At 39.3% G+C, this 57,671-nt stretch carries 53 protein-coding genes (2 of these 53 cut by a window edge); 31 read left to right on the forward strand and 22 right to left on the reverse strand.

Annotated features, from left to right (window positions below; genetic code table 11):
- The 7 genes from ACXAG7_RS00245 to ACXAG7_RS00275 all read left to right on the forward strand — a co-directional run.
- A protein-coding gene (locus tag ACXAG7_RS00245) for a DUF4856 domain-containing protein (protein ID WP_408043507.1) crosses the window boundary here: on the forward strand, positions 1-703 show its 3' portion. Its footprint begins 491 nt before the window's first position; only the last 703 of its 1,194 coding nucleotides appear in the window; its start codon lies off the left edge, out of view; its stop codon occupies positions 701-703.
- A 102-nt stretch (positions 704-805) separates the two neighbouring features.
- The gene (locus tag ACXAG7_RS00250; RefSeq protein WP_408043508.1) at positions 806-1,912 is read left to right on the forward strand and encodes an imelysin family protein; all 1,107 of its coding nucleotides are present in this window, start codon (positions 806-808) and stop codon (positions 1,910-1,912) included.
- A gap of 189 nt (positions 1,913-2,101) precedes the next feature.
- On the forward strand, positions 2,102-4,531 hold the full coding sequence (locus ACXAG7_RS00255) for a TonB-dependent receptor family protein (protein WP_476665543.1): 2,430 nt from the start codon (positions 2,102-2,104) through the stop codon (positions 4,529-4,531).
- An 81-nt stretch (positions 4,532-4,612) separates the two neighbouring features.
- Positions 4,613-5,332 (forward strand): hypothetical protein, encoded by a 720-nt coding sequence (locus ACXAG7_RS00260; protein WP_476665544.1) that lies wholly within the window; start codon positions 4,613-4,615, stop codon positions 5,330-5,332.
- Between the two features lie 56 nt (positions 5,333-5,388).
- Positions 5,389-6,444 carry a Fe(3+) ABC transporter substrate-binding protein gene (locus ACXAG7_RS00265; protein ID WP_476665545.1) on the forward strand — a complete coding sequence of 352 codons (1,056 nt, stop codon included), beginning with the start codon at positions 5,389-5,391 and terminating at the stop codon, positions 6,442-6,444.
- A gap of 19 nt (positions 6,445-6,463) precedes the next feature.
- The gene (locus tag ACXAG7_RS00270; RefSeq protein WP_476665546.1) at positions 6,464-8,080 is read left to right on the forward strand and encodes an ABC transporter permease; all 1,617 of its coding nucleotides are present in this window, start codon (positions 6,464-6,466) and stop codon (positions 8,078-8,080) included.
- A gap of 5 nt (positions 8,081-8,085) precedes the next feature.
- Positions 8,086-8,817 (forward strand): ABC transporter ATP-binding protein, encoded by a 732-nt coding sequence (locus tag ACXAG7_RS00275; RefSeq protein ID WP_408043513.1) that lies wholly within the window; start codon positions 8,086-8,088, stop codon positions 8,815-8,817.
- 78 nt (positions 8,818-8,895) lie between these two features.
- Here ACXAG7_RS00275 and ACXAG7_RS00280 read toward each other — a convergent pair whose 3' ends face one another.
- From ACXAG7_RS00280 to ACXAG7_RS00290, 3 genes are all read right to left on the reverse strand, one after another.
- A complete protein-coding gene (locus ACXAG7_RS00280) occupies positions 8,896-9,972 on the reverse strand; it encodes an imelysin family protein (RefSeq protein ID WP_408043514.1) in 1,077 nt (358 codons plus the stop codon).
- Between the two features lie 12 nt (positions 9,973-9,984).
- Positions 9,985-11,376, reverse strand: a complete 1,392-nt coding sequence (locus ACXAG7_RS00285) for a di-heme oxidoreductase family protein (protein WP_476665547.1) — start codon at positions 11,374-11,376, stop codon at positions 9,985-9,987.
- Between the two features lie 153 nt (positions 11,377-11,529).
- Positions 11,530-12,753 (reverse strand): imelysin family protein, encoded by a 1,224-nt coding sequence (locus ACXAG7_RS00290; protein ID WP_476665548.1) that lies wholly within the window; start codon positions 12,751-12,753, stop codon positions 11,530-11,532.
- Between the two features lie 200 nt (positions 12,754-12,953).
- Here ACXAG7_RS00290 and guaB point away from each other — a divergent pair, with 200 nt between their 5' ends.
- Complete coding sequence (gene guaB, locus ACXAG7_RS00295; RefSeq protein WP_476665549.1) at positions 12,954-14,426, forward strand: IMP dehydrogenase; 1,473 nt, start codon at positions 12,954-12,956, stop codon at positions 14,424-14,426.
- A 116-nt stretch (positions 14,427-14,542) separates the two neighbouring features.
- A complete protein-coding gene (gene aroQ / locus ACXAG7_RS00300; RefSeq protein ID WP_408043519.1) occupies positions 14,543-14,962 on the forward strand; it encodes a type II 3-dehydroquinate dehydratase in 420 nt (139 codons plus the stop codon).
- Here aroQ and ACXAG7_RS00305 read toward each other — a convergent pair.
- The 3 genes from ACXAG7_RS00305 to ACXAG7_RS00315 form a co-directional block, all read right to left on the reverse strand.
- Complete coding sequence (locus tag ACXAG7_RS00305) at positions 14,943-16,130, reverse strand: Lnb N-terminal periplasmic domain-containing protein (RefSeq protein ID WP_476665550.1); 1,188 nt, start codon at positions 16,128-16,130, stop codon at positions 14,943-14,945. The two genes, aroQ and ACXAG7_RS00305, sit on opposite strands and share 20 nt — an antisense overlap.
- Positions 16,130-17,206, reverse strand: coding sequence for a putative type IX sorting system protein PorV2 (locus ACXAG7_RS00310; RefSeq protein WP_408043521.1), 1,077 nt, complete (start codon positions 17,204-17,206; stop codon positions 16,130-16,132). The genes ACXAG7_RS00305 and ACXAG7_RS00310 overlap by 1 nt, the downstream gene beginning before the upstream one ends.
- A 76-nt stretch (positions 17,207-17,282) precedes the next feature.
- Positions 17,283-18,254, reverse strand: coding sequence for a YheT family hydrolase (locus ACXAG7_RS00315; protein ID WP_476665551.1), 972 nt, complete (start codon positions 18,252-18,254; stop codon positions 17,283-17,285).
- 99 nt (positions 18,255-18,353) lie between these two features.
- Here ACXAG7_RS00315 and ACXAG7_RS00320 point away from each other — a divergent pair, with 99 nt between their 5' ends.
- Both ACXAG7_RS00320 and ACXAG7_RS00325 read left to right on the forward strand, forming a co-directional pair.
- Positions 18,354-19,100, forward strand: a complete 747-nt coding sequence (locus ACXAG7_RS00320) for a CDP-alcohol phosphatidyltransferase family protein (protein ID WP_476665552.1) — start codon at positions 18,354-18,356, stop codon at positions 19,098-19,100.
- Positions 19,097-19,519 carry a GNAT family N-acetyltransferase gene (locus tag ACXAG7_RS00325; protein WP_476665553.1) on the forward strand — a complete coding sequence of 141 codons (423 nt, stop codon included), beginning with the start codon at positions 19,097-19,099 and terminating at the stop codon, positions 19,517-19,519. Before ACXAG7_RS00320 ends, ACXAG7_RS00325 begins: the two co-directional genes overlap by 4 nt.
- Positions 19,520-19,548: 29 nt before the next feature.
- Here ACXAG7_RS00325 and ACXAG7_RS00330 read toward each other — a convergent pair whose 3' ends face one another.
- From ACXAG7_RS00330 to ACXAG7_RS00350, 5 genes are all read right to left on the reverse strand, one after another.
- Positions 19,549-20,031, reverse strand: coding sequence for a cbb3-type cytochrome c oxidase subunit I (locus ACXAG7_RS00330; protein ID WP_476665554.1), 483 nt, complete (start codon positions 20,029-20,031; stop codon positions 19,549-19,551).
- On the reverse strand, positions 20,031-20,765 hold the full coding sequence (lptB, locus tag ACXAG7_RS00335; protein WP_476665555.1) for an LPS export ABC transporter ATP-binding protein: 735 nt from the start codon (positions 20,763-20,765) through the stop codon (positions 20,031-20,033). Before lptB ends, ACXAG7_RS00330 begins: the two co-directional genes overlap by 1 nt.
- 81 nt (positions 20,766-20,846) lie before the next feature.
- On the reverse strand, positions 20,847-21,194 hold the full coding sequence (locus ACXAG7_RS00340) for a carboxymuconolactone decarboxylase family protein (protein WP_408043527.1): 348 nt from the start codon (positions 21,192-21,194) through the stop codon (positions 20,847-20,849).
- Positions 21,169-21,993, reverse strand: coding sequence for a twin-arginine translocase subunit TatC (gene tatC / locus ACXAG7_RS00345; protein WP_408043528.1), 825 nt, complete (start codon positions 21,991-21,993; stop codon positions 21,169-21,171). The genes ACXAG7_RS00340 and tatC overlap by 26 nt, the downstream gene beginning before the upstream one ends.
- A gap of 2 nt (positions 21,994-21,995) precedes the next feature.
- On the reverse strand, positions 21,996-22,967 hold the full coding sequence (locus tag ACXAG7_RS00350) for a KpsF/GutQ family sugar-phosphate isomerase (protein ID WP_476665556.1): 972 nt from the start codon (positions 22,965-22,967) through the stop codon (positions 21,996-21,998).
- Positions 22,968-23,105: 138 nt separating this feature from the next.
- Between ACXAG7_RS00350 and ACXAG7_RS00355 the strand changes: the two genes are divergently transcribed.
- From ACXAG7_RS00355 to ACXAG7_RS00365, 3 genes are all read left to right on the forward strand, one after another.
- On the forward strand, positions 23,106-25,304 hold the full coding sequence (locus tag ACXAG7_RS00355; protein WP_476665557.1) for a RecQ family ATP-dependent DNA helicase: 2,199 nt from the start codon (positions 23,106-23,108) through the stop codon (positions 25,302-25,304).
- The gene (locus tag ACXAG7_RS00360) at positions 25,304-25,894 is read left to right on the forward strand and encodes a YdeI/OmpD-associated family protein (protein WP_408043531.1); all 591 of its coding nucleotides are present in this window, start codon (positions 25,304-25,306) and stop codon (positions 25,892-25,894) included. Before ACXAG7_RS00355 ends, ACXAG7_RS00360 begins: the two co-directional genes overlap by 1 nt.
- An 89-nt stretch (positions 25,895-25,983) precedes the next feature.
- A complete protein-coding gene (locus ACXAG7_RS00365) occupies positions 25,984-27,156 on the forward strand; it encodes an aspartyl protease family protein (RefSeq protein WP_476665558.1) in 1,173 nt (390 codons plus the stop codon).
- Between the two features lie 37 nt (positions 27,157-27,193).
- Here ACXAG7_RS00365 and ACXAG7_RS00370 read toward each other — a convergent pair whose 3' ends face one another.
- The 5 genes from ACXAG7_RS00370 to ACXAG7_RS00390 form a co-directional block, all read right to left on the reverse strand.
- Positions 27,194-27,565: a DUF4258 domain-containing protein gene (locus ACXAG7_RS00370; RefSeq protein ID WP_408043533.1), complete on the reverse strand. Its 372-nt coding sequence runs from the start codon at positions 27,563-27,565 to the stop codon at positions 27,194-27,196.
- 91 nt (positions 27,566-27,656) lie between these two features.
- Positions 27,657-28,376, reverse strand: coding sequence for a DUF6733 family protein (locus tag ACXAG7_RS00375; RefSeq protein ID WP_476665559.1), 720 nt, complete (start codon positions 28,374-28,376; stop codon positions 27,657-27,659).
- Positions 28,377-28,386: 10 nt separating this feature from the next.
- Positions 28,387-29,160 (reverse strand): enoyl-CoA hydratase-related protein, encoded by a 774-nt coding sequence (locus ACXAG7_RS00380; protein ID WP_408043535.1) that lies wholly within the window; start codon positions 29,158-29,160, stop codon positions 28,387-28,389.
- Positions 29,161-29,183: 23 nt separating this feature from the next.
- A complete protein-coding gene (locus ACXAG7_RS00385) occupies positions 29,184-30,497 on the reverse strand; it encodes a ferredoxin reductase domain-containing protein (protein ID WP_476665560.1) in 1,314 nt (437 codons plus the stop codon).
- Entirely contained in the window at positions 30,487-32,121 is a 1,635-nt protein-coding gene (locus ACXAG7_RS00390) for an AMP-binding protein (protein ID WP_476665561.1), read from the reverse strand. The genes ACXAG7_RS00385 and ACXAG7_RS00390 overlap by 11 nt, the downstream gene beginning before the upstream one ends.
- 158 nt (positions 32,122-32,279) lie before the next feature.
- Between ACXAG7_RS00390 and ACXAG7_RS00395 the strand changes: the two genes are divergently transcribed.
- Both ACXAG7_RS00395 and ACXAG7_RS00400 read left to right on the forward strand, forming a co-directional pair.
- Positions 32,280-33,020 carry a winged helix-turn-helix domain-containing protein gene (locus ACXAG7_RS00395; RefSeq protein ID WP_408043538.1) on the forward strand — a complete coding sequence of 247 codons (741 nt, stop codon included), beginning with the start codon at positions 32,280-32,282 and terminating at the stop codon, positions 33,018-33,020.
- 46 nt (positions 33,021-33,066) lie between these two features.
- The gene (locus tag ACXAG7_RS00400; protein ID WP_476665562.1) at positions 33,067-34,488 is read left to right on the forward strand and encodes a sensor histidine kinase; all 1,422 of its coding nucleotides are present in this window, start codon (positions 33,067-33,069) and stop codon (positions 34,486-34,488) included.
- Positions 34,489-34,515: 27 nt separating this feature from the next.
- On the opposite strand, the gene ACXAG7_RS00405 is transcribed toward ACXAG7_RS00400, so the two are convergent.
- From ACXAG7_RS00405 to porX, 4 genes are read right to left on the reverse strand one after another with little or no spacing between them, the layout of a single operon-like run.
- The gene (locus ACXAG7_RS00405; RefSeq protein WP_408043540.1) at positions 34,516-35,715 is read right to left on the reverse strand and encodes an alanine dehydrogenase; all 1,200 of its coding nucleotides are present in this window, start codon (positions 35,713-35,715) and stop codon (positions 34,516-34,518) included.
- Positions 35,715-36,137 carry a tRNA (adenosine(37)-N6)-threonylcarbamoyltransferase complex ATPase subunit type 1 TsaE gene (gene tsaE, locus ACXAG7_RS00410; protein WP_408043541.1) on the reverse strand — a complete coding sequence of 141 codons (423 nt, stop codon included), beginning with the start codon at positions 36,135-36,137 and terminating at the stop codon, positions 35,715-35,717. Before tsaE ends, ACXAG7_RS00405 begins: the two co-directional genes overlap by 1 nt.
- A gap of 43 nt (positions 36,138-36,180) precedes the next feature.
- Entirely contained in the window at positions 36,181-36,762 is a 582-nt protein-coding gene (locus ACXAG7_RS00415) for a DUF1287 domain-containing protein (RefSeq protein ID WP_476665563.1), read from the reverse strand.
- Positions 36,763-38,310, reverse strand: a complete 1,548-nt coding sequence (porX, locus tag ACXAG7_RS00420) for a T9SS response regulator signal transducer PorX (protein WP_408043543.1) — start codon at positions 38,308-38,310, stop codon at positions 36,763-36,765. It lies immediately after the preceding gene.
- A 145-nt stretch (positions 38,311-38,455) separates the two neighbouring features.
- On the opposite strand from porX, the gene ACXAG7_RS00425 reads away from it, so the two are divergent.
- The 9 genes from ACXAG7_RS00425 (at position 38,456) to fabG (ending at position 49,427) form a co-directional block, all read left to right on the forward strand.
- Positions 38,456-39,688, forward strand: a complete 1,233-nt coding sequence (locus ACXAG7_RS00425; RefSeq protein WP_408043544.1) for an HD domain-containing protein — start codon at positions 38,456-38,458, stop codon at positions 39,686-39,688.
- A 62-nt stretch (positions 39,689-39,750) separates the two neighbouring features.
- The gene (lpxD, locus tag ACXAG7_RS00430; protein ID WP_476665564.1) at positions 39,751-40,791 is read left to right on the forward strand and encodes a UDP-3-O-(3-hydroxymyristoyl)glucosamine N-acyltransferase; all 1,041 of its coding nucleotides are present in this window, start codon (positions 39,751-39,753) and stop codon (positions 40,789-40,791) included.
- Positions 40,784-42,175: a bifunctional UDP-3-O-[3-hydroxymyristoyl] N-acetylglucosamine deacetylase/3-hydroxyacyl-ACP dehydratase gene (locus ACXAG7_RS00435; protein WP_408043546.1), complete on the forward strand. Its 1,392-nt coding sequence runs from the start codon at positions 40,784-40,786 to the stop codon at positions 42,173-42,175. Before lpxD ends, ACXAG7_RS00435 begins: the two co-directional genes overlap by 8 nt.
- 5 nt (positions 42,176-42,180) lie before the next feature.
- Positions 42,181-42,966 carry an acyl-ACP--UDP-N-acetylglucosamine O-acyltransferase gene (gene lpxA, locus ACXAG7_RS00440; RefSeq protein ID WP_408043547.1) on the forward strand — a complete coding sequence of 262 codons (786 nt, stop codon included), beginning with the start codon at positions 42,181-42,183 and terminating at the stop codon, positions 42,964-42,966.
- A gap of 22 nt (positions 42,967-42,988) precedes the next feature.
- Positions 42,989-43,555: an elongation factor P gene (efp, locus tag ACXAG7_RS00445; RefSeq protein WP_476665565.1), complete on the forward strand. Its 567-nt coding sequence runs from the start codon at positions 42,989-42,991 to the stop codon at positions 43,553-43,555.
- A 39-nt stretch (positions 43,556-43,594) separates the two neighbouring features.
- Positions 43,595-44,515 carry a UDP-3-O-(3-hydroxymyristoyl)glucosamine N-acyltransferase gene (locus ACXAG7_RS00450; RefSeq protein WP_408043549.1) on the forward strand — a complete coding sequence of 307 codons (921 nt, stop codon included), beginning with the start codon at positions 43,595-43,597 and terminating at the stop codon, positions 44,513-44,515.
- Between the two features lie 72 nt (positions 44,516-44,587).
- Complete coding sequence (sucD, locus tag ACXAG7_RS00455) at positions 44,588-45,463, forward strand: succinate--CoA ligase subunit alpha (RefSeq protein ID WP_408043550.1); 876 nt, start codon at positions 44,588-44,590, stop codon at positions 45,461-45,463.
- Between the two features lie 110 nt (positions 45,464-45,573).
- On the forward strand, positions 45,574-48,546 hold the full coding sequence (locus tag ACXAG7_RS00460; protein ID WP_476665566.1) for a M16 family metallopeptidase: 2,973 nt from the start codon (positions 45,574-45,576) through the stop codon (positions 48,544-48,546).
- 134 nt (positions 48,547-48,680) lie between these two features.
- A complete protein-coding gene (gene fabG, locus ACXAG7_RS00465) occupies positions 48,681-49,427 on the forward strand; it encodes a 3-oxoacyl-[acyl-carrier-protein] reductase (protein WP_408043552.1) in 747 nt (248 codons plus the stop codon).
- Positions 49,428-49,504: 77 nt separating this feature from the next.
- Here the strand turns inward: fabG and ACXAG7_RS00470 are convergent, their stop codons facing one another.
- Positions 49,505-50,152 (reverse strand): DUF937 domain-containing protein, encoded by a 648-nt coding sequence (locus ACXAG7_RS00470; protein WP_408043553.1) that lies wholly within the window; start codon positions 50,150-50,152, stop codon positions 49,505-49,507.
- A 129-nt stretch (positions 50,153-50,281) separates the two neighbouring features.
- Here ACXAG7_RS00470 and ACXAG7_RS00475 point away from each other — a divergent pair, with 129 nt between their 5' ends.
- The 6 genes from ACXAG7_RS00475 to ACXAG7_RS00500 all read left to right on the forward strand — a co-directional run bounded on the left by ACXAG7_RS00475 (position 50,282) and on the right by ACXAG7_RS00500 (position 55,876).
- Positions 50,282-51,607, forward strand: coding sequence for a dicarboxylate/amino acid:cation symporter (locus tag ACXAG7_RS00475; protein WP_408043554.1), 1,326 nt, complete (start codon positions 50,282-50,284; stop codon positions 51,605-51,607).
- A 69-nt stretch (positions 51,608-51,676) separates the two neighbouring features.
- Entirely contained in the window at positions 51,677-52,708 is a 1,032-nt protein-coding gene (gene gshB, locus ACXAG7_RS00480; protein WP_408043555.1) for a glutathione synthase, read from the forward strand.
- The gene (locus ACXAG7_RS00485; RefSeq protein ID WP_476665567.1) at positions 52,698-53,537 is read left to right on the forward strand and encodes a sulfurtransferase; all 840 of its coding nucleotides are present in this window, start codon (positions 52,698-52,700) and stop codon (positions 53,535-53,537) included. The genes gshB and ACXAG7_RS00485 overlap by 11 nt, the downstream gene beginning before the upstream one ends.
- 11 nt (positions 53,538-53,548) lie before the next feature.
- Positions 53,549-53,869: a hypothetical protein gene (locus ACXAG7_RS00490; RefSeq protein WP_476665568.1), complete on the forward strand. Its 321-nt coding sequence runs from the start codon at positions 53,549-53,551 to the stop codon at positions 53,867-53,869.
- Positions 53,869-54,699: an N-formylglutamate amidohydrolase gene (locus ACXAG7_RS00495; RefSeq protein WP_476665569.1), complete on the forward strand. Its 831-nt coding sequence runs from the start codon at positions 53,869-53,871 to the stop codon at positions 54,697-54,699. Before ACXAG7_RS00490 ends, ACXAG7_RS00495 begins: the two co-directional genes overlap by 1 nt.
- Positions 54,680-55,876, forward strand: coding sequence for a flavohemoglobin expression-modulating QEGLA motif protein (locus ACXAG7_RS00500; protein WP_476665570.1), 1,197 nt, complete (start codon positions 54,680-54,682; stop codon positions 55,874-55,876). The genes ACXAG7_RS00495 and ACXAG7_RS00500 overlap by 20 nt, the downstream gene beginning before the upstream one ends.
- Positions 55,877-55,912: 36 nt before the next feature.
- Here the strand turns inward: ACXAG7_RS00500 and ACXAG7_RS00505 are convergent, their stop codons facing one another.
- Positions 55,913-57,671, reverse strand: partial view of an alpha-amylase family glycosyl hydrolase gene (locus tag ACXAG7_RS00505; protein ID WP_476665571.1) — the 3' portion only. Its footprint extends 965 nt past the window's final position; 1,759 of the gene's 2,724 nt are visible here — the last part of the coding sequence; its start codon lies beyond the right edge, outside the window; it ends in the stop codon at positions 55,913-55,915.

Genomic DNA, 57,671 nt, shown 5'->3' on the forward strand with positions numbered 1-57,671 from the left:
TGCAAAAGGATTGGAGTACAACCAAGCATTCGCAAAGTCGTTAATCGGAGCTTTGATGGTAGATCAAATGTTAAACAACTATTTATCAAAAGCGGTATTAGATGCTGGAGGTAAAAATGTTACAGAAAACAATGCTGGAACTTTAGCTTCAGGGACTAACTACACGACTATGGAGCACAAGTTTGACGAAGCTTACGGATACTTGTACGGAAATGAGGCGGATCCTGCTTCTCCAAAATTAGGAGCGGATAGCTTTTTAAACAAGTACTTAAGCAGAGTAGAAGGTGATGCTGATTTTAAAGGAATCGCTGGAGAAATTTACGAAGCTTTTAAATTAGGTAGAGCAGCTATCGTTGCTAAAGATTACGCATTAAGAGACAAGCAAATCGCTATCATTAAAGCAGCGATCTCTAAGGTAATTGCTGTAAGAGCAGTATACTACTTACAAGCAGGAAAAGATAATTTACCAAAAGATAAGGCTGCAGCATTCCACGATTTATCAGAAGGATTCGGTTTCGTATATTCATTGCGCTTTACGCAAGGTACCAACGGAACTACGCAGTTACCAGTTGCTGAAATCAACGCTTTCGTAGCAGCATTGCAAAAAGATAATGGATTCTGGGATATCACGAATCAAACCTTAGACGATATGTCTACTAGAATTGCGGGTGCTTACGGATTTACAGTGGCACAAGCTAAATAATGAAAGTATCACCATAACATGGAAGATAAATAAAAGTAGCCGATGTATTTCGGCTACTTTTTTTATCTTTGCATAGTTTATTTAGAATAAATAGAGATAATTATGATGAAAAAAGGATTATTACTACTCGTAATTGCCGTGCTAGGAGTGGCATGTGGATCGTCAGGTTCAGATACACCAAGCACACCAGATGATACCTTTGACAGAGGGAAAATTCTTACCAATGTAGCGGATAACCTGGTGATTCCGGCATTTACAAACGTACAAACTAAACTCTCTACCTTAAAGTCAAAAGCCACGGCTTTTACAACGACGGCAACGAGCGCTTCACTTAATGAAGCGAGAACTGCTTGGTTAGATGCCTACAAGGCTTGGCAACATGTGGCAATGTTTAATATTGGAAAAGCAGAAGATTTGGAGTTCGTGAACTTCATGAATATTTTTCCAGTTACCAAGGCAGATATCGATGCCAACATTGCTAGTGGAACTTATGATTTCAACAGTTCAAACAATCACGATGCGCAAGGTTTTCCAGCATTAGATTATTTGTTTTACGGGGTAGGCGCAAACGATACGGAAATTTTAGCTAAGTATACTACAGATGCTAAGGCCGCCAATTACAAGAAATACGTGAACGATGTAATCAGTAAAATGATTGAAGTTAACGACGCTGTACTAAATAATTGGAAAGGATCTTACAGAGATACTTTTGTTAAGAGCACCGGAAATACAGCAACCAGCGCTTTTAATAAACTCGTAAACGACTATGTATTTTATTACGAAAAACGCTTGAGAGCGGTAAAAGTGGGGATTCCTGCTGGAAATTTTTCATCTACACCATTACCTGAAAAGGTAGAGGCGTTTTACAGAAAAGATGTTTCAAAGGCATTGGCATTAGAGGCCTTAAAAGCGGTGAAAAATCTTTTTAATGGGACGCACTTTTCAGGAAGTACTTCAGGGGATAGTTTTAAGTCGTACCTAGAAGCACTTGACAAAGGAAGTTTGGTAGGATTGATAAACGGTCAATTCGATATCGCTAAAACTCAATTAGAATCGTTAAATGATAACTTTTACTGGCAAGTAACGAATGACAATACAAAAATGACAAAGGCTTATGACGAATTGCAGAAAGCTGTGGTATTGTTAAAGGTTGATATGTTACAAGCATTCAAAGTAACCGTTGATTACGTAGATGCTGATGGCGACTAAACGAGCCGCGTATACAATTTAAGAACTGTCTAATTATTAGGCAGTTTTTTTTTGTTTTTATCCTTGCAATTGTCCAGCATGTAGTCGATATTCTGTACTTTTGCTCGAAATTAAAAAGTTGTGTAAACAACCTTGGAAGAGAAGGAAAAGAAGCAGATAAGTATTAAAAGAAAAGAATGGTTTTTCAATATGAAATTTAGTTTAAAAGCAAAGATAGTAATACTGGTTATCTTCGGTATTTGTCAAGGTGTGCAGGCGCAGTTCTCCCTGAAGGGAAAAGTCGTTTCTAACAGCGGTAAGGCATTGAATAAAGTGGAAATTTACAGTAGTAAAGGAACTTTATTGGCTTTGACTTCTGGAGATGGCTCGTACGAATTTTCAGTGGGGAGCGCTGAACAATTGTTGATGTTTTACGTAGAAAATTATCAGTTGATAGAAAAGAAAGTTCGACTGCAAAAAGGAGTAAATCGTTTGGATATTACTTTGGATGCCTTTACAGAAAATCTTTCAGAAGTTGTGATTAAGGCACAAAAGCGCCGCGTTTTTCAGGTTCGTAGATTAAAAGATGTGGAACAAACTGCTATTTATGCCGGAAAAAAGACAGAGGTTATTTTGCTCGATGAGTCAACGGTAAATTTAGCGACAAACAATGCAAGGCAAATATACAGTCAGGTAGCTGGATTGAATATCTACGAAAATGATGATGCAGGATTGCAATTAAACATCGGTGGTAGAGGTTTGGACCCCAATAGAACATCAAATTTTAATACCCGTCAAAACGGATATGATATCAGTGCTGATGTGTTGGGATACCCCGAAAGTTATTATTCTCCACCAGCCGAAGCAATTCAAGAAATTCAAGTAATTCGCGGTGCGGCTTCTTTGCAGTACGGAACTCAGTTTGGAGGATTGGTAAACTTTGTTCTGAAAAAGCCCAACCCGAATAAATCCTTGGAAATCGTAACTCGAAATACGCTGGGAAGCAATCAGCTGTTTACCAATTTTACCAGTGTTAGTGGTACTAAAGGAAATTGGAGCTATTTGGGATATTACAATTACAAACGAGGTGATGGTTTTAGACCAAATTCAGAATTTGAATCTAAAAATGCCTATTTCTTTGTAGGCTATGAGTTTAATTCAAGAACCAAAGTTTCTGCAGAGCTCACGTATTTAAATTATTTGGCCCAACAGGCAGGTGGACTTACAGATGCTATGTTTGAGCAAAACCCTTTTCAAAGTAACCGAGCTAGAAACTGGTTTGAGGTTAATTGGTTGTTGTACAATGTGAATTTTAGTCATGCCTTTTCAGATCGTACTAATTTTACGTTTAACTTTTTTGGACTGGACGCTACTCGAAAAGCGTTAGGCTTTCGAACGAACAGAGTTAATCAATTAGATCCAGGAGGCGTTCGTGATTTAATATCGGGTGATTTTAAAAATTTCGGATTTGAAGCACGATTGTTGAGCTCTTACAAGCTACTTGGAAAAGAAGCTACCTTTTTGTTAGGAACGAAATTCTATAAAGCGGATAATACTTCGGTACAAGGTCCCGGAACGGACGGAACGAATGCTGATTTTACGCCGACTACCGATCGTTTTCCTAACTATGCCAACCAATCTAATTATAAAAACCCCAATCTAAATATCGCGGTCTTTGGGGAACATATTTTGTACCTAACGGATCAGTTTTCTATTACTCCAGGTTTTCGATTTGAGTATATCAAGACGGAGAGCGATGGGTTTTTTAAGCGCATTAATGTAGACGGAGCGGGGAATGTTATCTTGAATGAAACGGTAGAGAGTGCCAATAGCAATAAAAGAAGTTTTGTGCTTTTGGGCATAGGGATGAGCTATAAGCCATCATCAGCGCTTGAGCTGTATGCCAACGTTTCTCAAAATTACCGTTCTGTGACATTTTCAGATATCAATATCGTGAATCCATCATTCCGTATTGGAAGCCTAAGCGATGAAAAAGGATTTACTGCTGATATCGGTGCTCGCGGAAATTTTCGAGGTCTGGTATCCTACGACGTAGGGGCATTTGGCTTGTTTTACAACAATCGAATCGGTATAGTTACCAAGGGCTTACCTGACGGAAGGGTTGTTCAAGAGCGTACTAATGTAGGAGATGCTCGAATTTTGGGTATCGAGAGTTTAATAGATGTAAACATGAAGAAGATATTCGATTTTTCAGCAGATTATCAATGGAATATCTTTGTGAATACTTCATTTATCAATTCAGAGTACACGCGCTCTGACGTTGCAGGTGTGTTGAATAATCGCGTAGAGTTTGTTCCTGAGTTAAATCTGAAAACAGGGATTCGATTTGGTGTTAAAGATTTTTCTTCAAGCTTGCAGTATACCTATTTGTCTCAGCAATTTACAGATGCATCAAACTCAGTTAATCCTAGTTTGAGTGGGGTTAATGGTCAGATTCCAAGTTATGACGTACTCGATTTTTCTTCTTCGTATACGTACAAATACTTTAAGTTAGAGGCCGGAGTAAATAACCTGCTCAATACGAAGTATTTTACGAGAAGGGCCACCGGATATCCTGGACCTGGAATTATACCTTCCGCACCGAGAACTTATTATCTCACATTACAGATAAAGATTTAAAATGAATATAAATAAAGAGCAAACTTCAACGAGTTTGCTCTTTGTGGTTTAAGTGCTTATCTTTAAGGAAAGTATAGTGATATGTTAGAGTCAGTTAATCTTAAAGAGGCATTGCAAAAAGAGCGAGATAGAGAGTTAGGAGAAGCGTCAATGGATCGTTGGCTTCAGGAAGTATTTCAAACCTTAGATGAACAGCGTAGAAGTATTCAGAGCCGACTTGAGCAAGAGCATTTCGAAACTCCGCAAGCTTTGCAACCATCGTTATTGGATACCCAAAGAATTTTCCACATCAATCAAATAGAAAGGATAGCCATACGCTACCGTCTTCGATTTTTATCGAGTACGCGATTCAAAGGGGCTATTCCTGCCGAGGCTATTTCACAAATACGACAATTAGAACAGCAACATGATACTGTGCTTAACGGATTTAAAATTTTAGCGCCATTGGAACTGTTTACGGTAGAAAAAGCAGACGACCCTTTACTTTTCTATCCGTTAGGAGACGAGCACTATTACCTCATTCATCAATGGGGAAATGATGTCAGTCCGTATCGAGCAATGAAATATTGGGCATTGCAACGCGTTGGAAATTTAACACTGGTTATCGTAGCACTTGCTGTAATCTTAACACTTACTTGTTATCCATTTTTCTTTAAAGGCCAAGATAGCTGGGGCTATGCTCTCGTGTTGTTTTTGTTCTTTTTTAAAGGGTTTTTAGGATGGGCACTCTATGCAGGAGTATCGACCGGAATCAATTTTAGTAAGTACAACTGGCAATCGCGTTACGATAAAATATCGTAGGGAAGGTCTTTAGAACTGTTCTAAATAGTTATATTTGTGCTGTTAAATAGTAAATGATGAAAAAAGTAATAATGATAGCAACCGTATTGGCGGTTGCATTTTCTTGCAATACACCGAGCAAGAAACAAGACCAAGCAGCGGAGACTAAACCAGTGGAAAAAAAGGAGGTAAACGTATACACACACCGTCATTACAAGGCGGACCAAGAATTGTTTGCTGCTTTTGAGAAAGAAACGGGAATCAAAGTGAATGTAGTAAATGCCAAAGCTGATGAGCTCATTCAGAAAATGACCTTGGAAGGAGAGCAGTCTCCTGCCGATGTGTTGATAACAGTGGATGCAGGAAGATTGGTAAGAGCAAAAGACAAAGGTTTATTACAGTCAGCGAGTTCCGAATTTTTAAACAAAACCATTCCCACTCATTTAAAAGATAAGGACAATCAGTGGTTTGCTTTAACCAAACGAGCGCGAGTTGTCGTATACAATCCCGCCAAAGTAAAAAAAGAAGAGTTGACCAGTTATGAAGACTTGGTATTGCCAAAGTGGAACAAGCGCTTGTTAATTCGTTCTTCAGGAAATATCTACAACCAATCATTATTGGCCTCTATTATCGCTAATGACGGAGAGGAAAAAGCCTTGGAATGGGCCAAAGGAATGGTAAACAACATGGCTCGATCACCAAAAGGAAACGACAGGGATCAAGTAAAAGCAGTAGTCGCTGGAGAGGGTGATATTGCTGTGGTAAATACCTATTATATCGGAAAATTACTCAACTCCAAAGATCCAGAGGAGGTAAAAGCAGGAGAGGGGATCCAATTGTTTTTCCCGAATCAAAATTCGAGAGGGACGCATATCAATGTTAGTGGAGCTGGAGTTGCTAAATACGCGCCTAACAAGGCCAATGCCATTAAATTTATAGAATATTTAGCGAGTGCTAAGGCACAAGAAGTTTTCGCAAAGGCAAATTACGAATATCCGGTAAATACAGCAGTAAAACCTTCTGAATTATTGCAAAGCTGGGGAGAGTTTAAAGAAGATACCTTATCTTTGGAAGCATTAGGAAAAAACAATAAAAAAGCTGTATTGGTATTTGACCAAGCACAGTGGAAATAACTAAGTATACCAAAATATTTTGCAGTTTAAGTTAACAGCATTTAAAAAGAATACAGATAAATGGTCAATAATTTTATTGACCATTATTTTGTTTATAAGCCTTCCTTTGTTGAGTTTACTTTGGAATCTGATCGAGGGACCCGGAGAGAGTTGGGGACATATGGTACGCACGATCTTACCAGGATATCTCAGCAATACCTTGCTATTGATAGCTGGAACTGTGGTATTGACCGCCCTTTTTGGGATTATTCCGGCCTGGTTGGTGTCGCGATACGATTTGTACGTGCAACGGAGTTTGACTTGGTTACTCATTATGCCATTGGCCATTCCTTCTTATATTACTGCTTATGCCTACGCGGGTATTCTAGACTATGGAGGGATCGTGCATTTAGTAACAGAGACAAAAGTAGATGTGATGAACATCTGGGGACTTATCTTTGTGTTGAGTGTTTCTTTATATCCGTATGTTTACGTGGCTTGTAGAGCCTTCTTTATGAATCAGTCCAGTGCTATTTTGGAGGCCTCTAAGTTATTGGGAGCTTCTGAATGGAAGAGCTTTTTAAAATTGATATTACCCCTTTCCAGACCAGCCGCTTTTGGAGGACTGCTTTTGGTATTAATGGAAGTATTAAACGATTATGGAGCTGCGAAATACTACGGTGTAAATACGCTGACGACTGGGATTTTTAGAGCGTGGTTTTCGTTGGAAGAACCAGAGACAGCGATTTATTTGTCGGCAATTTTAGTTGCCATAATATTTGTTTTGATTCTTTTAGAAAAAAAACAACGGGCTCGTATTGGCTATGCCAACGCAGTAAAATCATCTCATAAACTGACAAAGCGAAAAACCAGTGGCCTGAGAAAATTAGGGAGTACTTTTTTGGCTGTAGTTCCTGTAGTTGTCGGATTTATAGTTCCGGTACTCCAGCTGTTGTACTGGGCGTATTTAAGTATCGATGAGGAAGCTATGGGGAAATTATTCACCACAGCATTAGAGAGTTTAGCAGTAGCCGGAGTAGCAGCATTGGCGACTTTGTTAGTAGCCTTGAGTTTGCTGTTTTTAAGTCAGTGGAACAAGCTACCTTTGGTTGGCCGCTTATCACGCGTGGCAACTATTGGTTATGCAATTCCTGGAGCGGTGATTGCCGTAGGGGTTTTGTTACCTACCTTAGTTTTTGATAAATGGCTTATTCATAGTTTTCAATGGTTGTTTGATGTAAAAATAGGTCTGCTTCTGAATGGAGGTATCGGAGTATTGCTGTACGCCTATGTGGTGCGGTTTTTGGCAGTTGCCTACAACCCTGTAGAAGCTAGTGAGCTAAAACTGGGTAAAAGCTTGTCCGAATCTTCCTATTTGTTGGGGGCTGGAAAGCTCAGAACCTTGCGTGAAGTTGTTTTCCCATTGATGAAGCCCGCACTGTTAAGTGCTTATATTTTAGTATTTGTGGATGTTCTTAAAGAGCTGCCATTGACCCTGATTTTAAAACCCTATAAAATAGAAACGCTGGCGGTTAAAGCCTATGAATACGCCAGTGACGAACTCATTGTTGAATCAGCATTACCGGCATTAATGATTGTGGTAATTGGAATAATACCTATCGTATTTTTAAATAGGTTGATTTCTAAAAACGAATAACGCATATGAAAGCAGTTGTTGAGTTACGACAGGTAACGAAGTATTATAAAAATAATGAAAATCCAGCGGTACGCGAAGTCTCTTTTCAATTAGATAATGAGCAGGTATTGGCAGTTATTGGAGAGAGTGGTAGTGGTAAAACTACATTGATTCGAATGATTGCAGGATTAGAAGACATACAGGGAGGAGAAATAGTACTCCACGACACGGTCGTTACCAATGCGTCAATTTTTCTACCTCCCGAAAAACGAGCGGTGGGCATGGTGTTTCAGGAATACGCGCTGTTTCCGCATTTCAATGTGTACAAGAATATAGCCTATGGAATCAACGATAAAAAGGAAGCGGCAACCCGGGTTGCAGAAGTACTTGAGCTAGTAGGACTCGCTGGTTATGAAGAGCGTTATCCTCACGAACTTTCAGGAGGACAACAACAGCGAATTGCTCTGGCACGAGCCTTAGCACCGAGACCAAAATTATTGATATTGGACGAACCTTTCAGTAATTTGGATGCGATTATTAAGAGTGAATTAAAAGTTCAGGTCAAAGAGGTGTTGAAGAAAACCAAGACCACGGCAATTTTTGTTACGCATGATATTAACGATGCCGTAATGATTGCCGATCGCCTACTGGTAATGAAAAATGGAGTTGTGATCGAACAAGGATCGGTCAACGAATTAATTGCGAACCCTAAGGAACACTACACCCAAAGATTACTAGCGGCCTTTAATCTTGGATAAAACAAATAGAACCCCTAAAAAAAACCAGTACTTTCAAAGTACTGGTTTTTTTGATTATATCCGTGCTTGTAGGAGGTATTAGTCGCCATCGTTATCAGTTCCTGTAATGATGATGCCCAAGGTACTTCTTACTTCGGTATGCAGTACCATCAATAACTCTTTAAAAGCGGTATGTACTGCTTTTACGTTGTCTTTTTCCGTATTCACCGCTGTTTTTAAAGGTGATTTTACGGCTTTAATTGCTGTTTTAACGGCATTGATACGCTGTTGGACTTTCGTATTTAAATCGTTGTTTTTCGTCTTCGATTCAATGTATTTACTGATTGAGGTGATTTCTTTGCTAAAGAACACTTCCTCTACAGAAAGTAAGTTTTGATAAACCAACTCCAATGAATTCTCTGCGTAGTAGTTTTCAACAATTTCAGGATTAGTATGTGGTGATTTTTCTAGGCCACCTGGTTTTCCAATTTTAGTCACTTTACAGTTATCTACAACATTATAAGCACCATTAAAAAGTAGGTTGAAAGAACTGGTCAAGCCATTTTCACGATTTTCCTTAAAGCTTTTCGCGTAGTTTTTACCGCTTTCTGACCAAATTGCTTGCAGTGATTTAGCATGCTGTAAAAACTCGTTAGTTACGAGTTTTAAAAAACGACTTCTATGAGGTTGAGCGGTATATTCAGCCAAAGTTTTGCTGGCATCCTTGTCTTTAAAAATCAGATAATTTAAACCTGGTAAATTTTTGGCAGCACTTCCTAATTGCAATATACTGGCTTGTGTAAAGGTTCCTTCTTGTACTTGCTTTTCAATAGAAATATTGAAAACAGGCCAAAAATTTAGTTTCCTATTCATGAAATTGTTTTTAGCCTCTCCAATATTGTAGATATACAACTTGGCGTAGATCAAACTAACGTCGTTTAGTTTGGCTCTCATGACATTCAAATTGGCTTCGTTTTGCGTTGTTGAAAACGCTTGTACTGCCAATTGAAATTCCGTTACTTTCTGAACAAACGAGTCAATTCTAGGAACGATAAGGACATCTGTCGTGGTCTTTATAACTTCTTGTTTATAGTCCGTTTCGGGTGTCGAATCACTAGAGCATTGATACATAGTGATTAGGACTAACAGGAAACTTAAGTACTTTAAAATTTTCATGTTGTGTAGGATTTATAGAGATTCGATATAGGCAATCAAATGCTCCCGTTCAGTCTTTGATAATTTTTTGAATTCGTTTTTCGATTTTTCTGCTTCTCCACCGTGCCATAAAATAGCTTCTTCGATATTTCGTGCACGTCCATCGTGAAGTAGAAAAGTGTGTTTGTTAACCGTTTTAATCAATCCAATTCCCCACAGCGGTTGTGTGCGCCATTCACGTCCATCGGCTAAGAAATCGGGACGATTGTCAGCCAATCCTTCTCCCATGTCATGGAGTAAGAAATCGGAAAAGGGATGTATCGTTTTATTACTCAGTAGCGGATTAAAAGCGTAGGTATCCGTTTTAAAGTTTGTAGCGTGGCAACCCACGCATTTTAACTTATGGAAAGCAACCTTTCCTTTTAATACCTCTGGAGCTTTGTAGTTTCTGCGTTTAGGTACTGCTAAGGAAGATTGATATAACATAAAGCGATCCATTTGCTTATCCGTTACCTCAGGGCTACCTCCGTTGGGTGCGTCGTAGCAATCTTTTTGAGGAGAAGGGCAGGGGTTCCCCGAAAAGATAGAAGTCGTCAATCCGAGATCTCCAAACAAGGCGCCTGCTGTTTGCTGTTTTAAACTCGGTTGATTGGATTTCCAGCCAAATTTACCGAGCGCAGTGGTATTGTTGATAGCATCCCATACATAATTTGCTTTCCCTGAAATTCCATCATTATCGGCGTCGAATTCATCGACATTTTTAAGAATTTCGCTATCCGGGAGTGCGTCTACTAGTCCTAAACCGATGATTTGTTGTCCAATTCTCGGTGAGAACAAAACACCGCTTAGCGAACCAAAATTTTCATCGCTAAAGGTATATATTGGTTTTCGAAGCTGATACGGAGTACCATCCGGATATTTTTCATCGATGTATTCAAAGGCAACGTTGATATTGGCCTCTTTCGGAATGCCTAGATTTGAGTGATTTTGTAATTGATCACCGTAGCTCGGCACGGGTAAAGGACCACCGTGAGGGTCTTTACCAGGAATACTCAAGCGAATGAGAAACCCCTTAGATCCGATGTTTGAAGGCTCAAAAGGTTTTCCTCTACCGTCTTTAAAATGGCAACTTGCACAAGCTCTGGAATTGAAAGTAGGCCCTAATCCGTCAAGTCCACTGGTAGAGGCAGGTGCAGAGACCCATGACTGGTTAAAAAGTGAATTTCCAGAAGCAAAACGAATGATATCCATTCTTTCTAATCCTGGAATTTGTTGTCCAAAGGCGTTATTATTAGTAATGGCAACGCTTAAGTTATCGGTCAAATTTTCTTCTCCTTCCTGATACTGTTCTAATTGTTCGTATTCAGAAGGTTCGTATACGGGATCTTTCGAACAGCTCGTACAATAAAGAAATAAACATAACATAATACACGAAAAAAATAATAATGAGGTGTGTTTGAGTTTCATTAGTAAAATAAATTCTGATTTCTATTTGATTTTTTTAGTCTATTGGGTATGTTTAGTTTAGGGTGATAAGGTCCCTACTGAGAGTAGAGACCTTTGAATTTGTAGTTGATTTTATTTTACTGGAGCTCCTACCTTGGTAGCAACTTCACTGATGTTTCCACCAAAAGTTTTTAAAGCCATACCAGCAGCAACGATAGTTCCTGGTGCTGATGTAGACTCTTCTAAAAGTAATAAATCAAAAGGTTTGTTGTTCTTAGCCTTTGTATCTACTTCATTGACTTTTGCCATCATCGCATCAGCTGCGGTTTTGAATTTGCTTGCTAAGGCAGCATCTGATTGGTTTACTAAGTCATATACAGAGGCTCCTTTGATAGTACCGTATTTACCGAATAACACGTTGATTATTCCTTGAGCGTTGGCTATAACATCACGGTGTGTATTGTCAGAAAAGCAAGAGTGCTCGTCTTCTTGACCACAATTGTCAATACCGTCTGTTAAATCTACTGGTTTTAACATACGCTCTTCTGATAATTCTTCGTTCGCTAAGAAAAAAGGACCGGAAATAATATTTGTTAAGGCTTTCTTTTCGGTTAATGCTGTAAAAACTGTATAGTACTGTCCACCTGGGGCCCAAGTGTCTACTAATTTCTTAATGTCTTTTACTAAAATGCTAGTTACAACGTTTAAATAGGTTTTTCTTCGTTCTTTTTTAGCATCAGTAGTATAATCTGTTACAGGACGTTGTCCTGCTTTTAATTGCTTAGGGTTCGTTTCGTCTTGTCCCCACAATAAAAACTCAATAGCATGCCAACCGGTAGAGATAGACTTGTCATTTTCTTTTTCATTTTTTCCAATTAACAAGTTTTCGTTAATGGTTTCAGTACCCGCAATGATTCCACCTTTATAAGCTGTGTAACCAGCGTAAGCATCCGAAGCAGCAGTAACGTAATCGATATACCCTTCATCCAAAGGCCAAGCATTCATTTGCCCTTCGTTGTTAATTGCCCATGCTTCACCACCTTCAGAATCGACAGGACCGTTAGAGCCTCTGAAAACTTCTGTTTGCCCGTAAAACTCTCTGGCTGTTAACCAAGCTTTTTTGGCCTTGTCAAGGTTTTCTTGTGTAGGTGTAGTAGTAAACGCAGTAATGGCATTCTGCATGGTAACTGCGGTATTGTAGCTGTCTAAATAGTTTTGGTGTACTATTTTGGCGTAATTGATGATGACTTCTTTAGCGGTTACTTTTTTGTCATCAACAGGGGTTTCTTCTGAAGAGCAACTTTTAGCAATAACAGTTACTGCAATAATTGCTGCAATTTGAAAGAATCTTTTCATTTTGTTTGTTGTTTATATTAATACCACAAAGGAAGTTACTTTGAAGGAAATAAACAATTTTTATTTAGATTTATTTTAAATAAAACTAGCAAAGCCTTAACTTAAGCTTAATCTTGATGATAACTTTTTTTATAGTATATTTGCACGTAATTAATTTTTAACAACACAACGCTCCCTAGAGAGCAAAATTGATTACATATATGAACGCGCATCAATCTAAATTTGTAGGTGAAGGATTAACATATGACGATGTTTTATTAGTTCCTGCCTATTCTGAAGTACTTCCTAGAGAAGTAAGCATCCAAACTAAATTTACCAAGAACATAACCATTAACGTACCGATTGTATCGGCAGCGATGGATACCGTTACGGAATCTGCAATGGCAATTGCGATGGCTCGTGAAGGAGGAATTGGTGTGTTGCACAAAAACATGTCTATTGAAAAACAAGCGCAGGAAGTTCGCAAAGTTAAAAGAGCAGAGAGTGGGATGATTATCGACCCTATTACCTTGCCGATGGACGCTGTGGTGATGGATGCGAAAAAGGCGATGCGTGATCACAAAATTGGAGGAATTCCGGTAGTGGATGCTTCAGGTCAGTTAAAAGGAATCGTTACCAATAGAGATTTGCGTTTCGAAAAGAACAACGATCGTGCTATAGTAGAAGTAATGACTTCTGAAAATTTAATTACCGTAGCGGAGGGCACTTCATTAAAGGAAGCCGAAGTTATTTTACAAAAGAATAAAATTGAAAAATTACCGGTAGTAAACGGCGATACACTCGTGGGTTTAATCACGTTTAGAGATATTACCAAAACTACCCAAAAGCCAATAGCAAATAAAGATAAGTACGGACGCTTACGCGTAGCTGCTGCTTTAGGAGTAACCGGCGACGTATTGGAACGCGCAGAGGCCTTGGTTAATGCTGGTGTGGATGCCGTGATCATCGATACCGCACACGGACATACCCAAGGAGTAGTGAACGTTTTAAAAGAAGTAAAAAGCAAATTTGCCGAATTGGATGTCGTAGTTGGAAATATTGCTACACCAGAGGCGGCAAAGTATTTAGTAGCAGCTGGTGCTGATGCGGTTAAAGTGGGTATTGGTCCTGGTTCTATTTGTACGACACGTGTAGTAGCAGGAGTTGGATTTCCTCAGTTTTCAGCAGTATTAGAAGTTGCTGCTGCCATCAAAGGATCAGGAGTTCCTGTAATTGCTGATGGTGGTATCCGATACACAGGTGATATTCCTAAGGCTATTGCTGCAGGTGCGGACTGTGTGATGTTGGGATCGTTGCTAGCAGGAACCAAAGAATCGCCAGGAGAAACCATTATTTTCGAAGGTAGAAAGTTTAAGTCGTACCGCGGAATGGGATCTGTTGAGGCTATGAAACAAGGTTCAAAAGACAGGTATTTTCAAGATGTGGAAGACGATATCAAAAAGTTAGTTCCGGAAGGAATTGTGGGTAGAGTTCCATACAAAGGAGAGTTGTTAGAGAGTATTCATCAGTTTGTAGGTGGTTTAAGAGCGGGTATGGGCTATTGCGGTGCAAAAGACATTGAGACCCTAAAAGAAACCGGAAAGTTTGTTCGTATTACGGCTTCAGGAATTAATGAGAGCCACCCTCATGACGTAGCAATTACCAAAGAAGCTCCGAATTATAGTAGAAGATAAGTATCAAAAATCGTACGATATGTTAAAAAACCGTTGTCTTAGACTGCGGTTTTTTTTATTTTCACCACGTATTTGCGTTCTTGGGGTGTATCCTGCGCAGTTATTAATAGAATTCGATGAAACAAATTGTAATCATAAACGGTCCCAATTTAAACTTGTTGGGAAAAAGAGAACCAGGAGTCTACGGTAGTGATAGCTTTGAAAGTTATTATGAACATTTGAGAGAAAAATACGGAAGCGAAGTAGCACTTCGTTACTATCAATCCAATCACGAAGGTGATCTCGTTGATAAACTGCACGAAATAGGATTCACCGCGGATGGGATTGTTATGAATGCCGCTGCCTATACGCATACCTCAGTAGCCATTGCTGATGCCGTGAGGGCTATAAGTACTCCAGTAGTTGAAGTGCATATCTCAAACGTATACGCTCGTGAATCTTTTCGACACAAAAGTTATTTAGCAGCCCATACCAAAGGGATTATCACTGGATTTGGAATGCAGAGCTACGAATTAGCTATTCAAAGTTTTTTATAGCGTACCAAAGAAAGGTATAACGGACTGATAAAGCAACAAACAAACTCGTTAAGGGGTAGGCAAATTGCTGCCAGTTTAAAGCCCAGACAAGGGGAATGAAAGCTAATAAGCACAGTAAAACTACACTGTAAGTGGCAAGCCACTTGGGTGTATTTTTTTTGCCTATATAAAAGGCGATAAATAGATTGGGAGCAAAAGCCCATAAGGTATTAAAGTTATTCGGAGCTGTACTGTGATTGGTGAAAAACCATAAAAATACGAGTAGTACACCAAAGATTCCCGTACCTACAAATAGCGTGATATCAAGCCATTTTGAACGGCGCTTTCGTTGGTAGTCGCGGAAACTTGTCCACGTGATAAATAGACTGAACAGACCGATGAATACCAGTGGAGAACTCCAACCATCGCTTTGAATTTCTTTGGTTTTATGTGGTAAAATCGTGAGTGTTTTGGCAACGAGAGGTTCCTTATTTGCCCCTTGTTGAATCTCGGTTTGAGCGAGTGACTCAAACACGTAATCAGGTAGATACAAGTAATCACGAGGGCTAATTTGTCCGTCCAATGTATTACCCAAGGCGATATTGATACCAACGCTTCCCCAGGTATTTGGGTGAATCTCGCGATTCATCAATTGTCGTAAACTCAAACTTGGAGTTGTAGAATCGAGTGTCAGCGGTTTTCCGATAACCTGCTCTATAAGATCCCTCGGTTTTGTAGAACAGTTATTAAAATAGGGGTCGTAAAAATACGAGCGGTTTTCAGGCTTGGCATTTTCTGAAAGCAAGTTAAAAAAAGCTTGTTTTTGGGTAGTATTCAGATTTAAAATTTGTTCTTTAACCCAACGTTCATCTCTATTATAACTGTGTAAAGTAGGAGGAAAGGGATATACCGCAAGGCGGTACTTCATATAGCCGCGAACAAAATTTACATAAAAATTAGCTTCGTTAAAATCGAAAATACCGTAATTATATACCCAATCTATGTCTTGTTTCGTGTCTCTAACACGAATTGCTGTGTGTCCGAATTTTTCGTATAGTGCATTTCCAGGACCATAGGTAATGACACTGATAGTGGCACGGTCGCTCAGTTGAATATGCTGGGCATGGCTGCTAAAAGCGTTGGAAAAATAGATGATAAGTAAACAAAGAGTGGTTAGTGCGCGTTTCATTAGTGTCTAAAATAGCTAAAGTCAAATTTGAGTGAAAAAATATTGGAGTACAAAGCATTCCCGACACTTCCGATATTGGTCAGTGCGTAATCAACTTGAATACCGCGGTATTTGAATCCAATTCCCAAATTAGGTTGTATACTAACGGAGTTACTTCCGTCAAATTCTTTTGTTTGTTGAACATTTCCAACACCGAGACGCAAAAAAGCCATGTTTTCGTAGTCTAACTGCATTCCTAAGGAAGGGGCTATACTAAAAGCACTGGTGCTGATAAGGTCGTTGGTTTGGGCAAAGCGCATTTGCAAGTCAAATTCCGTAAGCAGGTGAAAAAAACGTCCTATCGCAAAAGTTCTCGCTACTCCTAGTTGCACTTTGGGTTTGGTGATTTCTGTGGTTTCTGGCAGTTCTTGATTTTGGCCAGGAACGGCATTTTTAATTTGATCAAAAGCAGCTTGATTAATAGTCCAAGTATTATAGGTAGTCGTAATGTCTCTCACCAAAAGGCCAAACTTCCAACGATTGCGTTCAAACTGAATTCCAGCATCAAAGCCGAATCCCCATGAAGTCGCAAAATCACCGATAATCCTCCTTACAATTTTGGCATTTACTCCAATCTGAAATCCGTCCAATATTAATTTGCGAGCATAGGCAACATTAAAGGCATAATCCGCAGCAGAAAAAAGGCTAATCCGATTGTAATCTATATTTCCTTGGCTATCGATGAGCTGGGTAGTGTTGAGTATATCATCGACTCCAAATCTGATTAGGGAGAGTCCAACTGCACTCTTTTGATCGACAGGCATCGCGAATCCAGCAAAGTTATAGCTGGCAATTCCGGCAAAATACGAAGCGTGCATTAGAGACCCTTGGTAATCTTCCACAGCAACTAATCCAGCAGGGTTCCAATAACTCGCATTGACATCGTTCGTGGTCGCTACTACGGATTTACTCATCCCTAAGGCAGCTGCATCGACTCCGATATTTAAAAATTCGTTGGAATAATTACGAAATTGAGCTTGTGCCTGTAAACAGAAGCCAACGAGAGCGAAATATAGTATTGTTTTCAAGGTGTTCATGCTAAAGATTACAAATATCTTAAATTACTACCAATATAACTTTATTAAAAGAGACTTATTGTTACAGAGGGGTTGCTTATAGAAGTATGCGTTCGTGTATGAATTTTAGGATTCTGCTCTCAAGCCAATCGTTGTTGTGCTGAGAGAACGATGATAAAAAACCAACATGACCACCGTAGTTGGGGGTTAAGAGGTAAAAATTATCTTGCCTAGCTGCTTCCTGTCTTGGGTAACAAGCGTCTGATAAAAAGCTGTCATCGAGCGAGTTTATGAGTAGGGTAGGGTGTTTGATATAAGGGATAAAAGGCCGAGAGCTGGCTTTTTCCCAATAATCTTCTGAACTCTTAAAGCCAAATACAGGTACGGTATATTGCTTTTCTATATGTTTGAATCGCGTAGCCTTGGCCAGTAATTCACGGTCCAATACAAAGTCAGGGAATTTTTCTGCTTTTCGAATGAGCTTTTCTTTCATCGTCTTCAAAAACTCATTCAAATAGAGTTTGTTTTTGAGTTTTGACAGTTCTGCCTGCGAGGAAGTTAGGTCTACCGGGACAGATACGGCTACGGCTCCTTTGACAAAGTCAGGAATGTTGCTGTATTCTCCTAAATATTTTAAGGTAAGATTGCCTCCTAAGCTAAAACCGACAATCACGATCTTGTCGTATGTGTGATTTTTATAGAGGTGCTGTATGATAAAGTCAACATCATCCGTTTTACCGCTGTGATAGGTTCCCAAAATCAGATTGTCTTCACCGCTGCAACCCCTGAGGTTCATACAGCAGGTATCAAAACCAGCCTGGTTGAGTTGTAACGAAGTCGTGACCATATAATTTGATTGCGCACTTCCTTCTAAACCGTGAATGAGTAGTACTGCGTTTTTACTACCCACCCTTGAAAAATCCAAATCGATAAAATCGGAATCCCAAGTTTTTACGCGTTCGCGCTCATAATCGATGTTATTTTTCATAAACAACGGTCGATATATCGTGTTGAAATGAGCGTTTTTGAACGGAAACGAAGGGTTAAAAGTACTCGTGAGTATTGGCATAATACAGCTAGCTATTTTAAACAAATATGACAAAAAAAGATGAAAAATTAAAACTGGATAAAATGATTTCTTATTTTCGCTTGTAAATCTATAGAACCTATGAATATCAAAAAATTTATACCCAATGCCATTACTTTGGCGAACTTACTGTGTGGAACACTGGCAGTTATATTTGCCGTGAAAGGAGACTTTACTGCTACTGCATTTTTAGTTGTTTTAGGGATAGTTTTTGATTTTTTTGACGGATTTGCTGCTCGTATGTTAAAAGTGCAAGGAGAGCTCGGAAAACAGCTCGATTCTTTGGCTGATATGGTTACGAGTGGTGTAGTACCTGGAATTGTGATGATGCAGCTATTAGCCATGGCTTTAGATCAGGATCCTGTTGGGTATTTCGGTGTAGACCCTTACGGTGCAACAGGGAGTAATATTCCTTACCTCGGGTTGATAATCACCTTAGGAGCCGGGTATCGATTGGCAAAATTTAATATCGATGAGCGCCAGTCGGAGAGCTTTATAGGCGTGCCAACCCCGGCCGTTAGTTTGTTAGTGGTGTCTTTACCGCTAATTTTAGATTACACAGAGCTCGTTTCGATACGAGAACTGTTAAGCAATTCTTATGTGTTGCTATTTTTAACAGCGATATTAACCTATTTGATGAATGCTGAATTACCGTTGTTTTCATTGAAGTTTAAAAGTTTTGATATCAAAACGAACCTCGTTAAATACATCTTTTTAGTATTTTCAGTGGTGATGTTAGTGCTCTTAAAAGTAGCTGCCGTTCCAGTGGTTATTTTAGGCTATGTACTCATTTCGTTAATTCAAAATACGTTCGCGCCGAAATCATGAACATAGAAGTTTGTAGTAATCGTGAAGATGCCATGAAAGTGGTACGTGGCTTAAACACCTTTAATGAAGAACAGCAATCGCGTTTAGTTCAAGAGGATTGGATTCCCGTTGAATTTATTGTTAGAAACGAAAACGCTGAAATAAAAGGAGGCATTTTGGGAGGTATAGGCTATTATGGAGGTCTGGAAATTCGCATTTTGTGGGTTTCCAAAGAGTTGAGAGGTCAAGGGGTAGGCCGTGCGCTTTTAGCAAGAGCTGAGGCTTTTGCCCAAAGTAACGGTGCCGCCAAGGTAATGCTTGATACCTTTTCTTTTCAAGCCAAAGAATTCTATGAGAAATGTGGGTATCACTGCATCGGTTCGGTACCCGATTTCCCAAAAACAGGTCAAGCGCGTCACTATTTTTACAAAGATTTATAACTGTGGAAAAGGTGGGGACACGTGCAGTTTTACAAGTCTTTTTTTCTGCGTAAAAAGGCGATGAGTACCACTGTAGGGCTCAGTATAAGAGCATTTGCCGCGATTACCAATAAAGCCAATGTTATCACGACGTTTACGTCTACCAAATCGTCTAATAGTGGATGCGTATTCACAAAGTCTCTTCTTGGAAGCGTTGCCTGAACCACACCTAGCAAACCGACAAAATAAAGTACAAAGGTGATAAAGTTACTGCTGTGTTGCAACATAAATATCCCTTTTGAATACCTTCGTTTGCCGTTGATTAGCACAAAGTACAGTAATGGAGTGATAGCCATTACTAAGGCCATAAAAATACTGAGATGACTAAAATTGATCACGAAATACGTATCGTGTACATTGATGTCGACCGTTTTTTCAATCAATTCCGTATGAGTGCTGCTGGCTAACAACGGAAGTACAAAAGGAAAAAGTAAAAAAAAAGTATTGAGTACTTGGTGTTTAGTTCCTTGCATTAAAACTTCTTCTTTTTTAGTTCGAAGTCTTTTCCTAAGTAAACGCGTCTAACCGTTTCGTCTTCTGCGAGTTCTTCAGGTGTACCTTCTTTTAAAATCCCACCGTTGTACATTAAGTACGTTCTGTCCGTAATTGCCAAAGTGGCTTGTACATCGTGGTCGGTAATTAAGATACCGATGTTTTTGTTTTTCAATTGGGCTACAATTCCCTGGATGTCCTCTACCGCAATGGGATCTACACCGGCAAAAGGTTCGTCTAATAAAATAAATTTAGGGTCAGAAGCCAAACATCGCGCAATTTCTGTACGTCGACGTTCCCCACCAGAAAGGAGGTCACCTCTATTTTTTCGCACGTGTCCTAAGCTAAATTCTTCGATGAGCTCTTCTAAACGAGCTTTGCGTTCTTGTTTATTGCGATCCGTAAATTCTAGTACCGACATAATATTGTCTTCCACTGAGAGTTTTCTGAATACAGAGGCTTCTTGTGCGAGGTAGCCAATTCCTTTTTGAGCGCGCTTGTACATCGCGTCATCCGTGATGTTTTCATCGTCTAAAAAGATAGCACCATCATTGGGTTTAATCATGCCAACAATCATATAAAAAGAGGTCGTTTTTCCGGCACCATTCGGACCTAACAGCCCAATGATTTCTCCCTGTTGTACCTCCAGAGAAATCCCCTTTACTACTTTACGACTTCCGTATAACTTTTGTATGTTTTGTGCTCTTAACTTCATAAATAATTACTTCTCGCGTCAAAAATAAGGAAAGAGTTGAAGTCTATTCTTAAAATAAACTTAAACTCTTTAGTTGATTTTTTAGTTTTGGCTTTCCAGTGCTTCCCAGAATTCCACAGCTCGTCTTAAATGCGGAATAACGATGGTACCGCCAACTAAGGTTGCTATTGACATGGTCTCCATCATCTCTTCTTTGCTAACTCCGTGTTTGTAGGCTGTTTCAAGGTGATAGGCGATACAATCATCACAGCGAAGTACTGCAGAAGCAACTAACCCCAACAATTCTTTTGTCTTAACAGGTAAGTGTCCTTCACTATAGGCATTGGTATCTAAGTTAAAGATACGCTTGATAACTTTATTGTCAGAGGCTAAGATTTTCTCATTCATCTTAGCGCGATATTCGTTAAACTCTTGGACTTTTTGTGACATAGTGACTTTCTTGTTTTTTAGTAACTAATTTTGAAATGTGAATACTGATTTCGTAGAGTATCATAATAGGTACTGATACGATAATTTGACTCGCTACATCGGGTGGTGTAATAATTGCGGATAACAGCATGACAACCACTAAGGCGTGTTTGCGATAAGTGCGCAAAAATTGCGGGGTAACCAAACCAATTTTCGAAAGAAAGAAAATAAGAACGGGTAACTCAAAGAATACGCCAATTCCAAGTAAGGTGTTGGTCACTAGGCTGATGTATGCGTCTAGTTTAAAGTTGTTAACAACCGTTTCTGCGATTTGAAAATTGTAAAAGAAATACACAGACATCGGTATGATTACGTAATAGCTGAACAGTATCCCTAAAAAGAAGAGCAATGAGGAAATGAAGATAAATCCTCTTGACTTTTTGCGCTCTTTAGTGGTGAGTCCAGGAGCTATAAAACGCCAAAATTCCCATAAAACATAAGGGAAGGCTAGGATGAATCCTAAAATTAGTGACGACCAAATAGCGGTCATCAATTGCTGAGTAGGATTAAGTGCCTGAAGGGTTTGTTTAAAACTAATGGTACAGAAATCACTATCGACTCCGATGGCACCAAAAACTTCACAAAAAAAGGTATAGGTAGCAAAGTCGGGTTTGAGATGAGCGAACAATACGTTTTCGAAAACAAAGGTAAGGTTGGCAAAAATAACAATAGCGACGATAAAAACAGCTGAGAAGCTGCGGACCATATGCCATCTTAATTCTTCAAGATGGGCTAGAAATGACATTTCTTTTGAAGCCATACTTAAAATATTCCTTCTTTAATAAGATCGTGTAAATGAACCACACCGACGTATTGGTCAGCGTCATCAACGACTAAAATTTGACTGATACTATTTGATTCAAGGGTGTCCAAAGCAACTACGGCCATGGCATCCACGTGAATCGTTTTAGGTGCAGAGCTCATGATGTCTTGAGCTTGCAACGTTTCAATTGACGAAGTTTTGCTCAACATACGTCGGATGTCTCCATCCGTAATAATTCCTTCGATGGCGTTGTTATGGTTCACAACAGCAGTTACACCGAGGCGTTTTGCTGAGATTTCAACGATGACATCACTTACGCTAGCGTCTGCTGTGACTTTTGGTAATTCGTTGTTCTTAATCAAGTCCGATACGCGGAGATACAAACGTTTTCCAAGTGCGCCTCCTGGGTGGTATTTGGCAAAGTCATTACTTGTAAACCCTCGTTTTTCTAACAAGCAAACAGCCAAAGCATCACCGAGCACTAATTGTGCTGTGGTACTGGTGGTTGGTGCCAGATTATTAGGACAGGCTTCTTTTTCAACATACGAGTTGAGTACGAAGTCTGCATTGCTTCCTAAAAATGACGTCGGGTTACCCGTTATAGCGATTATTTTATTTCCTGAAGCTTTAATAAGCGGCAAGAGTACTTTAATTTCAGGTGTATTTCCACTTTTGGAGATACAAATCACGGTATCGTTTTGTTGTACATTTCCCAAATCACCGTGAATGGCATCGGCTGCATGCATAAAAACTGCAGGCGTACCCGTTGAGTTTAAGGTCGCTACAATTTTGGTAGCTATATTGGCGCTTTTTCCAATTCCGGTAACTATAACTCTACCTGATGAGTTTAATATAAAGTTTACCGCATCGATGAAATAATTGTCTAATAAATTTGTTAAATTAGCAATTGCGTTGCTTTGTAAAAGTATCGTGTCTTTAGCAGTTGAAAGGATATCGCTTGAATTTTTCAAGTTGTAAAATTTAAGTTCCATTGAAGTTGTAAAAATAGAAATATTTTAGGTATGAAAACTTATAAAAATAAAGTTTATCACTTTTTTATTGATAGTTTTTTTATAAATTAGATTTAGTTTTTAATTTGATAGTAACAGATGGATATAGAGCAGTCGGATTTATACGAATCGTTAAAAAAGATTTTTGGCTTTAATCAGTTCAAAGGGTTGCAAGAGGATGTCGTAAGTAGCATCTTAAATGATAAGAATACATTTGTAATAATGCCTACTGGGGGAGGTAAATCACTTTGTTATCAGTTGCCCGCTTTAATGAAGGAAGGGACAGCAATTGTGGTTTCACCATTGATAGCACTGATGAAGAATCAGGTAGATGCTATTCGTGGAATTTCTGAAAACCAAGGAATTGCACATGTTTTGAATTCCTCTTTGAACAAAACAGAAATTAGCCAAGTAAAATCGGATATAGAAAGCGGTGTTACAAAATTGTTATATGTAGCCCCGGAATCCCTTATAAAAGAAGAGTATGTAGCGTTTTTAAGAGCGCAGAAAATTTCCTTTGTGGCCATTGATGAGGCCCACTGTATTTCAGAATGGGGTCATGATTTTAGACCTGAATACCGAAATTTGCGAACGATTATCAAGCAGATTGATAATGTACCTATTATTGGGTTAACCGCAACGGCTACCGAAAAAGTACAGGAAGATATACTTAAAACATTGGGTATGACAGATGCCAATGTTTACAAAGCTTCTTTTAACAGGCCCAACTTGTTTTACGAGGTACGCCCGAAAACAAAGGATGTAGAAAAAGATATTATTCGATTTATCAAGCAGCATACCGGGAAATCCGGTATTATTTATTGCTTGAGTAGAAAGAAAGTAGAAGAAGTTTCACAAATTTTGCAGGTAAACGGGATCAATGCGGTTCCTTATCACGCTGGACTTGATGCCAAATCAAGGGCCAAGCATCAGGATATGTTCTTAATGGAAGATTGTGATGTGGTTGTAGCAACCATAGCCTTTGGTATGGGGATTGATAAGCCCGACGTCCGCTTTGTGATTCACCACGATATTCCGAAGAGTTTGGAAAGTTATTACCAAGAGACCGGAAGAGCTGGTCGTGATGGTGGGGAAGGTTATTGCTTGACCTTCTATTCTTATAAGGACATAGAAAAGCTCGAAAAGTTTATGGCCAACAAACCCGTAGCGGAACAAGAAGTAGGGCACGCCTTGCTACAAGAAGTTGTGGGTTATGCAGAAACCTCTATGAATAGACGTAAGTATTTACTGCACTATTTTGGAGAAGAGTTTGATGCAGTAAATGGTGATGGAGCAGACATGGATGACAATATGAGGAATCCAAAGAAAAAAATGGAAGCCCAAAATGAAGTGGCAATCCTGCTCGGTGTGATTCGCGATACCAATGAAATGTACAAGCCGAAAGAGATTGTAAATACCTTGGTAGGTAAGGAAAACGCCTTGTTAAAGTCGCACAAAACTAACTGCCAATCGTTTTTTGGAATTGGTAAAGAGCACAATAATCACTATTGGATGGCCTTGATAAGACAAGTACTCGTGGCCGATTTGATTCGTAAAGAAATTGAGCAGTACGGTGTTATTAAATTAACAGAGAAAGGAAAAGCCTTTTTAGAGCAGCCTCATTCTTTTATGATGACGGAGAATCACGTCTATGCTACCGATGATGATGGTACCATTATCACCGTGTCGAAGGCAAAGTCAGTAGGGGTTGATGATAAGCTCGTAAGTATGTTGAAAGATTTGCGAAAGAAGGTCGGAAAACAATTAGGAGTACCGCCCTTTGCCGTATTTCAAGATCCATCAATTAATGATATGGCCTTAAAGTATCCGATAACTATTGACGAATTGTCAAAAGTTCACGGGGTAGGTGAAGGAAAAGCTCGTAAATACGGAAAGGAGTTTATTAAGTTGATCGGTAAGTATGTTGACGAAAACGAAATCATGCGCCCTGACGATCTGATTGTGAAAAGTACAGGGGTGAACTCTGGGTTAAAGCTATACATCATTCAGAATACCGATAGAAAACTTCCATTAGAGGATATCGCAAAATCTAAAGGTTTGGAAATGCCTGAATTGATTAAAGAGATGGAGGCTATTGTGTTTTCAGGAACCAAATTGAATATTGATTATGCTCTTGACGATCTTTTAGACGAAGATCAACAAGAGGAAATTCACGAGTATTTTATGGATGCTGAAACGGATAAAATCCAAGATGCCTTGGATGAGTTTGACGGAGATTACGACGATGAAGAATTGCGTCTTATGAGAATTAAATTTACCAGTGAAGTAGCCAATTAATGATTGCAGAAGTTACAGAATACATAGATAATCACGAAAAATGGACGCAAGAGCTTAAGCTCTTGCGTTCTTTGTTATTAGCATTGCCCGTTGAAGAAACCTTTAAATGGAAGGCTCCAACCTATACCTACCAAGGGAAAAACATCATCGGAATTGCGGCCTTTAAAGAATATGTTGGTTTGTGGTTTCACCACGGAGTGTATTTAAAGGACGAGGCTGGGCTATTAGTCAATGCACAGGAAGGAAAAACGCAAGCGCTTCGGCAATGGAGACTCGCGGAAATTGAACCTTCATTGGTGCCTGTAATTAAGAGTTATTTACAGGAGGCCGTAATGAATGCAGAGCAAGGGAAGTTCTACAAGCCTAAGAAGAAAACAGCGGCCCTTAGTATTCCTGAAGAATTGGCAGTCGCCATGAAGGCTGATGCCGCTTTGGAGCAGGCATTTATGAGCTTAACACCAGGAAAGCAGCGGGAATTTGCACAGCATATCTCGGAGGCAAAACGCGAAGCTACACGATTAAATCGCTTAGCAAAGGTACTTCCATTGATAAAAGCTGGAAAAGGACTGTACGACAAGTATAAGAAGTAATTAACACTAGTTAACACAAATTAATAGTTGATAACGGTTACTACCAGTATTTGTCACTTTTTTTGTGGATGGATTAATAAGATTGTGATATGCAAAAAACAAAATTAGTTATTGGGGTATTCCTGTATTGCCATGGAATTGTGGCGCAGGTAGCGAGTTTACCGATGAAGATGACAAAAGACGGACATACTTTTATCCGAGTTGCTGTCGATAACTCCAAACCCTTGCATTTTGTGTTTGATACTGGGGCTACTGCCGATGTACTCGACAGTATAGCGGCCCAGAAATTAGGGGTGAAAAGTAATTTTGAACAAGCCGTTCAAGGAGCTTCGGGTAGTGAGGTATACCATATGGCCACAGGGCATACGCTGAACTATGCTTCTGGAGTTACTTTGGATGATACTACTTTAGTATTAAAAGATATGTCGAATCTCAATCAGGCATTTGGTGTTCAAATTGACGGTATCACAGGGTATTCGTTGCTCAATAAATACGTGACTAAACTCGATTACGAACAAAGTCGATTGACACTGTATAAAATTATCGAAGCTGTGGACCTAACGGGGTTTAAAAAGGTGAAGTTCAAGTTTAGTGAGGGCATTCCTATTCCGTTGGTTCCAGTGGAATTTACATTGAGCTCAGGGCTTACATTTAACGGAGACGTTTTATTTGACAGTGGTGCAGGAATGACCTTGTTGGTGAATAGTCCTTTTGCAAAATCTCATAAACTCGCGAAGAAAGCGGGTAGAAGCCTGGTAAAAAAATCAGAAGGCTTGGGGAATGAAATGACATCTGAAAAAATTAGAATTCACTCATTAAAGTTCGGGCCCTATGCGTTTGAAGCCATGCCAATAGCACTTTCGCACAGCGAGGCAGGAGTTACCGCAATGAAAGGATTCATGGGGATTGTGGGAGCGAAAATTATCCAGCGGTTTACCATAGTATTGGATTATAAAAACCAATACATGTATCTCAAGCCAAATAGCTGGTATTCGAAGGCTTTTGATTTCCCTTTGTCAGGAATTTCTCTGCGAAAAAAAGAAGGAAAAATCATGGTGAACTATGTGGACTTGCAGGCTCCTGTTTATAAAAAAGGACTGCGAAAGGGCTTTGAGATTGTGGCTATTAATGACGATGATTCTAGAAACTTAGTAGCTTATGAGTTACTCTTGCGCAAAGAAGGATCGGAGGTATTGATTGAATATATCAATGAGGCACAAGAACGGAAAAAAATAAAAGTACGATTAGTAAAACTTTTGTAAAACGAAAAAGACCGAGCTTTTAAGCTCGGTCTTTTCTTTATTCTATTGTGATGTGTTGTATGGTTGCGGTCGAATCGCAACGAATTACATACAGCGATGTGTTTTTTAAACTGTCTTTACCAGTGATGTGGTATTCAGCACAAGGCTTTTGTCTTGGTTTACTTTTTCCAAAATCTACATCTGCGTTGAGCAAGACTGCGCTAATATAGGCGGTGTCTATTTTTTTTGCAGTCATAACTGCCAAGGCTTCCTCTGAGAACAGTCGTTTCTTAATGCGAATTGACTTTAAGGTTCTCGCATCGGGCCCGTATGGGAAGGAAACATTCTTGTTCTTCCAGAAGAAAAGAACCGCTACCGATCCTAAGGCTACACCTACTAAGTAATAGCCTATTCGTTTTAGTATATGCATAATCTCTTATTTCGAACGCAAAATTAGAAATTTCAAAGGGTATACCCAAGGAATTCTGTTGCGGATTCACCGGCTTTGTCAATTGTGTTTGTTACAATGGAATAAAAGCTTGGATTTTGTAAAACTCTTTGGAGTTTAAGTTGTCGTTCGAAATGTTAGGACCAGCAGCAAATCGAAACCAAACACCGTTGTTAAGGGTGGTTTTTACATAGGCTCCTAAAAATTGATACAAGGTTTTCGTAGCGCCACTGTCACTTCGTGTTTGTCCTAAATGTTCGTAGAAACCACCTACAGATAGGTGTTTGTTGAGTTTGATTCCAGGAATAACCCAGTTTAAAAGGAGGTCTTGAGAAGCTCCTTCACCTCGCAAACTCATATAATAGGCAGTATAGCCTTCAAATTCGAAATTTCCGTTGTTGTAAACCATGAATAAGCTAGGGATAAGGCTTTCACCAATTTTGGTATCAGCAGCTCCTGACAGTAGCTTCCCATGACCAAAACCTAAACTAGGATTTAAATAGAGTTTGTTGTTTGCTAAAGAGTAGCCCAGTCCAATCCCAGTTTCTAAAAACAGGTCTTTTCCTTGATTTCCGAAGGAAGGGTTTACCCAAAAAACACTGTAAAAGGTTAGTTTTTTGCGTTCATTAAGCTCATGCGAACCTAAAAACACATTGTTAAACCCTGCACCACTGTTGTGTATGGGCATCATGGCAAACGTGGTTTTCGAGGTCTTTTTCTCAGTTTTGTTGTCTTGCCCCATTAAGGAAAGAAAACTAAAAAGTGCGATGGTAATAAAGATTGATTTTTTCATGTGTTTTGATTTAAGCGGTTTTTTGTTGGTTAAATGTGGCAGTGCGTTTTTCTAAAAAGGCGGTCATGCCTTCTTTTTGATCATCGGTGTTAAAGAGAGCATGGAAAAGTCTTCTCTCGAATACGATGCCGTCTTTTAAACTGCATTCCAGCGATTGATTGATGGTTTCTTTAGCAGCTATCAAAGCCGTTTTAGAATAGGTGGCTAACTCTTGAGCGTATTGTATAACTTCATTCAAAAAATGCTGTTCTGCAATAATTTTTGAGACGAGCCCACTGGCAAAGGCCTCCTGAGCACTCAGGTTTCTTCCAGATAATATAAGATCCATAGCCTTGGCCTTTCCTACTAAAGATGTCAGGCGTTGGGTTCCGCCGATTCCAGGGATGACGCCAAGCTTAATTTCCGGTTGTCCAAATACGGCATTTTCTGTTGCGATAATAATGTCACACATCATAGCGAGTTCGCAGCCACCCCCCAAGGCATATCCTGATACAGCGGCTATAATGGGGGTTTTGACTTTGGCAAAGACCTCCCAGTACCCAAAGTAGTCTTCGTTAAACATGTCGTTAAAGTTTTTTTGCGACATTTCTTTGATGTCGGCACCGGCACAGAAAACTCGTTCCGATCCGGTGAGTACGATACAGCCAATGTCAGGATTGGTATCGTATTTTTTTAGTCCTTCAATCAGTTCATACATCGTAGATGAATTCAGGGCGTTTAAAGAACTTGGCCTGTTGAGTTTGGCAATGATGACTCTGCCAATTTGTTCGAATAGTACATTCATTTGAGTTGGTTTTTGTTGTGTTATTAAGAGTCCCAGATTGCTCCGTAGGCAGGAATTCCTCTGTATTCCATTTGGTGCACTACCTGCTGGGTTAATTTCTGGTTAGATATGCATATCACAGCCTCTGCTTGGTGTTCTTGGAGTGCCTGATACGCCAAGGTCACCAAATCGGGTTTTCCATGAGCGTCTGTATCCCAGATAACAGCATTAGGTTGAACATTCTTGATCTCAGTTAGTAAATCATTACCATAGGTTTTTTCTGGGTTTCTGGTGGCCCATACCAAAACTGAAGGCGTTTTATTAAGCAATAAGTGCGGGATACACGGACCAATACCACTTCCGGTAGCTACCCATATAACCTTATTAAAAAGTTTGTCTATGTTTCCAACACCCGCAGTAGGAATGCCTTTTACCCATATTTTCTCGGGACGTTCATTGATAAATTTGCCTGTCCAGTCTCCAGCTCTTGAAATGGTTAAGCGAAACCCATCCTTATCAGGTGTCGGTACATTGGCAAAGGCATGCCATTCGAGTAAGGGGTTTCTGCTCAAGGATGTTGACGAGCCTGCAAATGGTGTTACCCCATAGTTAAAAGAGGTCAACGCTACGTGGTTTGACGGTCGTTCTATATCGATAGCTACTTTTCTTAATCGCAACCATGGAAGGGCAACGCTAGTGGTAATTAAGCAAAGCGCCCAAAAATCTACCAAGTATACAAGAGGAGTTCCTGGGTGATTCGCGTTGGCAATAAGTAGCATTTGAATCCAGAAGAGTGCTAACACTGTCCATCCGCCAATTCGATGCGTAAGCTCAAAACTGTTATGACGCTTCGCTCTCATTTTGGGTAAGGCAAAAATGAGAATAAGAACTAGCAAGCTTATGATTGCACTTGTTACCACAACTAATGATAAAGGAATGCCACTGGCTCCGTTTAGGTATTGATGGTAAACTCCAAAAACAAAAGCTGCGTACCAAAGTGTTCCCACAGTAGTACTCCCGCTGTGTAGGCCACCAAAATGATACACTTTGGCAGCGACCCTGCGAATGCTTAGGGGCCATGATTTTGGAATACTCGTCGCAATAGCAAACAACATATTAATGAGGTATTGCTGTCGCATTATAATTCCTATGGTGAAATTTAGAAGCGCTATTTTGCCGATGGCTTCTAGCGAAAAGGCATTGTTCTCAAACCACTTCCAATCAACGAGCCCTCGATAGGCGATATAGCTGTTGATTAAGACGACTATCAGAAACAGACGATGGTAGGGAATGAGCAAGGGGTGCTTGCCTAGGCGGTAAAGCAAGGACTTTTTTGGTGGTAGGGTATTAGCGTTCATTGTTTTGGATGTTTAGAAAGGTTTTTACAGCTCTTTTGTCAATTTTTCCACGAGATGTTTTGGGGAGCTCCTTTACGAATTCCATCTGTCCTGGAACATAGTAATAGGGGAGTTCCTTTTGGATTTCCTCGCGAATCATAGCGGTTAGTTCTTCAGGGAATATCGGGACGGGGCTAATCACTGCTACCAAAGCGTCACCAAACTTCATACTCACCGCCCGTGTAACTTCGGGAAAGCGTTCTATAATGGCCGTTACGGCATCCAGTTCAACTCGGAATCCTTTGATCTTTACTTGATCGTCAATACGTCCGTAATGAATGAGTTCTCCGTGGTCGTTCCATTTACCGAGGTCTCCGGTATTGAACATGGTACGCTTACCGAAAAAGAATGGATCAGGAGCGTACTTTTTATCATTCAGCTCGGGATTGTTTAAGTAGCCTTTGCTCACACAGTTACCTCCGGCCCACATGGTTCCTACTTCACCTATGGCAACGGGTTTTCGGTCTTCGTTGAGTATGTATACACTGTTGTTTGGAGTGGGCTTGCCAATACTGAGTTCATTTTCTGAAGGAGAACAAAGGTGCATGGTATTTACGATGGTGGTTTCTGTCGGGCCACAGCAGTTGTAGAAGTTTGCCTTTGCCGACCACTGTTTTGCTAGGATTAACGGACAAGGCTCGCCGGCTACTGCAACGGTTTTGACATGTTTACAGCGATCGCTATCGATACCTGTTAAAATGGTAGGTGTGGCAATAATAACCTCCGCCTGTTCAGCTGTGGCTGCAATACTTTTGTCGCGAATGAGTAAATGTCCACCATTACCTAAGCAGCCTAAAATTTCCCAGGCAGCCATATCAAAAGAAATATTTAACAGTTGCGCTACTTTTGTTCCGGGTAGTATGTGGAGATTACCAGGAGAAGTATACAAAATATTGCATAAGTTCTGATGCGTTACTTCGACGCCGTTGGGGGTTCCCGTAGTACCCGAAGTGAATAAGATAAAGCAACTGCTTTGATCGGAGTAACGATGATGATTGATTAACTTGATGTTTCCGTATAGATTTTGATACAGTGGATTGTCAAGTGTACTGTCAATGGCAATACTCGTGTCGAGAGGCATATCTTCAAGAAAGCTGTCGAGTGTGAGTATCAATTTTTGCTCGCTGAGTTCACTTATAGTTCGCAACATGTTTGCAGGCACAATTCTAGGGTCTTGAGGTACGTATACTGCTCCGAGTTTTAGAATAGCGATCAAACCAGTTAAAAAATGGAGGGATCGGGGAAGGTACAAACCGATACGGTCACCTTGACGAATGCCTTTTTGTTTCAGTAACAAGGCGATGATGGTTGCTCTGTTATCTAACTCGCGATAGCTAATTTGTTGGTTCTGGTGCTCTGCAGCAATGGCTGACGGTGTTTTTTGACACCAATACGCAAAGGCTTCGTATACATTGGTATGGGCAGGTGTTTCTGCACTGCCAAAACCGAATTGTATAAACTGTTCCTGTTCTGCAGTCGAAAGGTGTGCAATAGGAGCTTTGTTAAGTGTTAGCAAAGAATTAGCAATGGAGTGCATTCTCGCTTCATGGGGGCTGTTTTGAAGTGTCTCTACAGTTTTTTTCATGATTGTTGGGTGTTATAGATTAAATAATTCGCTGCAGCTGAATTTTAATGAGGTAAAGAACTCCGATAAGAATCACAGAAGTATCACGAAAAAATCATTTTTATATCACATCGAATTTTTTTAAGTTAGCCCAGTTACCTAAAAATTTGCACAACCCAATGTCGAAGAAAGCCCTAATTATTGAAGATGACATGGCTATAGCCAATTTAATAGCCTTGCATTTGAAGGACTTAAGCTACGAAGTAGTGAAGGTTGGAGAGGGGGATAAAGGGCTGGATTTTGCCTTGCGTGAAGACTATAACCTCATTATTTTGGATATAAACTTGCCAAATCTTGATGGAATAGAGGTTTGTAAACAAATTAGATTGGTAAAACAGACACCGGTAATCATGCTGACAGCAAAGACGGAAGAACTCGATAAGGTATTGAGTTTAGAGTTGGGAGCTGACGATTATATTACCAAACCTTTTAGTGTTCGTGAATTTATTGCCCGTGTGAAGGCGGTGACGAGGAGGTTTGAGAAGGCTACTTCTCATAAAATTGGCCTCGTCCACAATGAATTGCAGTTTGATGAGTTACGTATATTAAAGGAAGAGCGAAAAGTAACCTTGTCAGGACGTGTGCTCAATTTATCACCTACAGAATTTGATTTACTGGTGTTAATGGCTTCGAATCCGGGAAAGGTGTTTAGTAGAGAAAAATTACTAGAGTTGGTTTGGGGTTACGATTTTGATGGCTACCGACATACTGTAAATTCACATATAAATAGATTGAGAGGAAAGTTAGAATCAAATATGTCAGATCCTAAATTTATATTAACTACATGGGGGGTAGGCTATAGGTTTAGTGACGAATTTAAAACGTCCTCCCATGAAAACCCTAAAGAGCATTTCAAATAGGTTAATAGTTAAGCTAGGTTTATCCTTTTTAGTTATTATTTTATTCATGAGCTTAGTGTACATGCTGTTAACCTTTTTTTTAGTGGAACGATTTTACAGTCAAACTACACAGCGTTTAAATATCAATGTTGCCAATCACCTTATTGAAGAAAAGTTTCGTGACGCATCTCCATTTCTAGAAAACGGAGAGGTGAATAAAGCCTTGTTCGATGATATTATGCACGATATGATGTCGGTGAATAGAGCTATTGAAGTGTATTTACTCAACGAAACCGGTGAGATATTGTATTCTGTGGTATTAGATCATAGCAATCCATACAAGCCGTTGAAAAAAGTAAGCCTTGTACCTGTAAAACAATTTCTGGCCAATAGAAATCGCTATGTGCTAGGAGAAGACCCAAGAGAAGCTAACAAGCGGAAAATATTTTCGGCAGCAGCCTTCGAGAAAAACAATCGGAAGGGATACATCTATATTATTTTAGCAAGCCAACAGTTTCACGAAGTTTGTGCGACTTTGTTTAAAGACTATTTTGTAGCATTGAGTTTGAGGTCAACCTTGGTTACGATGGTTTTTGCGGTATTGTGCGGCAGTTTACTCGTGTGGTTTTTGACAAAGAGCTTACGGGTAGTTATCTATCACGTAAATGAATTTAGACAAGGACATTGGTGTAGTCGGATACCTGCAGCTGCCCAGTCAGATTTGTCGGTGTTAGCCCTTACCTTTAACGATATGGCCCAAACCATAGCGAATCACATTCAAGAAAAGGAAGCACTGATGCGATTTCGGAAAGAGTTGATCGCAAATGTTGCACATGATTTACGAACTCCACTAACAGCGATAAGAGGTTATGTAGAGACCTTAACGATGCGGGAAGAACGCATGGAGGCCGCCGATAGGAGAGAGTTCATGGCAGTTATTGAAAAAAGTGCATTGCACTTGACTAATTTGGTAAACCACCTGTTTGAATACGCTACTTTAGATGCTAAAAAACTACATCTGAATCCAGAACCATTTTATATAAATGATTTGCTGTACGATTTAAAAGAACGATACACCCTGCTAGCAAAAGAACGCAATATTCAAATTGCTGTCGAAATACCTCCTGTAATGAGTCCAGTAATGGCGGATGTCAAGTTGATGGAGCGCGTATTGCAGAATATTATTGAAAATGCTCTTAAATTTTCGAAAGATGGAGGAACAGTATTCTTGCGGGTATTGACAGGTCAAACGGCAACGAAGATTCAAATTGAAGATGCGGGGCCAGGGATTTCAGAGCAGGAGTCTCAACGCATCTTTAAGCGTCTCGAACAAGGTGCCGCAGGAGGCGAAGAAAAGGGAATTGGTTTAGGTTTGGCCATCGTCAAAAAAATTATCGAACTCCACGGTTCTGAAGTCAAACTAAAAAGTAGGTTAGGAGTAGGGACTGTCTTTGAATTTGACTTGCCGAACTATCAAAATGCCAATTAAAAAGAGCCTAAAAAAATAGGCCCTTCTTTATAAAAATAATAAGTTGATATCTCTGTAAGGTAAATCAAACCAATCAGCAACGGTTTTATTTGTGAGGATGCCGTGGTAAAAGTACATGCCATTTCTCAAGCTCTTGTCAAAACGCGCAGCGTTTTCAAAGCCGCCTTCTTCTGCGATATCTAGCAAATAAGGGGTGAAGATATTACTGATAGAAACGGATGCCGTTCGCGCGTAGCGCGAAGGAATATTCGGAACACAGTAATGAATAACACCACTGTGGGTAAATGTAGGACAGCTATGCGTGGTAACGCGTGACGTTTCAAAACAACCTCCGCGGTCAATACTCACATCGACAATCACAGCACCTTCTTTCATTTGCTCAATCATCCCTTGTGTTACCACCACGGGTGAGCGGTCTTCTCCTCGTAAGGCTCCAATGGCAACATCACAACGCATCAGTGCTTTTGCAAGCGTTTTTGGTTGAATGGTTGAGGTATACAGTGGCGTATTGATATTTGCTTGTAATTTGCGCAATCTAGAAATTGAATTATCGAATACCTTAACACGTGCTCCGAGCCCAACTGCCGATCGTGTTGCAAATTCAGCAACAGTACCTGCACCGATGATAACTACATCACTCGGCGGTACGCCACCAATATTTCCGAGGAGTAATCCATTACCACCATTAGCAGTATTCATAAGCTCGGCAGCAATATGCATAGAGGCAATTCCTGCGATCTCACTTAGTGATTTTACGATGGGGTAAATTCCTAACTCATCTTTAATATAATCAAAAGCAATGGCTGTAATTCGTTTTTTAGCCAAAGCCTCGAAATACTTTTTCTCCTGTGTTTTTAACTGTAGCGCTGATATTAATACCGCTTGCGGAACTAACATCTTAATTTCGTCCAAAGATGGCGGCTCTACTTTGAGTACGATATTACAAGAAAATACTTCTTTGATGTCGTAAGAAACCTTTGCTCCAGCTTCTGAGTATTCTCTGTCACTGTAATTAGCACCTTCACCAGCACCTGCTTCAATGACGATTCGGTGACCGTGAGCCACCAAAGCCGATACGGCATCTGGAGTTAAGCTGATTCTCTTTTCTTCAAAATGAGTTTCCTTTGGAAGTCCAATAAACAATTCTCCTTTTTGTTTTTTGATCTCCAACATTTCAGGTTGGGGCATTAATTGTTCTTTGGTGAAAGGTGAAGTAATAGCGCTCATTAGTTTTTGTTAGTTGAGTTTAGTTCGATGTTGCGTTGACCGTTGTCCAATTGTTTGATGTGGATGTGCACCGCATCTAAAGGTAATAAATTTTTGACATTTTCAGGCCATTCAATTAAACACCAATGATTACTGTACAGATAGTCTTCTATTCCCATATCGTAGGCTTCTTCTTCATCGTCAATTCTGTAAAAGTCAAAATGATATACAATTTCTTTCGCTGCCGTATGGTACTCGTTAACCAATGAGAATGTCGGCGAGTTTGCAACATCCTCAATGCCTAGCTCTTTGCAGATTTCCTTTATTAAAGTTGTTTTTCCAACGCCCATTTCACCGTTAAAAAGTAGCACTTTGCTCGGTGCTTGTTCAATGACTTCTTTTGCAATTTCAGTCAGCTGTTCTAAAGTGTAATCTCTGTTCATATCCACAAAAGTAATTAACTTTTTAGATTGTTGGAAATTTAGTTTAATAGGAGTAGTGTCCGATAATGGTATAGTCAAATAAGACGTCTTCAATTACCTGGCCACCACCAATATTATGAATGACCATATAACGTTTCTGATCTCTTGATTTTTTTGAAACCACCAGACCTATATGGGTGAGTCCATTGGATAGACGCCAGCAAACAATATCACCGGGTAGGTAGTCTGCAGCTTTTGTACTTCGTTTTTTTACCTTTCCGAAACGACTGAAAAACGTCATTAAATTGGGAACACGGCGATGGTCAATATTAGCATCCGGTCTTTTGAGTCCCCACAATTTAGGATACTGCTCAAAGCTGCGTTGCATATCCTCGTGAACGAGACGCTGTAAGTCAATGCCGAGTTTGCGGTAGGCTCGTATCACAACGTCGGTACAAACACCTTTGTCTTTCGGAACATCTCCCATAGGGTATCCTATACTAAAGTAACGCCCGTCGTACTGAATAGCGCTGTTTTCGATACTGATAGCGGCCTTATCCAGAGCTTTTGCGTCTGTTTGGGCCTGAGCCCATGAACTGCAAAGCAACAAGGCAAATAAGGTATAGAGTAAGTAACTTTTTTTCATTTACTTCGGTTCATAGATACTACATGGGATAATCATTTCCTCCAGAGAAATTCCTCCGTGCTGATACGTGTTCTTATAATACTTAACAAAGTGGTTGTAATTGTTTGGGTAGGCAAAAAACATGTCTTCTTTTGTGAAAATAAAAGGACTGTTAATAGCTACTTGCGGTAGAAAAATATCTTTAGGATTTTTCACGGCGTAGACATCTTTGTTTTCATAAGTCAAACTGCGTCCTGTTTTATACCTCAGGTTAGAGCTGATATTCTTATCGCCTATGACTTTTGTAGGTGTTTTACAATTGATCGTTCCGTGATCGGTAGTAATTATCAATCGCTGTCCCAGTCGTTGTGCTTTCTGGATGATCTCAAACAGAGGAGAGTTTTTAAACCAGCTAACGGTTAATGATCGGTATGCCTTGTCATCACCTGCGAGCTCTTTGATGACTTCCATTTCTGTTTTAGCATGAGAGAGCATGTCAACAAAGTTATATACGACTACGGTTAGGTCATTGTGTTTGGTAGCATTGTAGCTGTCGGCTAAATCTCTTCCGTTTTTTAGAGAGATAATTTTGTAGTATTCATGTTTGATATCCAGGCTTAATCGCTTTATTTGACTGCTTAAAAAGTCAGATTCAAATAAGTTTTTTCCTCCTTCATCGGTGTCATTTTTCCAAAACTGAGGGTACATTTTTTCCATTTCAGAAGGCATAAGACCCGAGAAAATGGCATTCCTAGCGTACTGGGTTGCCGTTGGTAAAATACTGAAATAGGAATGTTCCTCTTCTTTTTTGTAATAGTTGTTTATAAAGGGCTCTAGCACGCGGTATTGATCGTAACGCAAGTTGTCAATAACTATCCACAGTACACCATTCGGGGCTTTGAGGTTGGGTACGATGTAATCTTTAAACAGCGTATGTGAAAAGGTAGGTTTGTGTGAACCGGTAAGCCAGTCCTGGTAATTTTTCTTTACGAATTTAAAAAACTGACTGTTCGCTTCTACTTTTTGAGATTCTAAAATCTCAAGCATCCCTGAATCATTGATGTTCTCCAGTTCCAATTCCCAATGCACTAATTTTTTATAGAGCTCTGTCCAATCTTCAAAGGTGTTCACCATGGCGAGATCCATCGCTATTTTTCGGAATTCCTGTTGATAGTTGGAGGTAGTTTTTTCAGAAACCAAGCGCGAATGATCGAGGTTTTTCTTCAAACTCAATAAAATTTGATTCGGATTTACTGGTTTGATGAGGTAGTCAGCAATTTTCGACCCGATGGCCTCTTCCATAATGTATTCTTCTTCACTCTTGGTAATCATAACCACAGGTAGGTTCGGATTGAGTTGCTTTATTTCGGAAAGTGTTTCTAGTCCTGTGATACCGGGCATATTTTCGTCAAGAAAAACAATGTCGAATTGTTGTTCTTTTACCATATCGATGGCGTCTGCACCGTTGGTACACGATTGCACCGTATAATTCTTTTTTTCTAAAAATAAAATATGTGGTTTTAGTAAGTCGATTTCATCATCCACCCATAGTATATCTATATTTCTCATATGCACGTCAATGTATTGTTTAAACAAAACGTTAAATAGGCGTTTTGTTGTGTGTTCAAAAGCTAAAAATACGTTAATTAAACTTTCTCGGATTTGGTTTTATCCAGAAATTATAATTCTTTTGTTAGAAATTGATGAATAACTGATGGTGACTAAGCAGCAAACGAATAAACTAAAAATTTTAAACGATCCGATTTACGGGTTCATTTCTATCCCGAATTCCCTGATCTTTGATATTATCCAGCACCCTTACTTTCAACGATTGCGCAGGGTGACCCAAATGGGGTTGTCAAACTTGGTGTATCCGGGAGCTAATCACACGAGATTTCATCATGCGATGGGCTGTATGCATCTCATGCAAAAAGCGATTCGAGTGTTGCGTTCTAAACAGGTGCGTATCACGGATGAGGAGGAAGTAGCAGTTTGTATAGCGATATTATTGCACGATATCGGTCACGGTGCCTTTTCACATGCCTTAGAACACAGTATCGTGAACGGTATTGCACACGAAGAGATTTCGCTAAAATTTATGAGGGCCCTCAATGAGGAGTTCGACGGGAAATTGAGTTTGGCAATTCAGATTTTTGAGGGAAACTACGATCGCGCCTTTTTAAATCAGTTGATTTCAAGTCAGTTGGATATCGATCGTTTGGATTACTTAAAAAGAGATAGTTTTTATACAGGAGTCGCAGAAGGAAACATTTCTTCTGATCGCCTTATTGCCATGATGAACGTCGTTAATGACGAATTGGTAATTGAGCAAAAAGGAATTTATTCTGTAGAGAAGTTCATTATTGCACGCAGACTCATGTACTGGCAAGTATATTTGCATAAAACCGGATTGGTTGCTGAGCAAACGTTGGTGAGTGTATTGAAACGCGCGAAGGAGTTGGCCTCGAGAGGAGAAGACTTATTTGCCAGCAAAGCCTTGCGTTATTTTTTGTACAATGAAGTTCGTCAGGACAACTTTTCGAAAGAAACTCTGGAAATATTTTCTAGACTTGATGATTACGACGTACTGCTGTCGATAAAAGAATGGATTAATCACGACGATCCTATTTTAGCTCGACTCTGTAAAATGATTATTCACAGAAATTTGTTGCGAATTGAATTACAAGACGAGCCTTTTGACAGTGCCTATGTAAGTAATATCAAGGCACGCGTAAAGCGTGAATTTGACCTTTCGGATGAAGAAATGACCTATTTTGTCTACGATAAACAAATCTCAAATCAGGCGTATTTTACAAATAAGCCTATCCTTATCTACACAAAGAGCGGTGAATTGAAAGATATTGCTGCGGCCTCTGATCAATTGAATGTTCAAGCCCTTGCGCAACCTGTTACGAAACACTACTTGTGTTATCCAAAAATGCGCTAACCATCGAAAACATCACTTAATTGAAATAGCTAATTAAACAAAATTAACTACTTTTGCCATTAATGAAATTCAAAGCAAAACAAATAGCCGACATTTTAGGAGGAGAGATTATTGGAAATGAGGATGCTGAGGTGTCTAAGCTTTCTAAAATAGAAGAAGGAGAAGAAGGTTCTTTAACCTTTTTAGCCAACCCTAAATACAATTCATTTTTATATACGACCAAAGCTACGGTTACCATAGTAAACAAATCGTTTCAGTTGGAAAAAGACGTGGAAACGACCTTGATAAAAGTAGAAGATGCCTATAAGTCATTTTCCAAATTGTTGGAGTTTTACAATGAAGTGAAGAACAACAAGGTCGGTAGAGAGCAGCCCCATTATGTTGCGGAATCCGCAAAAATTGGGAACGAAGAGTACATCGGAGCTTTTAGTTATATCGGAGAAAATGTGGTGTTGGGAAATAATGTTAAGATTTATCCCAACTCTTATATAGGTGACAATACAGTTATTGGAGATAATACGACCATTTTTGCCGGCGTAAAAATATATTCAGAGTCTGTAATCGGGGCTAATTGTAAAATTCATTCGGGAACCATTATCGGTTCGGATGGTTTTGGGTTTGCTCCTGACGAAAATGGAGAGTACAAGGCCGTTCCTCAAACAGGAAATGTTATTATTGAAGACAATGTGGATGTCGGAGCCAATTCTACCATTGACAGAGCCACTTTAGGTTCTACAATTATTAGAAAAGGAGTAAAGCTCGACAATCAAATCCAAATTGCCCACAATGTGGAGATTGGAAAGCACACCGTGATTGCTTCGCAAACAGGTGTAGCCGGATCTACAAAAATCGGTGAGTATTGTATGATTGGAGGACAGGTAGGAATCGTAGGGCACATCAATATTGGCAATAACGTAAAGATCCAAGCACAATCAGGTATCGGACGCAGTTTGAAAGATGGTGACGTCGTGCAAGGAACACCTGCTTTTGGATATTCGGACTACAACAAATCGTATGTCCATTTTAAAAATTTACCGAACATAGCAACAACAATTCATAAACTTGAAAAAGAACTAAATACTCAAAAGAGAAATAATGAGTAAGAAACAAACAACAATTAAAAACGAAGTAACTCTATCAGGTGTTGGTTTGCACACTGGTAATGAGGTGGTAATGACATTTAAACCTGCTCCGGTGAATACTGGATATGCTTTTGTTCGAGTGGATTTAGAAGGATCACCGATCATTGAGGCAAAAGCAGAATACGTTACGAACACACAACGAGGAACGAACCTCGAGAAAAAAGGTGTTCAAATCCAAACTTCTGAGCACGTACTTGCGGCTGCAGTTGGTTTGGGGCTTGACAACCTTTTCATAGAAATTAACGCATCGGAACCTCCAATTATGGACGGTTCTTCAAAGTTCTTTATCGAAGCCTTAGAGCAGGCTGAAATCGTGGAACAAGATGCAGAAGTTGAAGAATACATCGTCAAGGAGATTATTACCTATAAAGACGAAAAAACAGGCAGCGAAATTATTTTAATGCCTTCTGATGAGTATCAGGTAACCACGATGGTTGATTTCGGAACTAAAATTCTCGGAACTCAGAACGCTACTTTAGATTCTATCAGTGATTTTAAAGAAGAAATCTCTGCTGCGAGAACTTTCAGTTTTTTACACGAAATTGAAATGTTATTAGAGAATGACTTGATCAAAGGAGGAGATTTAAACAACGCGATCGTTTATGTTGACAAGGAATTGTCAGACGAGACTATGGTGAAGTTGAAGAAAGCCTTCAAAAAGGACAATATCGCGATTAAACCGAACGGGATTCTCGATAATTTAACCCTACACTGGGCTAATGAGGCTGCCCGTCACAAACTTTTAGACGTCATTGGTGATCTAGCCTTGGTAGGTACTAAAATTCGCGGTAAAGTTATTGCAAACAAGCCAGGTCATTTGGTAAATACACTTTTTGCTAAAAAATTAGCAAAGATCATAAAACAAGAAAAGAGAAATAACGTTCCTAGTTACGACCTCAATGAGGAACCACTCATGGATATTCATAAAATCATGAGTATTTTACCTCACCGTCCACCATTTTTATTGGTTGATAGAATATTAGAGTTGAGTGACAGACACGTAGTAGGGATGAAAAATGTGACGATGAACGAAGATTTCTTCGTAGGACATTTTCCAGGAGCACCAGTAATGCCTGGAGTACTTCAAATTGAAGCGATGGCTCAATGTGGAGGAATCCTCGTGTTGAGTACTGTTCCAGATCCTGAAAACTATCTGACGTATTTTATGAAGATAGACAATGTGAAGTTCAAACAAAAGGTACTTCCTGGAGACACTTTGATATTCAAAAGTGAATTAATAACCCCGATAAGAAGAGGAATCGCTCATATGCAAGCCTATGCGTATGCCAATGGTAAATTGGTGTGTGAGGCCGAGCTGATGGCGCAGATTTCTAAAGTAAAATAAGAAGTATGAATCAACCTTTAGCATACGTTCATCCACAAGCAAAAATAGCGCGTAATGTAGTGATTGAACCTTTTACAACCATTCACGCTAATGTAGAAATTGGATCGGGAACCTGGATAGGTTCAAATGTGACAATTATGGAGGGTGCACGTATAGGAAACAATTGTAGAATCTTTCCAGGAGCGGTAGTATCTGCCATTCCACAGGATTTGAAATACAATGATGAGGAGACTACGGTGATCATCGGTGATAATGTTACCATCAGAGAATGTGTAACGATTAACAGAGGGACCTCTGACCGAATGAAAACCGTAATTGGAGACAATTGTTTAATTATGGCGTATAGCCACGTGGCACACGATTGTATTGTAGGAAATAATTGTATTTTCTCTAACAATACTACCTTGGCAGGACACGTGACTATCGGCGACAATGTAGTACTTGCAGGTATGGTGGCTGTACATCAATTTGCATCGGTTGGAAATCACGCCTTTGTCACTGGAGGTTCTTTGGTGAGAAAAGACGTTCCTCCGTATGTAAAGGCAGCACGTGAACCACTTTCTTACGTGGGAATTAATTCAGTAGGACTGCGTCGACGTGGATTTACAACGGAGAAAATTAGAGAGATTCAAGATATCTATAGAATTTTATACCAAAAGAATTACAACAATACCCAAGCAGTAGAGATTATCGAAGCAGAAATGCAAGCTACTTCAGAGAGAGATGAAATATTACAGTTTGTAAAAGATTCTCATCGAGGTATTATGAAAGGATATTTTAAAGCAAGTTAACGAATATTAAATAGTAAAAACTATGGCAACAACTTCAGATATAAAGAAAGGATTGTGCATTCGCTACAACCACGATATTTTTAAAATCATTGAATTTTTACACGTAAAGCCAGGAAAAGGACCTGCTTTTGTAAGAACAAAATTGAAAAGTGTTACTACTGGTAAAGTAATTGATAATACCTTTTCAGCAGGACATAAAATTGAAGACGTTCGTGTAGAAACTCATAAGTTTCAGTATTTGTATGCTGAAGGGGATGATTTTCACTTTATGAATACGGAAGATTACAATCAAATCACCTTACAGAAATCGGTGTTAGATGCACCAGATTTAATGAAAGAAGGTGAAATAGTGACGGTGTTAATCAATACCGAAGATGCATCACCACTTTCAGTAGAGATGCCATCACACGTAATTTTGGAAGTGACGCACACAGAACCAGGAGTAAAAGGAAATACAGCAACGAACGCTACAAAGCCAGCTACTGTTGAAACTGGAGCTCGTATCAATGTGCCTCTTTTCATTAACGAGGGAGATAAGATCAAAATCGATACTGAAAAAGGAGCGTATTCAGAACGTATTAAAGAATAATTTATGGATTCCCGCTGAAAAGCGGGAATTTTGATTTATATGAAGTTTAAAGAAATACAAACCCTTAAGGGAATTGCCGAACTGTTGAACGTAGAATTTGTAGGAGCTGCAGATTTCGAAGTTTTAGGAATGAATGAAATCCACGTTGTAGAACCTGGTGACATCGTTTTTGTAGATCACCCAAAGTATTACGACAAAGCGTTACAGTCAAAGGCAACCACGATATTGATTAATAAAGAAGTGGCCTGTCCAGAAGGAAAGTCCCTGCTAATAAGTGACGACCCTTTTCGTGATTTCAATGCCTTAACCAAACATTTTAATCCTTTTATCGCCGCAACTGCGAGCATTGCTGAATCGGCTGTAATCGGTGAAAATACGGTAGTACAACCCAATGTTTTCATAGGAGAAAATGTACGTATTGGTAGGGATTGTTGTATTCACGCCAATGTAGTGATCAACAACGATTGTATCATCGGTGATGGAGTTACCATCCATTCGAATACCGTACTCGGTAGCGATGCCTTCTATTATAAAAACCGCCCGGAAGGTTTTGACCGATTGATTTCTGGAGGTCGTGTAGTTTTAGAAAACCACGTTGATTTAGGAGCTTCTTGTACTATCGATAGAGGGGTTACAGGAGATACCACGATAGGCGAAGGAAGTAAAATTGACAACCAGGTCCACATCGGGCACGATACGGTAATAGGTAAAAAGTGTTTAATAGCAGCACAGACTGGTATTGCCGGTTGTACGGTTATTGAAGACGAAGTAACTATTTGGGGACAAGTAGGTATTATCAGTGGTTTAACCATTGAAAAGGGAACGGTATTAATGGCACAAACGGGAGTGTCTAAATCTCTCAAAAAGGGAATTTACTACGGAACTCCACAGCGTGAATATCGTCAAACCTTGCGAGAAGTTGTGTATTTGAAAAACGCGACGAATCCAGAAAAAAAGTAACAAAAAATTAATTGTGAAAAGTCAATTAAAAGATTATTTTTGTCTGACTTTAAAAAATAAAAAAACAAACCAATGAGTGTTTTAGTAAATAAAGATTCAAATATTATAGTACAAGGATTTACAGGAAGCGAAGGAACTTTCCACGCTGGACAAATGATTGATTACGGAACCAACGTAGTTGGTGGTGTAACTCCAGGAAAAGGAGGACAAGAGCACTTAGGTAAGCCTGTATTTAACACAGTAGCTGAGGCTGTTGCAAAGGTAGGAGCGGATACTTCTATTATTTTTGTACCACCAGCATTTGCTGCTGATGCTATTATGGAATCTGCTGAGGCTGGAATCAAAGTAATCATCTGTATTACTGAGGGAATTCCAACTGCTGATATGGTAAAAGTGAAGGCGTATATCGATGCAATCGATGGATGTACTTTAGTAGGACCTAACTGTCCAGGAGTTATTACTCCAGAAGAAGCTAAAGTAGGAATCATGCCTGGATTTATTTTTAAGAAAGGAAAAGTAGGAATTGTTTCTAAATCTGGAACATTGACTTATGAAGCTGCTGACCAAGTAGTGAAGCAAGGGTATGGAATTACTACTGCTATCGGTATTGGAGGAGATCCAATTATCGGAACTACCACGAAAGAAGCTGTTGAGTTGTTAATGAATGACGACGAAACAGAGGCGATCGTAATGATCGGAGAAATCGGAGGTAACTTAGAGGCAGAAGCAGCTCGTTGGATCAAAGCTGACGGTAACCGCAAGCCAGTTGTAGGGTTCATCGCTGGACAAACAGCACCTGCTGGAAGAACGATGGGACACGCCGGAGCTATTGTTGGTGGAGCAGATGATACAGCACAAGCAAAAATGAAAATTTTAGCTGAAAACGGAGTTCACGTTGTTGAGTCTCCAGCTAAAATTGGTGAGATGGTAGCAAAGGTTTTATCATAAACCAACAACATTTCGTTAAGAAATGTTAAATAAAATATAATTTATCTTTCAAAAATCCGTTGAATTTGTAAATTCAACGGATTTTTTATTTTAATCAAACATTATATATTATGACTAAGAGCAAATTGCTACTTTTTAGCATGCTATTTATAGCTGTCGTCAGCTGTAAAAAGTCGGATACTAAGGTGGATACCGAAGTGAAGACGGAGCAATCAAAAGATGCGAACGGGTTTTCGTATGAAACCGTTACCAACGATCCAACAGGTTTACGTTTATACACCCTAGATAACGGGTTAAAAGTATATTTAAGTAAAAATACTGACGAGCCAAAAATCCAAACCTACATCGCCGTGCGTGCAGGATCTAATTACGATCCAAAAAATTCTACTGGATTAGCACACTATTTAGAGCACATGGTGTTTAAGGGAACCCATAAAATCGGGACCTTAGATTGGGAAAAAGAAAAAGGATTTATCCAAAAAATCTCTGACTTATACGAAAAGCACAGAGCAGAGAAGGACCCAAAGAAGAAGGTTGAGATTTATAAAGAAATCGATAAAATTTCTTTAGAGGCTTCAAATTACTCAGTAGCTAATGAGTATGACAATATGATATCTTCATTGGGGGCCACTGGAACCAATGCGCACACTTCTTTCGAAGAGACTATTTATAAAAACAAAATTCCAGCCAATGAATTGGACAAGTGGTTGGATGTGGAATCTGAGCGTTTCGGAACTTTAGTACTTCGTTTATTTCATACGGAGTTAGAGGCCGTTTTTGAGGAGTTCAATAGAGGACAAGACAACGATGGATGGAAAGAGTATTTCGCTATGTTAGACGGTTTGTTCCCAACCCATCCTTATGGTCAGCAATCGACTATTGGTACGGCTGAGCACCTAAAGAATCCTTCGATGATTGATATCAATAATTATTTTGATAAATACTATGTGCCTAACAATATGGCAGTTGTATTGGTAGGAGATCTCGATTTTGATGAAACCATCCAAAAGGTGAATAATACCTTCGGAAAGTTAGAAAAGAAAGAGTTAACACATCCTACTTTACCTACTGAACAACCTATTACGGCTCCTGTGGTAAAAGAGGTATTCGGACCTACTTCTGAGCGCGTGTCTATTTCGTATCGTTCAAAAGGAGTGAAAACGGAAGAAGAGAAGTTAGTGACGCTTTGTGATATGATCATGGCAAATGGAAATGCTGGATTGTTAGATTTAAACTTAAATCAAAAGCAAGCGGTACAATACGCAGGATGTTCTCCTTACTTTATGAACGATTATGGATTCCACTCGTTTAATGGTAGTCCAAAATCTGGACAGTCTTTGGAAGAAGTAAGAGACCTAATTCTGGAGCAAGTTGAGAAATTAAAAAAAGGAGAGTTTGAGGAATGGATGATAGAGGCTGTGGTAAATGACTTAAAGTTGAGTCAAACCAGACGTTATGAAAATAATACAGCCTTAGCTACAGCGTATTACAATGCATTCATTAATCGTGAAAATTGGGAGGATAAGGTTAAGTTCTTAGACGATCTTAAAAAGATTTCTAAAGAAGAACTCGTTGCTTTTGCCAATAAGTTCTACGGTGACAATTACGTAGTGGTTTACAAGAGAAAAGGGGAGGATAAAAACATCGTTAAGGTAGCGAATCCTGGAATTACGCCTGTAAACTTGAACAGAGATAAAACTTCTGAATACGTAAAAGCATTTTCTGCACGTAAATCAGCTCCATTACAACCGAAGTTTATCGATTACAAAACGGCAATCAAGCAAGCTAAAACAGCTAATGATATTGAAGTGTCTTATGTACTTAACGAAAAGAATGATTTGTTTGACTTAAATATCATTTTTGATATGGGGAAAGACAATAACAAAAAGTTAAGCTTGGCAGCGGGGTATTTAGAGTATTTAGGTACTGATAAGTACAGCGCTGAAGACATCAAGAAAGAGTTTTACAAGTTAGGAGTAGATTACTATGTAAGTGCTCAAGATGATAAAACGTATGTTGGTTTACGTGGACTTAAAGAAAATCTTCCAAAAGGATTGGAATTGTTAGAGCACCTTTGGGATAATGCAAAGGCCGATCAGGAAGCGTTTGATAAGTATGTACAAAAAATCTACAAGCGTCGTCAAGATGGAAAAGTACAGAAAGGAAATATCCTTTGGAGCGGATTGATGAACTACGGTAAATACGGTGAAAATTCTCGTTTACGCGATATCATGCAAATAGATGAGATTAAGGCAATCAATCCTGAAGACTTGGTGAACTTAGTAAAAGATTTAAAGAACTACAAGCAACGTATCTTCTATTACGGAAAGGATGTTGATGCAGCGGTAGCAGCTTTAAACGCGAACCACAAAGTTTACGGGGAGTTTAAAGATTACCCAGAAGCGAAGCAGTACGAAGAAACTAAGACAGGAGGAAACGTTTTCTTTACCAACTACGACATGGTACAAACGGAAATGTTGTTTTTGGCAAAAGGAAAGCCATTTGACCCTAAAAACTTAGCGGCTTCACGTTTGTTCAATACTTATTTTGGAAGTGGATTGTCGTCAATTGTTTTCCAGGAAATTAGAGAGAGTAAATCTTTAGCATACTCGGCTTTTGCAGCCTATAGCAATGCGAACAAGCGTGATAAATCGAATTACGTAATGGCATATGTAGGAACGCAGGCGAACAAATTAGAGCAGGCTGTTGATGCTATGATGGATTTGATGAACAATATGCCAGAGGCAGAAAAGCAATTCAATGCAGCTAAAGAAGCTACCTTAAAGAAAATTGCAGCTCAGCGTATTACAAAATCGAATATCTTCTGGTCGTATGAGCGCCTCAAAAAGTTAGGCATTGAAAACGACAATAGAGAGGAGATGTACAATACGATCAAGAACATGACTATTGACGATTTAAAAGCATTCTTTGATAACAACATCAAAGGAGAGTCGTACAATGTAATGGTGATTGGAAATAAGAAAGATCTCGATGTAAAGTCGTTACAGAAACTCGGAAAGATCAAAGAAATGGACGTGGATTACTTATTCAACTACGTCGATAAGAAAGAAGTAAAACAATAAGGAAGTTACTTTTTAAGAAGAAAACTCGGAATACCACTGGTATTTCGAGTTTTTTTATTTGCGATAATTTCTTAGAAGTATTTTCGTAAGCAACACTATTTACTATATTTGCTTTTAGTTAAAACAACTAATAAATGAAACTTTTAGAAAATAAAACAGCAATTATTACTGGGGCTACTCGTGGTATCGGTAAAGGAATTGCTTTAGAATTTGCAGCACAAGGATGTAACGTAGCTTTTACGTTTAACTCGTCAGTAGAAGCCGCTCAAGAATTGGAAAAGGAATTGGCAGCTTTAGGTGTAAAGGCAAAGGGATATCAGTCAAACGCAGCAAATTTTGACGCTGCTCAAGAGTTGGCTAAAAATGTATTGGAAGAGTTTGGAACTATTGATGTTTTAGTAAACAATGCTGGAATTACAAAAGACAATCTTTTAATGCGTATTTCAGAAACAGATTTTGACAAGGTTATCGAGGTGAACTTAAAGTCTGTGTTTAACTTAACAAAAGCGGTGGTAAGACCGATGATGAAGCAACGTGCTGGTTCGATTATCAATATGAGTTCAATTATCGGACTCAAAGGAAACGCAGGACAAGCGAACTATGCGGCTTCAAAAGCGGGTATTATCGGTTTTTCTAAATCAGTAGCCTTAGAGTTAGGATCTAGAAATATTAGAAGTAACGTGATTGCTCCAGGGTTTATCGCTACAGAAATGACAGCGAAACTCGGAGAAGAGGTTATCGAAGAGTACAGTAAGGCTATTCCATTAAAGAAAATGGGAGCTCCTAAAGACATTGCGAATGCATGTGTGTTTTTAGCCTCTGATATGAGTTCGTACATTACAGGACAAACGTTGTCGGTTGACGGAGGAATGTTGACCTAAAACGAAGCACCTATCGACATAAAGAAAGCCCTGTAGTTCAAACTACAGGGCTTTTTTATGAGGTTAATCATTTTATCTTATTTCTTTCCGAAAATACCACCTAACAAACCGCCCAATAGGCCTCCAGAGTTTTTGTTGTTAGTAGCTCCTAAAACCATTCCAGCAACATCATCAATCACACTACCATCTCCATCAGCATCCAAAATTTGCTCTAAGAACGACTGTTCTTTAGCGTTGGAGTTGCCACCGAGCAAGCCACCCAAAAGTCCGCTAATATCGGCCTGATTACTTACGCCATTAGCTCTACTTTGCTTTCCTAACACGCCCATCAAAATTGGAGCAGCAGTTTTTAAGATATCTCCCACAGCACCAGCATCCATTCCGGCTTTCTGACCTATTACCTGTTCAACACCTCCTTGTTTACTTCCGAGAACATGACCTAAAATTTTAGATCCGTCTTGCAATACATCTGCATTGACACCTCCAGAAAAAAGACCTCCTAAGTCGTCGAGAATACTCCCGTCGTGTTTGTTTGAAAGAGCGCCCATTAAACCTTCAGCACCCTGCGGTGTTGATGCATTTCGTTCCATTGCTTTCATTAAAACAGGTAAAGCCATCGTTAATACATTACTTGTTTTATTTGTGTCTTGTCCGGTTGAACCTGCAACTCCTGAAATAATGGTTTTTCCTAAGTCGCTGTTTAATAAGTCTAAAATACCTGCCATAGTTCGATTGATTTGTTAAGGTTAATAATTTTTATCTCCAATAGGTTTGACACAAGTTACTAAAATAAAGTCACAATTATTTTAAATAATTATTTATACTTTTATCCTTTGGAAAAATAACTTACTTACATGAAAAAAATAGCACTACACTGGAAAATTTTAATCGGAATGTTGCTGGGAATACTTTTTGGTTTGGGAATGACAACGTTTGACTTTGGCCCCACCTTTGTCGGAAACTGGATCAAGCCATTGGGAACCATATTCGTGAACCTGCTCAAACTGATTGCTGTTCCATTAATTATGGCTTCGTTAATCAAAGGAATTTCTGATTTAAAAGACATTTCAAAGTTTAAAAATATCGGTGTACGTACTATCGGAATATACGTGTTAACAACGGTAATAGCTATTTCCTTAGGGCTCCTTTTGGTTAATATTGCCAAGCCTGGTGAAGGAATTTCTGAAGCGACTATCGAAAAATTGACACAATCATACGCATCTAGTGATGGTGTGCGAGCAAAAATTGCCGAGGCAACTAAGCAAAAAACCAGCGGTCCTTTGCAGTTTTTAGTAGATATGGTACCTGACAATGCCTTTAAAGCAATGAGTACGAACAAGGCCATGTTACAGGTTATCTTTTTTACCATTTTCTTGGGAATTTCAATGTTGTTGGTGGGAGAGGAGAAGTCCAAACCGTTAAAAAAGTTTTTCGATTCACTTAATGAGGCCATTTTGAAAATGGTCGATCTGATTATGTTGTTTGCACCCTATGCTGTTTTTGCCTTATTGGCAAATGTAGTAGTGAGCTCTAACGATCCGGATTTACTTATAGCTTTATTGCGATATGCCTTAACCGTAGTAGGAGGTTTGGCGTTGATGGTAGTCGTTTATATGAGTTTGGTGGCAATTTTTACCAAAAAGAATCCTGTGTGGTTTTTAAAGCAGTTAAGTCCAGCTCAATTGTTAGCTTTTTCTACGAGTTCAAGTGCCGCGACCTTACCAGTAACTATGGAACGCGTTGAAGAACACATCGGAGTAGATAAAGAGGTATCGAGTTTTGTACTGCCTGTTGGAGCGACCATTAATATGGATGGAACGAGTTTGTATCAGGCAGTGGCAGCGGTTTTTATCGCACAAGCTCTTAATTTTGATTTGACTTTTGCCGATCAGTTAACCATTATCGTAACGGCCTTGTTGGCATCGATAGGATCTGCAGCAGTACCAGGTGCTGGTATGGTGATGCTCGTAATCGTTTTAGAAGCAGTAGGATTCCCTGCCGATAAATTAGCCATTGGACTGTCGTTGATTTTTGCGGTTGATAGACCTTTAGACATGTGTAGAACAGTCATTAACGTAACCGGTGATGCTACCGTAGCATCGCTAGTAGCGAAGTCTGTCGGAAAATTAGGAAAGCCCAGACCAAAAAACTGGGACGACAATTACGAAGCAGTAAAATAACAATAAACTAACACAACGCAACACAACCTTACTTAAATTCATAAACTATTATATAATACTGATTTGTAAATGAACATATGCTTTTTAATGTATCCTTGGGAAGAGATTAATCCAGAAAAGGATTCATCATTGACTTTAATTCATGAATGTGCTAAAAGGGGACACGGTGTTGCAATATGTACTCCGTCAAATTTAACAATACGAAATAGTGTGACCAATGCGTTTTGTACGATTATCAACAGGTTTGACAAGGTACCTACCAGTATTAAATCCTTTTATAAAAAGGCTACACTTCGAGAGGAAATGTTGCCCTTAGCGGGGTTTGATGCTATATTTATGAGAGCTAATCCGCCATTAGATCCTTTGATGTTGAACTTTTTAGATTCCGTAAAGGACGATGTAGTCGTCATTAATTCGTTACAAGGAATGCGTGAAGCAAATAATAAGCTATACACGGCAGTCTTTGAAGATCCGGATAATGAAATCATTCCAGTTACCCATGTATCAAAAAACAAAGACTATTTGATCAAGACTATTGAGGAATCTGAATCTGAAAAGATGATTTTAAAGCCTCTTAATGGTTACGGAGGTTCAGGAGTTATTCTGATTGAAAAGAGCGCAATGGGGAATATTAATTCACTCCTAGATTTCTACATCAGTAAAAGTGATGGATCATCTGATTATGTAATTCTTCAAGAGTATATCGAAGGCGCAGAAAAAGGCGATGTGCGAATTCTGATTTTAAACGGACAACCTATCGGTGCGATGAGACGAATACCAGGTGATAAAGATCATCGCTCTAATCTTACAGCCGGTGGACGTGTAGAAAAACACAAATTGACTGCCGCGGAAAAACGCCTTTGTGCTAAGATTGGACCTAAATTGGTAAAAGACGGTTTGTACTTTGTAGGTATTGATGTAATTGGAGGGAAGTTGGTTGAAGTAAATGTTATGAGTCCAGGAGGGATTACCTACATCAATAAAGTTTCCAAAGTAAAATTACAGGAGAAGGTTATCGACTTTTTAGAGAGTAAAGTCTTGGAAAAGAATGCTTCGTTCCGAAGAATGACTGATTTAAAAAGAAGAGTAAATGAGGCCTAGTAATTCCGCAGTTGTGGATGCAGAATTTTTGGCAGCACAACTAAACGATAGCAATTGGGTGGTATTGAATGCCACCATTAAAAAGGTGGGAACTTCATCAGAACAACAGGTTCATGAGCAAATTCCGGGTGCTATATTTTTTGATATCAAACAGCGTTTTTCAAATACAGAAAGTGCTCTTCCGAATACCGTTCCTTTGGAGGAACAGTTTGAACAGGAAGTTCAAAAGTTGGGAATAGATACGACTACCAATATCGTTGTTTATGATGAGTTAGGTATTTATTCAGCACCGAGAGCGTGGTGGCTGTTTAAGGCTTTTGGACATCAGAATGTTTGGGTGTTAGACGGAGGATTAAAGGCTTGGAAAGCTAAAGGATATGCTTTGGAATCCAAGTTAGAGAATTCCGTAATGAGTACTGGTGATTTTAAAGCACGTTGGAACGCTTCAGCCATGAGTACTACAGCGGAAATGCTCAGTATGATTAATGATGAAGAGCACTGTATTCTCGATGCAAGATCGGCAGACAGGTTTTTTGCACGTGTACCCGAACCCAGAGCAGACTTACGAGGGGGACACATACCCAGTTCTCAAAATGTACCTTTTACGGAGGTATTGGAAGGAGGTTTCTTAAAAAATGAGGCTGCCTTGAAAGCAATCTTCGAAAACTATGTTGCAAAGAATGTGTTGCCTGTATTTACTTGCGGATCAGGAATAACGGCGTGTATTATTGCTCTTGCTGCCTATAGCATCGGAATCGAAAACTTTAAAATTTACGACGGATCTTGGACGGAATGGGCAACTACGCCTGAACTACCCATAGAGAAATAACCCTACTACTTATGTGGACAAAAGAAGAGTTTACAACTTATGTATTGCTATATGTAGCACATTGCAATCATATAGAAACCCAAGAAGAGAGCTTGTATATTTCCTCTAAAATAGAGGAAGCAGTATACAATAAAATGCATACCGAAATTGTCATGGATGGTGATGAAGAGCGAAAATTGTTAAAAATCACTGAATACCTGGAAGATAACGAGTATTCACATGAGGATAAAAAAGAACTGCTTAACGAGATTAAGAAAGTGATATTTGCAGATGGTACCGTCGATCATTTGGAGCGAAAAGTTTTTGCTTCACTAAAATTATTATTGGATTGATGGTACGTTTAAGTATACAGGAGATTCTTGATAAAATAAATGACGGAGTACCATTTGAAGCAGTTGCGGAGGATTATTCATTTACTTTAAAAGTGGAGGCCTATGTCCCATACGTATGTGCAGCGGTACATGACGGTCATCAATTTAGAAATGAACTTTGGCCGTATTGTACTCATAGTGCATATGAGCGCTGGTATGAAGAGGACCCTAGTACCAAAGAGATGGTATTGAACCATCCAATTGTTATCGCAGGGCTGGATTCTCGATTTGAATACGATTTGAACAGACCTCCAGAAACAGCCATATATAAAGATGCTTGGGGAAAACCATTATGGAAGGAGGAACTACCTGCTTTTATGGTTGATGAGAGCCTCAGAAAGCATGAAAACTTCTATCGAGTGGTAAAGGCCTTGATTCAAAAGTTGGAAGGCTTACATAACACTTGTCTGGTTTTTGATATGCATTCGTATAATTGGCGTCGTTGGGATCGAGTAGTCCCTGTATGGAATTTGGGGACGGCCAATGTGGATGGAGAAAAGTATGTAAATACCATTGAGCTGTGGTCTAGTACTTTGGCAGACATGACGCTGCCCAATGCTATTGATGTAAGTGCTGGAATTAATGATACCTTTCAAGGAAATGGGTACTTTTTAAAGTTTATAACTCAGCATTTTAAAAACACCTTGGTTTTAGCTACAGAAATATCGAAAGTGTATTGTGATGAAGAAAAACAGGTGATTTTTCCGGAAGTAGTGCGTGGAGTAAAAGAATATTTGGAAAAGGTGATTCCACAAGTAGCCAAGGTATTTCATGAGTACCACGGCAAGTAAAAGACAAATTAAAACAGTAGGAATGAAGGTAAAGGAGGCGGACAAAGAACTCTATAAGATCGACAAGAAAATAGATAAGCTCGTACGGAAAATAGAGCTACTACGCTATATTAATCCGATAAATTTAGAAGAACAGAAACGCTTGTTTTTTGAATCAAAATTTCAGAGAGATCCCGAGTTTAAATACCCTGAAGCAGATTTTGATAAGTTTAAAATTCACCGCAAGTTTTTTGGACAGCGATTGGAAGAAATTTCAGACGAGAGAATTCGAAGTTTGTACGAAGATATCGTATACTACTATTCTGGCGTAGTTCGCTGTATTGAAACCATAGGGGAAGGAAAGAATTTTTATTATAACAGCTTGCATGTCTTTGGTACTCCTACGGAACAAGACGTGGAAAACGCTAAATTTATTCTCCATTTTGAGGAAGAGGATAGTCACTCGGAGAAATTTATTCCTAAGTACGACACCGCAGCGGCACGAGACGTGTTTGCAACCTTTGGTAAAAATTATGATTTTGACTTTAATATAGAGGATTCGGAAACGATGAGTGCCATTGCCATGGTACTTAATTCAAAACAGAGTTTAGTATTGAATTCCAACCATAAGTATTCCGAAAATGAGCTAGCGATATTAACAAATCACGAAATCGGAGTACATATGGTCACCACGATGAACGGTGTTTCTCATGATCTGAAGATATTTTCACACGGTTTCCCAAACAATGTCGAAACCCAAGAAGGATTAGCTGTTTTTAGTGAGTATATGTCAGGAAATTTAACCGTACGAAGGTTAAAAGAATTGGCCTATAGAGTAATTGCAGTGGACAGTTTGGCCAAAGGGTATTCTTTTTCCCGAACGTTTCGCTTATTGACTAATGTATACGATTTAGATAAGGAGAGAGCGTTTCACATTACAGCAAGAGTACACCGAGGAGGAGGTTTTACGAAAGATTATTTGTATTTGACCGGACTGGTTAAAATAGTTGATATGTACCGTAAAAAGGATGATTTTTCGCCGTTGTTGTCAGGTAAAGTAACACTTGAATACCTTGATCATATTCAGTATTTGATGGAACTAGGGTATGCGAAGCCCGCGATTCATATCACAGATTCTTTCGCGGCAAATAAAAATACTAACCCTACCGTTGATTTTATATTAAATAATTTGAAATAAAAAAAAGCGCAGTGAATACTGCGCTTTTTTTGAGTATTAATGTTGAATGACGATCTTTTTTCGAATGATGCTGTGCTGTGGTGTTTTAAATTGTAACACGTAAACACCATTTGGCAAGTTACGAACATCGATTGCTTGCAGCGGATCTAACTTTTTTAGGGAAATCAAACGCTTTCCGGTAAGGTCATAAAGTTGAATATTTACTACTTCTTTTGTGAGGAAGAGCTCCGTTGCTACCGGGTTCGGAAAAGCCGTATAAGTACCCTTGTCCAGGCTTAGGTCGTCTGTTGACAATGGATTTTCCAATGCTTTAGAGCTGTACAAACGATATTCACCAGGCTGTAAGGTGATAGGTGCCGCGGTATTGCTGATATTGGTGCTAGTTTTACCAAAATATTCATACCAAGTACCTGTACTAGGGAAATTAGGAGTAACAGTTTTGGCGGTCATATCAAAATTACCAATGATCACTATATTCATACTGCTGTGATTCAGATTGATTCGCTTCACTAGGCCGTCTACATCCAAGTCGACATCTGTTGTTGAAAAAACTTCGTGTTTTTTTCTGAATCCGTTCATCGTTGCCCAAACGTCGTATACATTTTTGCGCTCAGGAACGTTCAAATAGTCCCATTTTATTGGTTTTCTTCCGGTACGACCATTGTTATCGATGCTGATGTCATAACCGAGTTCACCAAATTGCCATATCATTTTAGGGCCGGGAATTCCTAGTAAAAAGACCCCTGCAAGCTCTTGTCGTTTTAGCGCTGTAGCCAGATTTTTAACGCTGTAGCTACCATTTGTGTTCCCGTATTGTAAATTCTTGTACATCAGTCGTTCTTCATCGTGACTTTCCATATAGGTAACCAAATGGGGTTTGCTAAAATTTCTCGATTTGTGATACCCCCAAGCAATATCCGTATCACTGTTGTATCCCATAGTATTTTGGTTGTAGTTATGGGTCATTTTACCCCATAACATCATTCCCGCATCTGCGAGTACCTTTTCTTCGCTATTGTCCGCCAGATGCTCTAAAATGATGTAGAAATCATTGCCGTGTTTGTTCCAAACGTATTGTGCGTAGTCTTTAAGGCGATCGATTCGAGCTTGGTTGTAAGCATTACCCCATTGATCTCCCGAGCTAGGGTAGTAGGTATTGGTAAATCCTTTGGTAAAGTCAAATCGAAATCCGTCAATTTTGAATTCTTCAATCCAGTAGCTCATCACGTCTTTAAAGTAGTTTTGCGTGATAGTGGCTTCGTGGTTAAAATCAAATCCAAATCGCAAGGCGCCATTTTGAAAATTGTGATTGTCGTTGTAAAAAGGGTTGTTACTCGTGGTACCTGCACTGTTGTTGTAGTCGTACATTTGGAGCAAGGGACACTGACTGTACGAGTGATTGAATACCACGTCGACAATTACCGCGATCCCTTTAGCGTGACATTTATCAATGAGTTCCTTAAATTTATTTTGAGTTCCGTAAGCCTTGTCGAGTGCAAAAAATTGCGATACGTTATAGCCCCAACTATCATTTCCTTCAAATTCATTAACAGGCATTAACTCCAGTGCATTGATTCCTAGTTTTTCTAGGTAATCCAATTTGTCAATGACCGCTTGATAGCTGTCAGTATCAGAAAAATCACGAACTAAAAGTTCGTAAATCACCAATTTTTCCTTTTGAGGTCTGTTAAATACGGTTTGATTCCAAGTGTAAGGTGTTGCGTTGATCTTAAAGGTCGCAACGATACCATCTGCACCTGCTGGAAAGCTTTTGAGGTTCGGGTATACCGACGCT

The organism is Tenacibaculum sp. AWR4_210 (genome assembly GCF_056160945.1).

Coding starts and splice junctions, on each gene's coding strand:
- ACXAG7_RS00250 (WP_408043508.1), top strand. CDS start 806: ATGATGAAAAAAGGATTATTACTACTCGTAATTGCCGTGCTAGGAGTG.
- ACXAG7_RS00255 (WP_476665543.1), top strand. CDS start 2,102: ATGAAATTTAGTTTAAAAGCAAAGATAGTAATACTGGTTATCTTCGGT.
- ACXAG7_RS00260 (WP_476665544.1), top strand. CDS start 4,613: ATGTTAGAGTCAGTTAATCTTAAAGAGGCATTGCAAAAAGAGCGAGAT.
- ACXAG7_RS00265 (WP_476665545.1), top strand. CDS start 5,389: ATGAAAAAAGTAATAATGATAGCAACCGTATTGGCGGTTGCATTTTCT.
- ACXAG7_RS00275 (WP_408043513.1), top strand. CDS start 8,086: ATGAAAGCAGTTGTTGAGTTACGACAGGTAACGAAGTATTATAAAAAT.
- ACXAG7_RS00280 (WP_408043514.1), bottom strand. CDS start 9,972: ATGAAAATTTTAAAGTACTTAAGTTTCCTGTTAGTCCTAATCACTATG.
- ACXAG7_RS00285 (WP_476665547.1), bottom strand. CDS start 11,376: ATGTTATGTTTATTTCTTTATTGTACGAGCTGTTCGAAAGATCCCGTA.
- ACXAG7_RS00290 (WP_476665548.1), bottom strand. CDS start 12,753: ATGAAAAGATTCTTTCAAATTGCAGCAATTATTGCAGTAACTGTTATT.
- guaB (WP_476665549.1), top strand. CDS start 12,954: ATGAACGCGCATCAATCTAAATTTGTAGGTGAAGGATTAACATATGAC.
- aroQ (WP_408043519.1), top strand. CDS start 14,543: ATGAAACAAATTGTAATCATAAACGGTCCCAATTTAAACTTGTTGGGA.
- ACXAG7_RS00305 (WP_476665550.1), bottom strand. CDS start 16,130: ATGAAACGCGCACTAACCACTCTTTGTTTACTTATCATCTATTTTTCC.
- ACXAG7_RS00310 (WP_408043521.1), bottom strand. CDS start 17,206: ATGAACACCTTGAAAACAATACTATATTTCGCTCTCGTTGGCTTCTGT.
- ACXAG7_RS00315 (WP_476665551.1), bottom strand. CDS start 18,254: ATGCCAATACTCACGAGTACTTTTAACCCTTCGTTTCCGTTCAAAAAC.
- ACXAG7_RS00320 (WP_476665552.1), top strand. CDS start 18,354: ATGAATATCAAAAAATTTATACCCAATGCCATTACTTTGGCGAACTTA.
- ACXAG7_RS00325 (WP_476665553.1), top strand. CDS start 19,097: ATGAACATAGAAGTTTGTAGTAATCGTGAAGATGCCATGAAAGTGGTA.
- ACXAG7_RS00330 (WP_476665554.1), bottom strand. CDS start 20,031: ATGCAAGGAACTAAACACCAAGTACTCAATACTTTTTTTTTACTTTTT.
- lptB (WP_476665555.1), bottom strand. CDS start 20,765: ATGAAGTTAAGAGCACAAAACATACAAAAGTTATACGGAAGTCGTAAA.
- ACXAG7_RS00340 (WP_408043527.1), bottom strand. CDS start 21,194: ATGTCACAAAAAGTCCAAGAGTTTAACGAATATCGCGCTAAGATGAAT.
- tatC (WP_408043528.1), bottom strand. CDS start 21,993: ATGGCTTCAAAAGAAATGTCATTTCTAGCCCATCTTGAAGAATTAAGA.
- ACXAG7_RS00355 (WP_476665557.1), top strand. CDS start 23,106: ATGGATATAGAGCAGTCGGATTTATACGAATCGTTAAAAAAGATTTTT.
- ACXAG7_RS00360 (WP_408043531.1), top strand. CDS start 25,304: ATGATTGCAGAAGTTACAGAATACATAGATAATCACGAAAAATGGACG.
- ACXAG7_RS00365 (WP_476665558.1), top strand. CDS start 25,984: ATGCAAAAAACAAAATTAGTTATTGGGGTATTCCTGTATTGCCATGGA.
- ACXAG7_RS00370 (WP_408043533.1), bottom strand. CDS start 27,565: ATGCATATACTAAAACGAATAGGCTATTACTTAGTAGGTGTAGCCTTA.
- ACXAG7_RS00375 (WP_476665559.1), bottom strand. CDS start 28,376: ATGAAAAAATCAATCTTTATTACCATCGCACTTTTTAGTTTTCTTTCC.
- ACXAG7_RS00380 (WP_408043535.1), bottom strand. CDS start 29,160: ATGAATGTACTATTCGAACAAATTGGCAGAGTCATCATTGCCAAACTC.
- ACXAG7_RS00385 (WP_476665560.1), bottom strand. CDS start 30,497: ATGAACGCTAATACCCTACCACCAAAAAAGTCCTTGCTTTACCGCCTA.
- ACXAG7_RS00390 (WP_476665561.1), bottom strand. CDS start 32,121: ATGAAAAAAACTGTAGAGACACTTCAAAACAGCCCCCATGAAGCGAGA.
- ACXAG7_RS00395 (WP_408043538.1), top strand. CDS start 32,280: ATGTCGAAGAAAGCCCTAATTATTGAAGATGACATGGCTATAGCCAAT.
- ACXAG7_RS00400 (WP_476665562.1), top strand. CDS start 33,067: ATGAGCTTAGTGTACATGCTGTTAACCTTTTTTTTAGTGGAACGATTT.
- ACXAG7_RS00405 (WP_408043540.1), bottom strand. CDS start 35,715: ATGAGCGCTATTACTTCACCTTTCACCAAAGAACAATTAATGCCCCAA.
- tsaE (WP_408043541.1), bottom strand. CDS start 36,137: ATGAACAGAGATTACACTTTAGAACAGCTGACTGAAATTGCAAAAGAA.
- ACXAG7_RS00415 (WP_476665563.1), bottom strand. CDS start 36,762: ATGAAAAAAAGTTACTTACTCTATACCTTATTTGCCTTGTTGCTTTGC.
- porX (WP_408043543.1), bottom strand. CDS start 38,310: ATGAGAAATATAGATATACTATGGGTGGATGATGAAATCGACTTACTA.
- ACXAG7_RS00425 (WP_408043544.1), top strand. CDS start 38,456: ATGGTGACTAAGCAGCAAACGAATAAACTAAAAATTTTAAACGATCCG.
- lpxD (WP_476665564.1), top strand. CDS start 39,751: ATGAAATTCAAAGCAAAACAAATAGCCGACATTTTAGGAGGAGAGATT.
- ACXAG7_RS00435 (WP_408043546.1), top strand. CDS start 40,784: ATGAGTAAGAAACAAACAACAATTAAAAACGAAGTAACTCTATCAGGT.
- lpxA (WP_408043547.1), top strand. CDS start 42,181: ATGAATCAACCTTTAGCATACGTTCATCCACAAGCAAAAATAGCGCGT.
- efp (WP_476665565.1), top strand. CDS start 42,989: ATGGCAACAACTTCAGATATAAAGAAAGGATTGTGCATTCGCTACAAC.
- ACXAG7_RS00450 (WP_408043549.1), top strand. CDS start 43,595: ATGAAGTTTAAAGAAATACAAACCCTTAAGGGAATTGCCGAACTGTTG.
- sucD (WP_408043550.1), top strand. CDS start 44,588: ATGAGTGTTTTAGTAAATAAAGATTCAAATATTATAGTACAAGGATTT.
- ACXAG7_RS00460 (WP_476665566.1), top strand. CDS start 45,574: ATGACTAAGAGCAAATTGCTACTTTTTAGCATGCTATTTATAGCTGTC.
- fabG (WP_408043552.1), top strand. CDS start 48,681: ATGAAACTTTTAGAAAATAAAACAGCAATTATTACTGGGGCTACTCGT.
- ACXAG7_RS00470 (WP_408043553.1), bottom strand. CDS start 50,152: ATGGCAGGTATTTTAGACTTATTAAACAGCGACTTAGGAAAAACCATT.
- ACXAG7_RS00475 (WP_408043554.1), top strand. CDS start 50,282: ATGAAAAAAATAGCACTACACTGGAAAATTTTAATCGGAATGTTGCTG.
- gshB (WP_408043555.1), top strand. CDS start 51,677: ATGAACATATGCTTTTTAATGTATCCTTGGGAAGAGATTAATCCAGAA.
- ACXAG7_RS00485 (WP_476665567.1), top strand. CDS start 52,698: ATGAGGCCTAGTAATTCCGCAGTTGTGGATGCAGAATTTTTGGCAGCA.
- ACXAG7_RS00490 (WP_476665568.1), top strand. CDS start 53,549: ATGTGGACAAAAGAAGAGTTTACAACTTATGTATTGCTATATGTAGCA.
- ACXAG7_RS00495 (WP_476665569.1), top strand. CDS start 53,869: ATGGTACGTTTAAGTATACAGGAGATTCTTGATAAAATAAATGACGGA.
- ACXAG7_RS00500 (WP_476665570.1), top strand. CDS start 54,680: ATGAGTACCACGGCAAGTAAAAGACAAATTAAAACAGTAGGAATGAAG.